At 69.6% G+C, this 56,609-nt stretch carries 46 protein-coding genes and 1 pseudogene (1 of these 47 running past the window's edge); 11 read left to right on the forward strand and 36 right to left on the reverse strand.

All coding sequences use genetic code 11. The features are described from left to right. The coding region (locus tag B0W80_RS05165) for a hypothetical protein (protein ID WP_076998045.1) at positions 1 to 1,550 on the reverse strand (1,550 nt) is incomplete at its 3' end. A 182-nt stretch (positions 1,551 to 1,732) separates the two neighbouring features. On the opposite strand from B0W80_RS05165, the gene B0W80_RS05170 reads away from it, so the two are divergent. Further along, positions 1,733 to 2,677, forward strand: a complete 945-nt coding sequence (locus B0W80_RS05170; RefSeq protein WP_179106836.1) for an alpha/beta hydrolase — start codon at positions 1,733 to 1,735, stop codon at positions 2,675 to 2,677. Between the two features lie 10 nt (positions 2,678 to 2,687). On the opposite strand, the gene B0W80_RS05175 is transcribed toward B0W80_RS05170, so the two are convergent. From B0W80_RS05175 to B0W80_RS05200, 6 genes are read right to left on the reverse strand one after another with little or no spacing between them, the layout of a single operon-like run. Beyond that, positions 2,688 to 3,104: a DUF4189 domain-containing protein gene (locus B0W80_RS05175; RefSeq protein ID WP_179106837.1), complete on the reverse strand. Its 417-nt coding sequence runs from the start codon at positions 3,102 to 3,104 to the stop codon at positions 2,688 to 2,690. Between the two features lie 11 nt (positions 3,105 to 3,115). Continuing rightward, positions 3,116 to 4,162 (reverse strand): lipocalin-like domain-containing protein, encoded by a 1,047-nt coding sequence (locus tag B0W80_RS05180; protein WP_076998047.1) that lies wholly within the window; start codon positions 4,160 to 4,162, stop codon positions 3,116 to 3,118. 2 nt (positions 4,163 to 4,164) lie between these two features. Continuing rightward, positions 4,165 to 5,235, reverse strand: coding sequence for a PLP-dependent cysteine synthase family protein (locus B0W80_RS05185; RefSeq protein ID WP_076998147.1), 1,071 nt, complete (start codon positions 5,233 to 5,235; stop codon positions 4,165 to 4,167). A gap of 23 nt (positions 5,236 to 5,258) precedes the next feature. Continuing rightward, a complete protein-coding gene (locus B0W80_RS05190) occupies positions 5,259 to 7,811 on the reverse strand; it encodes an FtsX-like permease family protein (protein ID WP_076998048.1) in 2,553 nt (850 codons plus the stop codon). 41 nt (positions 7,812 to 7,852) lie between these two features. Beyond that, the gene (locus B0W80_RS05195) at positions 7,853 to 9,115 is read right to left on the reverse strand and encodes an RNA polymerase sigma factor (RefSeq protein ID WP_256856492.1); all 1,263 of its coding nucleotides are present in this window, start codon (positions 9,113 to 9,115) and stop codon (positions 7,853 to 7,855) included. A 2-nt stretch (positions 9,116 to 9,117) separates the two neighbouring features. Further along, complete coding sequence (locus B0W80_RS05200) at positions 9,118 to 9,468, reverse strand: YciI family protein (RefSeq protein ID WP_076998149.1); 351 nt, start codon at positions 9,466 to 9,468, stop codon at positions 9,118 to 9,120. Positions 9,469 to 9,738: 270 nt separating this feature from the next. Here B0W80_RS05200 and B0W80_RS05205 point away from each other — a divergent pair, with 270 nt between their 5' ends. Together B0W80_RS05205 and B0W80_RS05210 are read left to right on the forward strand one after the other, a co-directional pair. Continuing rightward, positions 9,739 to 10,089, forward strand: a complete 351-nt coding sequence (locus B0W80_RS05205) for an alpha/beta hydrolase (protein ID WP_076998049.1) — start codon at positions 9,739 to 9,741, stop codon at positions 10,087 to 10,089. A gap of 185 nt (positions 10,090 to 10,274) precedes the next feature. Further along, complete coding sequence (locus B0W80_RS05210) at positions 10,275 to 10,628, forward strand: hypothetical protein (RefSeq protein ID WP_076998050.1); 354 nt, start codon at positions 10,275 to 10,277, stop codon at positions 10,626 to 10,628. Between the two features lie 61 nt (positions 10,629 to 10,689). On the opposite strand, the gene B0W80_RS05215 is transcribed toward B0W80_RS05210, so the two are convergent. From B0W80_RS05215 to B0W80_RS05245, 7 genes and pseudogenes are all read right to left on the reverse strand, one after another. Then, the gene (locus B0W80_RS05215) at positions 10,690 to 11,661 is read right to left on the reverse strand and encodes a ketopantoate reductase family protein (protein WP_076998051.1); all 972 of its coding nucleotides are present in this window, start codon (positions 11,659 to 11,661) and stop codon (positions 10,690 to 10,692) included. Between the two features lie 15 nt (positions 11,662 to 11,676). Then, positions 11,677 to 12,574: pseudogene (locus B0W80_RS36475) on the reverse strand (2Fe-2S iron-sulfur cluster-binding protein). Next, positions 12,571 to 13,860, reverse strand: coding sequence for an amidase (locus B0W80_RS05225; protein WP_076998052.1), 1,290 nt, complete (start codon positions 13,858 to 13,860; stop codon positions 12,571 to 12,573). The pseudogene B0W80_RS36475 and the gene B0W80_RS05225 overlap by 4 nt, the downstream one beginning before the upstream one ends. Then, positions 13,857 to 15,041: a CaiB/BaiF CoA-transferase family protein gene (locus B0W80_RS05230; RefSeq protein WP_076998053.1), complete on the reverse strand. Its 1,185-nt coding sequence runs from the start codon at positions 15,039 to 15,041 to the stop codon at positions 13,857 to 13,859. The genes B0W80_RS05225 and B0W80_RS05230 overlap by 4 nt, the downstream gene beginning before the upstream one ends. A gap of 16 nt (positions 15,042 to 15,057) precedes the next feature. Beyond that, a complete protein-coding gene (gene hutU / locus B0W80_RS05235; RefSeq protein WP_076998054.1) occupies positions 15,058 to 16,743 on the reverse strand; it encodes a urocanate hydratase in 1,686 nt (561 codons plus the stop codon). After that, complete coding sequence (locus B0W80_RS05240; protein ID WP_083745190.1) at positions 16,740 to 17,729, reverse strand: NADPH:quinone oxidoreductase family protein; 990 nt, start codon at positions 17,727 to 17,729, stop codon at positions 16,740 to 16,742. The genes hutU and B0W80_RS05240 overlap by 4 nt, the downstream gene beginning before the upstream one ends. Further along, on the reverse strand, positions 17,726 to 18,502 hold the full coding sequence (locus tag B0W80_RS05245) for a class II aldolase/adducin family protein (RefSeq protein ID WP_076998055.1): 777 nt from the start codon (positions 18,500 to 18,502) through the stop codon (positions 17,726 to 17,728). The genes B0W80_RS05240 and B0W80_RS05245 overlap by 4 nt, the downstream gene beginning before the upstream one ends. A gap of 49 nt (positions 18,503 to 18,551) precedes the next feature. Between B0W80_RS05245 and B0W80_RS05250 the strand changes: the two genes are divergently transcribed. After that, positions 18,552 to 19,499: a LysR family transcriptional regulator gene (locus tag B0W80_RS05250; protein WP_076998056.1), complete on the forward strand. Its 948-nt coding sequence runs from the start codon at positions 18,552 to 18,554 to the stop codon at positions 19,497 to 19,499. A gap of 82 nt (positions 19,500 to 19,581) precedes the next feature. On the opposite strand, the gene B0W80_RS05255 is transcribed toward B0W80_RS05250, so the two are convergent. The 10 genes from B0W80_RS05255 to B0W80_RS05300 all read right to left on the reverse strand — a co-directional run bounded on the left by B0W80_RS05255 (position 19,582) and on the right by B0W80_RS05300 (position 31,414). Then, the gene (locus tag B0W80_RS05255) at positions 19,582 to 20,724 is read right to left on the reverse strand and encodes an ABC transporter substrate-binding protein (RefSeq protein ID WP_076998057.1); all 1,143 of its coding nucleotides are present in this window, start codon (positions 20,722 to 20,724) and stop codon (positions 19,582 to 19,584) included. A gap of 25 nt (positions 20,725 to 20,749) precedes the next feature. Next, positions 20,750 to 21,925 (reverse strand): DUF1116 domain-containing protein, encoded by a 1,176-nt coding sequence (locus tag B0W80_RS05260; protein WP_076998058.1) that lies wholly within the window; start codon positions 21,923 to 21,925, stop codon positions 20,750 to 20,752. Next, positions 21,922 to 23,541: an ATP-binding cassette domain-containing protein gene (locus B0W80_RS05265; protein ID WP_076998059.1), complete on the reverse strand. Its 1,620-nt coding sequence runs from the start codon at positions 23,539 to 23,541 to the stop codon at positions 21,922 to 21,924. Before B0W80_RS05265 ends, B0W80_RS05260 begins: the two co-directional genes overlap by 4 nt. Then, on the reverse strand, positions 23,538 to 24,488 hold the full coding sequence (locus B0W80_RS05270) for a branched-chain amino acid ABC transporter permease (protein ID WP_083745191.1): 951 nt from the start codon (positions 24,486 to 24,488) through the stop codon (positions 23,538 to 23,540). The genes B0W80_RS05265 and B0W80_RS05270 overlap by 4 nt, the downstream gene beginning before the upstream one ends. Then, complete coding sequence (locus B0W80_RS05275; protein WP_076998060.1) at positions 24,485 to 25,354, reverse strand: branched-chain amino acid ABC transporter permease; 870 nt, start codon at positions 25,352 to 25,354, stop codon at positions 24,485 to 24,487. The genes B0W80_RS05270 and B0W80_RS05275 overlap by 4 nt, the downstream gene beginning before the upstream one ends. Next, positions 25,351 to 25,989, reverse strand: a complete 639-nt coding sequence (locus tag B0W80_RS05280; protein ID WP_076998061.1) for a hypothetical protein — start codon at positions 25,987 to 25,989, stop codon at positions 25,351 to 25,353. Before B0W80_RS05280 ends, B0W80_RS05275 begins: the two co-directional genes overlap by 4 nt. A 40-nt stretch (positions 25,990 to 26,029) precedes the next feature. Next, positions 26,030 to 27,391, reverse strand: a complete 1,362-nt coding sequence (locus tag B0W80_RS05285; RefSeq protein ID WP_076998062.1) for an aromatic ring-hydroxylating dioxygenase subunit alpha — start codon at positions 27,389 to 27,391, stop codon at positions 26,030 to 26,032. A 224-nt stretch (positions 27,392 to 27,615) separates the two neighbouring features. Continuing rightward, positions 27,616 to 28,974, reverse strand: a complete 1,359-nt coding sequence (locus B0W80_RS05290) for an NAD(P)H-dependent oxidoreductase (RefSeq protein ID WP_076998063.1) — start codon at positions 28,972 to 28,974, stop codon at positions 27,616 to 27,618. Positions 28,975 to 28,977: 3 nt separating this feature from the next. After that, the gene (locus B0W80_RS05295; protein ID WP_076998064.1) at positions 28,978 to 29,853 is read right to left on the reverse strand and encodes a phytanoyl-CoA dioxygenase family protein; all 876 of its coding nucleotides are present in this window, start codon (positions 29,851 to 29,853) and stop codon (positions 28,978 to 28,980) included. Positions 29,854 to 30,004: 151 nt separating this feature from the next. After that, on the reverse strand, positions 30,005 to 31,414 hold the full coding sequence (locus B0W80_RS05300) for a short-chain fatty acyl-CoA regulator family protein (protein WP_076998065.1): 1,410 nt from the start codon (positions 31,412 to 31,414) through the stop codon (positions 30,005 to 30,007). A gap of 161 nt (positions 31,415 to 31,575) precedes the next feature. On the opposite strand from B0W80_RS05300, the gene prpC reads away from it, so the two are divergent. From prpC to prpF, 3 genes are all read left to right on the forward strand, one after another. Beyond that, a complete protein-coding gene (gene prpC, locus B0W80_RS05305) occupies positions 31,576 to 32,742 on the forward strand; it encodes a 2-methylcitrate synthase (protein WP_076998066.1) in 1,167 nt (388 codons plus the stop codon). 90 nt (positions 32,743 to 32,832) lie between these two features. Next, positions 32,833 to 35,484 carry a Fe/S-dependent 2-methylisocitrate dehydratase AcnD gene (gene acnD / locus B0W80_RS05310; protein WP_076998067.1) on the forward strand — a complete coding sequence of 884 codons (2,652 nt, stop codon included), beginning with the start codon at positions 32,833 to 32,835 and terminating at the stop codon, positions 35,482 to 35,484. Next, positions 35,481 to 36,674, forward strand: coding sequence for a 2-methylaconitate cis-trans isomerase PrpF (prpF, locus tag B0W80_RS05315; protein WP_076998068.1), 1,194 nt, complete (start codon positions 35,481 to 35,483; stop codon positions 36,672 to 36,674). The genes acnD and prpF overlap by 4 nt, the downstream gene beginning before the upstream one ends. A gap of 19 nt (positions 36,675 to 36,693) precedes the next feature. On the opposite strand, the gene B0W80_RS05320 is transcribed toward prpF, so the two are convergent. Next, positions 36,694 to 37,572 (reverse strand): LysR family transcriptional regulator, encoded by an 879-nt coding sequence (locus B0W80_RS05320; protein WP_076998069.1) that lies wholly within the window; start codon positions 37,570 to 37,572, stop codon positions 36,694 to 36,696. 106 nt (positions 37,573 to 37,678) lie between these two features. Here B0W80_RS05320 and metE point away from each other — a divergent pair, with 106 nt between their 5' ends. Continuing rightward, entirely contained in the window at positions 37,679 to 39,991 is a 2,313-nt protein-coding gene (gene metE, locus B0W80_RS05325; RefSeq protein ID WP_076998070.1) for a 5-methyltetrahydropteroyltriglutamate--homocysteine S-methyltransferase, read from the forward strand. Here metE and B0W80_RS05330 read toward each other — a convergent pair. Both B0W80_RS05330 and B0W80_RS05335 read right to left on the reverse strand, forming a co-directional pair. After that, positions 39,965 to 41,254: an FAD-dependent oxidoreductase gene (locus B0W80_RS05330; RefSeq protein ID WP_076998071.1), complete on the reverse strand. Its 1,290-nt coding sequence runs from the start codon at positions 41,252 to 41,254 to the stop codon at positions 39,965 to 39,967. The genes metE and B0W80_RS05330 overlap by 27 nt on opposite strands. Continuing rightward, complete coding sequence (locus B0W80_RS05335) at positions 41,254 to 42,267, reverse strand: tripartite tricarboxylate transporter substrate binding protein (RefSeq protein ID WP_076998072.1); 1,014 nt, start codon at positions 42,265 to 42,267, stop codon at positions 41,254 to 41,256. The genes B0W80_RS05330 and B0W80_RS05335 overlap by 1 nt, the downstream gene beginning before the upstream one ends. Before the next feature lie 182 nt (positions 42,268 to 42,449). Between B0W80_RS05335 and B0W80_RS05340 the strand changes: the two genes are divergently transcribed. Then, positions 42,450 to 43,346 (forward strand): LysR substrate-binding domain-containing protein, encoded by an 897-nt coding sequence (locus B0W80_RS05340; protein WP_076998073.1) that lies wholly within the window; start codon positions 42,450 to 42,452, stop codon positions 43,344 to 43,346. 4 nt (positions 43,347 to 43,350) lie between these two features. Here B0W80_RS05340 and B0W80_RS05345 read toward each other — a convergent pair whose 3' ends face one another. The 5 genes from B0W80_RS05345 to mutL all read right to left on the reverse strand — a co-directional run bounded on the left by B0W80_RS05345 (position 43,351) and on the right by mutL (position 49,230). Beyond that, positions 43,351 to 44,001 (reverse strand): ABC transporter ATP-binding protein, encoded by a 651-nt coding sequence (locus tag B0W80_RS05345; RefSeq protein WP_076998074.1) that lies wholly within the window; start codon positions 43,999 to 44,001, stop codon positions 43,351 to 43,353. Beyond that, positions 43,998 to 44,939 (reverse strand): tRNA (adenosine(37)-N6)-dimethylallyltransferase MiaA, encoded by a 942-nt coding sequence (gene miaA, locus B0W80_RS05350; RefSeq protein ID WP_076998075.1) that lies wholly within the window; start codon positions 44,937 to 44,939, stop codon positions 43,998 to 44,000. The genes B0W80_RS05345 and miaA overlap by 4 nt, the downstream gene beginning before the upstream one ends. Next, on the reverse strand, positions 44,929 to 46,173 hold the full coding sequence (locus B0W80_RS05355) for a multidrug effflux MFS transporter (protein WP_179106838.1): 1,245 nt from the start codon (positions 46,171 to 46,173) through the stop codon (positions 44,929 to 44,931). The genes miaA and B0W80_RS05355 overlap by 11 nt, the downstream gene beginning before the upstream one ends. 59 nt (positions 46,174 to 46,232) lie before the next feature. Further along, positions 46,233 to 47,198, reverse strand: a complete 966-nt coding sequence (locus tag B0W80_RS05360) for an alpha/beta hydrolase (RefSeq protein WP_076998076.1) — start codon at positions 47,196 to 47,198, stop codon at positions 46,233 to 46,235. A gap of 172 nt (positions 47,199 to 47,370) precedes the next feature. Further along, the gene (mutL, locus tag B0W80_RS05365) at positions 47,371 to 49,230 is read right to left on the reverse strand and encodes a DNA mismatch repair endonuclease MutL (protein ID WP_076998077.1); all 1,860 of its coding nucleotides are present in this window, start codon (positions 49,228 to 49,230) and stop codon (positions 47,371 to 47,373) included. Between the two features lie 61 nt (positions 49,231 to 49,291). Between mutL and B0W80_RS05370 the strand changes: the two genes are divergently transcribed. After that, the gene (locus B0W80_RS05370; protein WP_076998078.1) at positions 49,292 to 49,942 is read left to right on the forward strand and encodes a DedA family protein; all 651 of its coding nucleotides are present in this window, start codon (positions 49,292 to 49,294) and stop codon (positions 49,940 to 49,942) included. Positions 49,943 to 49,997: 55 nt separating this feature from the next. Here B0W80_RS05370 and B0W80_RS05375 read toward each other — a convergent pair whose 3' ends face one another. The 4 genes from B0W80_RS05375 to tsaE form a co-directional block, all read right to left on the reverse strand. Further along, positions 49,998 to 50,270, reverse strand: a complete 273-nt coding sequence (locus tag B0W80_RS05375; RefSeq protein ID WP_076998079.1) for a glycine zipper domain-containing protein — start codon at positions 50,268 to 50,270, stop codon at positions 49,998 to 50,000. Between the two features lie 158 nt (positions 50,271 to 50,428). Further along, entirely contained in the window at positions 50,429 to 54,010 is a 3,582-nt protein-coding gene (locus B0W80_RS05380) for an indolepyruvate ferredoxin oxidoreductase family protein (RefSeq protein WP_076998080.1), read from the reverse strand. A gap of 130 nt (positions 54,011 to 54,140) precedes the next feature. Then, positions 54,141 to 55,634 (reverse strand): N-acetylmuramoyl-L-alanine amidase, encoded by a 1,494-nt coding sequence (locus B0W80_RS05385; protein WP_076998081.1) that lies wholly within the window; start codon positions 55,632 to 55,634, stop codon positions 54,141 to 54,143. Beyond that, complete coding sequence (tsaE, locus tag B0W80_RS05390) at positions 55,631 to 56,137, reverse strand: tRNA (adenosine(37)-N6)-threonylcarbamoyltransferase complex ATPase subunit type 1 TsaE (protein ID WP_076998082.1); 507 nt, start codon at positions 56,135 to 56,137, stop codon at positions 55,631 to 55,633. The genes B0W80_RS05385 and tsaE overlap by 4 nt, the downstream gene beginning before the upstream one ends. Here tsaE and queG point away from each other — a divergent pair. Next, positions 56,123 to 56,609: the 5' end (the start) of a tRNA epoxyqueuosine(34) reductase QueG gene (queG, locus tag B0W80_RS05395; protein ID WP_076998083.1), read on the forward strand. 581 nt of this gene lie beyond the right edge of the window; the window shows 487 of its 1,068 coding nt (coding positions 1-487); the start codon lies at positions 56,123 to 56,125; its stop codon lies beyond the right edge, outside the window. The two genes, tsaE and queG, sit on opposite strands and share 15 nt — an antisense overlap.

The raw sequence follows: 56,609 nt of genomic DNA on the forward strand, positions 1-56,609 counted from the left end.
CGGTCGACCGCTGCCTCGGACAGCCGCAGAGTGCGAGCGCGATCCCCGCCGTGGAAGCTCGCGCGCGCGATGCCGCACGCAGCGTCCGCCGCGACGCCCGGCAGCGCCAGGGCGTCGGCGAGGTCGGCCGCCTCGCGTGCGCGCTGCTCAGCTTCGCCGCCGTTGCCCAGGAGCGACGCCGCATAGCTGCACGCCACGAGTGCGCGCGCTCGGATCTCGCTTGGGGTGCGATCGCGTTCGAGCGCGGAGGCGAGCCAGCGGTACTCCTCGACGACGTAGCTGGCGCCGACGCGGTACAGCTGGAGAGGCGTGACGATCGCCATCACGGCGGCGTGATCGTGCAGTTCGGCGCTGCAGTACTCGGTCGCCGTTCGCAGATTGGCATGCTCTTCTCGCACACGACGTGCCCACTCCGTCTCGCGGGGGCTGAAGTACGCCGTCCGGCCACGCTCGGCCAGAGCGCGGAAGTAGTCGAGGTGACGCCGCCTGAATTGCGTTTCCTCCCCAACGTCCCGCAGCCGCTCGATCCCGAACTCGCGAAGCAGGCCGAGCATCGTCAGCCGTGATGTTCCTCCGCTTGAGCCGCCCTGCCGAGTGAGGATCGACTTGTCGACCAGCCCGGTGAGGAGCTCGAAGATCTGCTCGCGCACGATCGCCCCGCCACTGCAAACATCTTCCACCGCATCGACGGTCATGCCGTCGGCGAAGACCGAAAGACGGGTCCACAGCACCTGCTCGGGCGCAGAACACAGCCCGTAGCTCCAGGCCACGGTCGACTCCAAGGTGCGGTGGCGTTCGGGCGTCGTTCGCAACGTGCTCGCGAGCGCGCCGACGGAGTCCTCGAGTCGCTCGAGGATCGTTTCGAGCGAGAAGGCACGCAGCCGCGCTGCGGCGAGTTCGATCGCCAGGGGGATCCCCTCGAGCCGGTGGCAAATTCGGTACAGCAGATCCCGATTGGCGTGGTCGACGGTAAATCCTGGCAGCGCGGCTGCCGCGCGCTCCGCGAAGAGCAGGACCGCGTCCGCGGTGTCGTCGCGGCTCGCAGCCGTTTCATCGGTCTGGGGCGCTTCGAGCGGCAGTATCGGAAACACCCGTTCACCTGGCACGCCCAGCACCTGCCGACTCGTCGCGACCACGCGAAGCTCGGGTGCAGATGCAAGCAGCGCGTGCAGCATCACGGCGACCGGCTCGACAAGGTGCTCGCAGTTGTCGACGACCAGCATCAGGTGCTGTCCGCGCAGCTGCGCGGCGAGGGCGCCGGCGGTCGCGGTCGGAACGTGGAAAAGGCCGAGCCTCGAGCCGATCACCGAAGGGAGCACGTCGCCATCGGTAACGTCCGTAAGGTCGACGAACCATACGCCATCGCGAAAGGCGTGTCGTTGCTCGGCGGCGATCTGCTTGGCCAGGCGGGTCTTGCCGACCCCGCCAGACCCGATCATGGTCAGCAATCGAGTCGTGGGCAGCAGGGCTCGCGCCTCAGCGAGTTCGGCTTTGCGGCCGACGAAGCTCGTCACTTCGGCAGGAAGGTTGCCTTGGTCAGGCGAGGGCATGCTGGCTCGTGTGCCGATAGCACCGCGGGAGTGAGTACGGATGCGGCATCTGCTGCTTACGGCGTGCAGTGGGTCAACATGCGAGTCGGCATTTTATTCGGCACCTTATATTTCGAGTTGATCGTCGCCGCCATCCGGCAAGGCACGAAATCGCTCTTACGGGAATGATGAAGGAGAATCTGATGACAGTTGCCGCACTCGAAGCTTGGCACCCGGAGTTGCGCGAGGTGATCCCGACCACACGATCGTTCACGCTGCATTCGGAGCTCGTCGGCGGTGCCTTCGCAGTCTGGGTGACGGTACCGCCGGGCTACGGCGCTGGAGATGCCGCCTTGCCCGTCCTCTACGTCCTGGACGGCAACACGCAGCTGGCGATCACCGCTCCCACTGGCTCGCTGATGATGCTGCACGAGACCACCCCGATCCGGCCATTCATCCAAGTGACAGTCGGATATTTCGGCGACGATGCGCGAAACTTTTTGAAGGTGCGCAACCGCGACCTCGTGCCGCCGGGCGAGCCGTTCCCTCACCAGATGGCGGCTCATCTGCGGCCGCGCGTCGAGCGGGGAACGCTCAGCGAGGAGCAATACGCTGCGATCATCGCGGACCTCAGCCAGTCCGCTGGCGATCGGTTTCTCGCTTTCATCGAACGCGAGCTCCACCCTCGAATCTGCGAGCGCTGGCGAGTGGATGCCAATGACGTCGGGCTGTTCGGCTACTCTTACGGCGGCCTTTTCGCCATGTATGCATTTGCGACGGCCAGCCGGCTGTTCGCCTTGATCGGGGCGAGTAGCCCCGGCATACTTTCAGAGAAGAGTGAAATTTTCCGGCACTACGATCGCCGCATCGCCGAGCGCGACGACACGCTGCCGCCCCGGCTGCACCTGACGATCAACGACAGCGAGACGAGTAGCGAGTTCGCGCTCTATCGAGAGCTTTCGCGCAACTATCTGGCGCTCGTCGACCGTATCCGCCGCACCCCGCTGCCAGGTCTGCATGCGACAGCCGAGGTGATCCGCGGCGAGACGCATGGCACGGGCATCGTCGACGCGTACCGCAGCTTCGTGCGTTCCTGCTACACGGTGAAGGGGCATGATCCGCGCACCGAGCTCTACTGGCCCGCTTGACGCGAGCGCCTCAGCGCGAACACACGCTCACCAGCACCTTGCAAGGCTCGGTCGGCAAATGGTCGTTGCACTGCTTGGCCGCCGCCTTGCCGGCATCGGGCGATGCGGACGCTATCGCCGCGCCCCACTCACCGAAGTTGCCGGTGGCCAGCGCAGCGCAGGCGCGGTCGAACGAGGTGCGCACCACGCAGGCGCCCGGCCGCCCTGCGGCGCGATCGCATCGGGCGCGCGCGGCGTTTTCCGCGGCGTCGCGGGTGGGTTGGTCGTACGCGTAGCCATACGAGTTTTGAATCGAGGCGATGGCGCCCCAACTGGGGCGCGGGCCGGTCTGCGCGTGTGCGGCACCGGCGAGGACACAGCACGCCAACAGCGTGCGCCAAAGAAAGCGGAATCTATACATCGATCGAAAGGTGAGTGGCGCCGCCATCCATCGGCGCGTCATAACTTGAGCGGCTGCGCATAGCCGGTCATCTCGAGGTACCCGCGCCCGACACGCCGGCCGGCCGCATCGAGCAGGTCGCTCACGCCTTCCCAGTACACACCACCGGTCGAGCCGCGACTGTCGAGTTCCTGGTCGTCGAGCAGGGCCTGCACGGTGAAGGCGCCGGCGGGTGTCTCGATGCGCCAGCGCTGCGGATAGGTGGCGCGGGTGCGCGGGCTGGTCCAGGGCTGCGTGCCCTCGAAGCGCAATTCGTCGGGGCCGAACACGCGCAGCCTGCCGTCGGCGCTGCGCATCGAGCCGCCGAACCAGAGCGCCGAGCCGTCGCGTCGTCGCAGCCGGAAGGCGGTGAGCGCGCCGCCGTCGTCGAGGTTCATGCCGACCCAGTCCCATCCGACCGCGTCGGGATGCATGAGCGCCTCGCTCCACTCGTGGTCGAGCCAGGCGCGGCCACGCACCTCGAAGGCCCGGCCCTGCAGCGTGAGGCGGCCGGTGGCTTCGAGCTGCGGCTCGCTGTAGTAGTAGCTGGCCTGCTCCGCATCGGGGCCCTTGCGCGAGAGGCCCGCCTGCCCCTGCAGCAGCACGGGCTGGGTGGGCGCGAAGCGCAATGCCATGCCGAAGCCGGAGGCGGGCAGGCTGGCCGCGTAGGCGCCGTCCTTGTCGCGCTTGAGCGACCAGTCGCGCAGGCGCAGGTCGGTGTCTTCCTCGCTGGCCGAGGCGATGCCGAAGCCGGCGCGCGCGATGCGCTGGTCGTGCCAGAGCTTGCGGCCCTGCAGGTCGGTGACGGCCGCATGCGCGAAGACGAGCTGCCGCGCCGCGAAGGCCGAGCGCAGCGACTGGGTCTCGTCGACGCGCGACCGGAAAAAGGTCAGCTGGAATCCGAAGGCGCGTTCACCGGCCTGCGCATGGCCGGTGATGTACCACCACTCGGTGCGCAGATCGGGGTGGCTGCCGTAGTCGCGCGGAAACTGCAGCGTGCGCGGCGGCAGGGCCCAGGCGAACCCCGGCAGGCCGCCCAGCAGTGCCAGGAGTGCGCGACGCTGCATCGTCAGGCTGCGAGCGCGTCCTTCACGCGCTGTTCGGCGGCGCTGCAGTCGCCGAAGTTCTGCGCCACCCAGTCGGCGTCGTGATAGCTCGGCAGGTAGCGTTCGCCGGCGTCGCAGAGCAGAGAGAGGATGGAGCCGGCGCGGCCTTCTTCGCGCATCTCGGTCGCGAGCGTCAGCATGCCGACGAAATTGGTGCCGGTCGAAGGCCCCACCTTGCGGCCCAGCAGGCGCGACAAGGCACGCATCGCGGCCACCGAATCTGTGTTGGGCACCTCGATCATGCGGTCCACCAGCGAGGGAATGAAGCTGGGCTCCACGCGCGGGCGGCCAATGCCTTCGATACGTGAGCCGGGCGCGGTCAGCGTGGCATCGCGGGTCGCGTGGTAGGCCGAGAACACCGAGCCTTCTGGGTCGGCGACGCACACGCGCGTGTCGTGGCAGCGGTAGCGCACATAGCGGCCGATGGTCGCGCTGGTGCCGCCGGTGCCTGCGCCCACCACCACCCACGCCGGCACCGGATGCCGCTCGCGCGCCATCTGCTGGAACATGCTCTCGGCGATGTTGTTGTTGCCGCGCCAGTCGGTCGCACGCTCCGCGTAGGTGAACTGGTCCATGTAGTGGCCGCGCTCGCGTCGGGCCAGTGCACGGGCCTCGTCGTAGACCTGGGCCGCGTGGTCGACGAAGTGGCAGCGGCCACCATAAAAGTCGATCTGCGCGATCTTCTCGGGAGACGTGCTCTTGGGCATCACGGCGATGAAAGGCAGGCCCAGCAGGCGCGCGAAATAGGCCTCGCTCACAGCGGTGGAACCGCTCGACGCTTCGACGATGGTCGTGCCTTCGCCGATCCAGCCGTTGCACAGCGCATAGAGAAAAAGCGAACGAGCCAGCCGATGCTTGAGGCTGCCGGTCGGGTGGGTGGATTCGTCCTTGAGGTACAGGTCGATGCCGTGCGCGGCGAACTGCGGCAGCGGCAGCGCGATCAGGTGCGTGTCGGCGCTGCGCTGGTAGTCGGCTTCGATGCGGCGGATCGCGCCGTCGAGCCAGCGTGCGCAGACGGTGGGAGACGTGGTCATGCCTGCATTGTCGCCAGTCGTGCTCACCAGTCTTCCTTCACCGCCAGCACCGCGTCGCGCGAAGCCGCCGCGCGCCCGGCCAGCCATGCGGTGAGCGTGCCGGCCGCCACCACCGCGGCGCACAGCGCGGCCAGGCGCAGCCATGGCACCAGCATGTCCATGCTCCAGTGAAAGCTCTGCGGGTTGACCACGTGCACCAGCACCACCGCGACCGCAAGGCCGAGGCCCAGTCCGGCGGCCGCGCCGATCGCGGTCCAGGCCGCGCCTTCGCCGGCCACCACGGCCAGCACCTGGGCTCGGGTGAAGCCCAGGTGCGCGAGCAGACCGAACTCCTTGCGCCGCGCCAGCACCTGCGCGCTGAAGCTCGCAGCGATGCCGAACAGGCCGATGCCGATCGCCACCGCCTGCAGCCAGTAGGTGACGGCGAAGCTGCGGTCGAAGATGCGCAGCGAGGTGGCGCGCAGCTGGCCGACCGAGGCCATCTCGATCGGCTCGGCCGGGCCCAGCTCGCGCGCGGCCAGCGCGCGGATGGACTGCTGCACTTGGGTGTCCGCCGCGCCGGGGGCGAGCCACACGGCCACGTCGCTCACGCTGCGGTCGCCGGTGAGGCGCTCGAAGTCGCGCGCGTCGATCGTGATGGCGCCGAACTGCCGCACGTAGTCGCGCCACACGCCGGCCACGAAGAAGCGGGCGCGGCCGTCGAAGGCGCGGGCCAGCGGCTCGAAGTCGGCGCCGGGCCTGGCGCCGTAGAGCTCGACCATGGCTTCGCTCACGTAGACGGGGACTGCGCCAGCCGGCGGCGCCAACGCGGCGCCGAGTAGCGGCAGTGCGCGCGAGGCCTCGTCGTCGAGGCTGCGCGAGATCAGCGTGACCGAGGGCCGCGACGGGTCGAGCAGCAAGGCGCGCGTGCGCAGCGTGCCAGTGCGCGCGACGCCGGGCAGGCGGCCCAGCGCCTGCACGAAGGCCGGCGTGAAGGCCGCCTGGTCGCCGCCCAGCGAACCGCCGCCACCGCCGGCGGTGCTGCGCACGTACACGTCGGCGGGCAGCACCACGTCGAGCCAGCGCGTCACCGATTCGCGGAAGCTCGCCACCATCACGGTGAGCGCCACGGCCAAGCTGAGGCTCGCGACCACGCCGCTGACCGCGACCGCGGCGGTGGCGCGCATGCGGCGCGCGCGCTCGATGGCGAGCATGGGCAGCACGCGTCGCGCGAAGAGGGGTGCGAGCCGGTCGTAGAGCAGGGCGATCAGGCCCGGCAGCGCCGCGATGCCGCCCACCAGCAGGAAGCCCACCGACAGGTAGGCCGCCACGGGGATGCCGAACACCGAAGGCGCAGTCGCCAGCGCCGCGCCGGCCACGATCAGCAGCAGCGCGACCCGGGGTGTGCCGGCCTGCGCGTGGGCGCTGCCCAGGCCCTTGAGTGTCTGCGCCTCCGGCAACGACTGCGCCGCGCGCGCGGGCCACCAGCCGCCCACCGCCGCAGCCAGCAGGCCCAGGCCGCCATAGAGCACGGCCGGGCCCCAGCGCCAGTGCAATGTCGGTGCCACGCCATCGAAGTAACCGCCGCCCAGGTCGCCGCCCAGCACGCGCAAACCGAAGGCAGCGAGAGCGGTGCCGAGTGCCAGGCCCAGCACGCTGCCGACCAGCCCGAGCACCAGCGACTCGGCCAGCACGATGCGCAGCCGTTCGCGCGGCGTGAGGCCGAGCACGCCGAGCAGCGCGAACTGTTGCGCGCGCTTGGCGACGCTGAGCGCCAGCACCGAGAACACGAGGAAGGCGCCGGTGAACAGCGCCACGAGTGCCAGCACCGTCAGGTTGACCCGGTAGGCGCGCGAAAGATTGCTCACGCGCTCGGCCGCATCGCCGGGCTCGGCGATCTGGATGTCGGCAGGCCAGCCGGGCGCGGCGCGCAGCTCGCGCATGAACGCAGCGCGGTCCGTGCCGGGCGCGAGCCGCAGGTCGATGCGGCTGAGCTGTCCGGTGCGGCCCAGCAGGTCTTGCGCGGCGCCGATGTCCATCACCGCCAACGCCGCGCCGCCGGCGGCCACCTGGCCGGCGATGCGCAACTCGCGCGTCGCGCTGCCGATGCGCAGGCGCAAGCGCGTCGCGTCCTCGCCGAGCGCGGTGCGGGCTGCGGCGTTGAGGAACACCGTGTCGGCTGCGAACAAGGCGAACCGCTCGGCATCGGCTGCCGGCTTCGGCATCAGGGCGGGGGCGATCGTCGGGAGCACCAGTGCATCGACACCGACGAGTCGCATCGCCACGCGGCGTCCATCGGCAGCGAGTGCCTGGGCCTCCGTTTCGAGCACCGGGCTGGCAAGCTGCACCTGCGGCAACTGCGCGACCCGGCCGAATACCGTCTCGTCGAAGCTGCCCTGCGCCGCTCGCAGCTCCAGGTCGGGCTGCCCGTTGACCGAGCGCACCGCACTCGAGAACTCGTCGAGCGCCGACGCGTTGATCAGGTGCACCGAGAACGCCAGCGCCACGCCGAGCATCACGGCCATCACGGCGGCGGCGCTGCGCCAGGGGTGGTGGCGGAGTTCTTGCCAGGAGAAGGTAAGGAGAAGGGCGCGCATCGGGTTCGATTCTGCGCGCCGCCGCAGCAACGCCCTTTATGTCACGCTGCCGAGGATGGAAGCCGTGCGGCTTCGGCAGCCAGGTGCGCGCGCACCGCGGTGCTGGTGCTGAGTCCCATGGCGCGAGCGTAGGCCGCACGCGCGGCGTCCCGACGTCCGCTCGCGCCCAGCAGATGGGCCCGCGCGGCCCAGTAGGGTTGGTAGCTGGCGACTTCGTCGGCAGGCAGTGCGTCGAGTGCCTGCAAACCCGCAGCCGGCCCTTGTGCGCGCGCCAGGGCGCAAGCCCGGCCCACGTGCGCACCGGTCGAGGGGCGAAGGCTCAGCAACCCGTCGTAGAGCGACACCATGGCCGCGGGTGGGACGGCTGCGCCGAGGCAGCGCGCACAGTGAGCCGACTGGATCGCCGCCTCCAGTTGATAGGCGCCGGGTCTCGCCATGCCGGCCGCGTGCTGGAGCGCCTGCTCGGCGCGAGCCTGCATGTCGCGGTCCCAGCGCCGGCAGTCCTGCCGGTCCAGCGGCACGTAGGCTTCGTCGTCGCTGCGGCGTGCCGCGGCCCGGCTCTCGCAGAACAGCATCAGCGCGAGCAGGCCCTGCGGCTCGGGCTCTTGCGGCATCAGGCCGCACAGGATGCGGCAGAGGTCGATGGCTTCGGCGGTCAGGCCGCGCTGCGTTTCATCGGCGCCGTCGATCTCGTCCCAGCCCGTGCCGTAAGCAGCATAGATGCCGTCGAGCACGTCCTGCAGCCGCTGCGGCAGGTCGCTCGCGCGCGGATATTCGAAGGGGATCCGCGCGGCGCGAATGCGTGCCTTCGCCCGAACCAGCCGCTGGCCCAGCGTGGCCGGTGCCACCAGGAAGGCGCCGGCCATTCGGGTCGCGTCGAGCCCGAGCACGGTCTGCAGCATCATCGGCGCACGTGCCGCCGCATCGATGGCGGGATGCGCGCAGACGAAGAGCAGCCGCAGGCGCTCGTCCGGCACCGCATCGGCACCGGGGTCGGCGTCGGCCGCGAAGGTCTCGGCCAGCGCGAGCAGGGTCTGCGCCGCCTCGTCCTGCACGCGGCTGTGGCGCCAGGCGTCGAGCACGCGGTTTCGGGCCACGCTCAGAAGCCATGCCTCGGGTTGGCGCGGGACACCGTCGATGGGCCAGCGCTCGAGCGCGCGTGCGAACGCATCGGCCAATGCGTCCTCCGATGCGGCGATGTCGCGGGTGCGCGCCGCAATGATCGCGATCAGCCGGCCATAGGACCGGCGCGCGGCTTGTTCGGCCGCTTCGAGCGCTTGCGCTGGCAGCGGGGCGCCGGACACGCTCAGGGCGCGATGAACACCGGCCGCACCTCGACGCCGCCGGTGGTGGCGCAAGGTGCGCGAGCGGCCCATTCGAGCGCGGTGTCGAGGTCTGGCACGTCGATGATGAAGTAGCCGCCGAGTTGTTCCTTGGCGTCGGCGAACGGCCCGTCCTGCACTTGGCGCTTGTCGCCTCGGATGCGCAGGGTGGTGCCGGTCATCGGCGGCTGCAGGCCGTGGCCGCCCTGCGAGATGCCCGATTCGCGCACCGCGCCCACGTAGGCCATCCAGCCGGCCATGTAGGCCTGCGCGTCGGCAGTGCCGCGCTGGTCGAATTCGGATTGGGGTTGGTAGAACATCAGCATGTACTGCATGAGAAAGCTCCCGAGATGGAGATGCCGAGCAGGATCGCTCATGCCCATGACGGTTGGCAACCGGGCATTTCGACAGGGCCTCGCGTCGAAACCTCCACGATGCATCGACCCGCGATTGTTTCCAAATCGATGACACCGCGATTCCAAAAACGAGGGTTTCTACTTAGTCTTCAGTCGCATACTCCATCTCACGGGTCAGCCCTTCCAAAGCAGGCCCGACCGAACAGGACGACCGGTTCGACATCGTTCCAAAGCATCTAGGAGATCATCATGAAGAACACCAAGCTCATCGCCGCCGCCGCTCTCTCGCTGCTGGCCGTCGTCGGCGCCCACGCCGAGACCTACGAAGGCGTTCACCCCCTGACCAACGGCTACAACCGCGCCGACGTGCAATCGCAAGCCGTGGTGGCTGCGCGCAGCGGCAATGCCTACAGCGACGTCGCCAATGCCGGCGTGCAGACCATCGTCTCGACCGCCGACCGCGCCAAGGTTTATGCCGAAGCCGTCGCCAAGGCCCACGACCCGCTGCAAAGCCTGGATCGCCGCGCCTTCTTCCGCGACGAAGTGCCGGCTGCCTACAAGAAGCCGAGCGTGTCCTTCACGCGCCAGGCTGGCCTGTAAACCGCAAGTTGCCCACGCGCTTCGGCGCGCATCGAAGCCGGACCCGCATCGCGGGCCCGGCTTTTTTTCGCCCGCGAGTCACCATGGCGGCATGGGTGGCTCGAACCGCGGCTCGAGGTCCAAGGTCTGCGCTTCGTGGCAACATGGCGCCTCGAATCCCACCGCAGACTTCGCGGTTCACATCCATGACATTTCAAACCAAGCTTTTCATGGCGATCGCCGCGGCGGACGAGACCCTGTGCAACGGCAGCCTCGTCACCAGCAAGCTTCTGGATGCCGGCGGTGCCCTGCCGCCGTTCGTCGACCTCGCCGACGGCTCCACGGTCAACATCCAGGATGGCGTGATCAGCATCGACGACGAGGGCCGTGCCTACGCCGAGCAGGGCGGCGAGCCCATCGTGTGGCGCTTCCGCGCCATGCAGCCACTGACGGCTCAGAACGTGCCGACGATCGACCCGCCACGGCTGAAGGTCTCCGAAGTGGTGGATCGACTGCGCGTGCGCGGCAACAACAACCCGCGCGGCCCGCGCTTCGGCTAGGCGCCGCGCCGCGGCATGGAGCGCGGGGCGGCTCCGATGCCCCGCGTGCGGTGCGGCAAGTTCAGTGGCCGGCCGATGCGGCGCGCTGGCGCACCATGCCCAGCACAGCGTCGATGAAGGGCGTGTCGATGTCCAGCAGGTCACCGATCTCGGCCACTGCGCCGATGATGGCGCCGATCTCGGGTGCGCGGCCGGCTTCCATGTCCTGCAGCATCGAGGTCTTGACCGGCCCGAGCGCGCGCATGCCGGCGATGCGCTCTTCGGTGCGCATGCCCAGGTCGATGCCGAGCGCGTCCGTGAGGCTGCGGGCCTCGTCCATCATGCGGCCGATCAGCTGCGAGACCAGCGGGTCGGCCACCATGCGGTCGATGGTGGCGCCGGTCAGGGCGCTCAGCGGGTTGACGGTGAGATTGCCCCAGAGCTTGAGCCACACCTCGCGGCGGATCTGATCGCTCTGGCGGATCTCCAGGCCCGAGCGTTCCAGCACCGCGACCGCCCGCGCCAGCGCCTGGCCGCCGGCGTCGACCGCCTCGCCCAGTACCAGCCGGCTGTGGCCGCCGGCATGGATCACGCCCTCGTCGTCGGTGTAGGCGGCGATGTAGATCATGCAGCCCACGCACTGGCTGGCCGGCAGGTTGCGCGCGATCTCGCCATGCGGGTCCACGCTCTGCAGGCGCCGGCCGGCGAGGGCGCCGCCGAAGCCCTCGAAGAACCACCAGGGAATGCCGTTCTGCGCCGCGACGACGAGGGTCTGCGGCCCCACCAGCGGCGCTAGGCTGCGCGCACCCTCGGCCAGTGCGTGGCCTTTGAGACAGAGGATCACCAGGTCTTGCGGGCCGAGCTCGGATGCGTCTTCCGCCACGGGCGGATGGTCGTGATAGAGCACGCCGCCCTCGCGCACGCGCAAGCCTTCGCGCCGTAACACGGCCGCGCCGCGCGGGCTGGCCAGCAGCGAGAGTTCGACGCCGCCGCGCAGCAGCCGCGAGGCGATGGCGCCGCCGATGGCGCCGGGTCCGACGAGGGTGATGCGCATCAGCAGGTGAGCGTGTCAGAGGTCGAGGACGAGTTCCGGGGTCAACGCGCGCGAAACACAGGTGCAGATCACCTTGCCGTCCGCCCGCTCGGCCGCGCTCAGCGCGTGGTCGCGGTGATCGGGCAGGCCTTCCAGCACGGGGGTCATGCACATGCCGCATTCGCCGCGGCGGCAATCGTAAAGCGGATCGAGCCCGGCGGCGATCAGTGCGTCGAGGATGCTCTGGTCGGCCTTCACGTCCAGCGTGCGGCCGCTGCCGCGCAGCACCAGGCGGATCGGGCGGTCGTTGGCGAGCGCCACCGCGCCCTTGAAGCTCTCGTAGTGCAGGCGTTCGGCCGGCCAGCCCAGGGCTTCGGCGCGTTCCAGCACGCCGGCGATCAGCCCGCGTGGTCCGCAGACGTAGAGGTGCCGCGCCTCGCCCGGATCGGCAAGCACGGCGTCCAACGGCATGCCGCGCGCCGGATCGCCCTGGTCGAAGTACAGCGTGGCGCCGGGCAGCGCGGCCGCCTCGTCGCGGTACGCCATGCATTCCGGCGCGCGCCATGCAGAGGATGGGCGTGATGCCGATGCCGCCCGCGATCAGCAGGTGCTCGCGCGCCTGTTCGGCCAGCGCGAACTCGTTGAACGGCCCGTCAGCCTCGAGCACGTCGCCGACCGCCAGCGCGTGCATGGCTGCCGAGCCGCCGGTGCCCGCGGGCTCGCGCAGCACGGCGATCTCGTAGCGATCGCGTTCGTCGGGGGTGCTGACCAGCGAATACTCGCGCACGCTGGCCTGCCCGTTCGGCAGCACGAGCTTGAACTTGAGGTGCGCCCCGGGTGTGAATGCAGGCAGGGCAGCGCCATCGCCGCTGCGCAGCTCGATGCGGCGGATGCCCTCGGCAGCGGGCTCGGCCCGCGTCACGATCAATTTCATGGTGCGTTCGTCAGAAGAGGATGAAGGGCCGCGGCGACGGCCAGGAGCGCGCGCTCCTGCCGCGGGTGGCCCACCAGCTGCACGCCGATCGGCAAACCCTTCGGCCCGCGCAGGCCCGGCACGTTGACGCAGGGCAGGCCGAGCAGCGTCCATACGCGGCTGAACACCGGGTCGCCGGTGGCGGACAGCCCTGCAGGCGCCTCGCCCGGCGCGGCCGGCACCAGGAGCGCGTCGAGCCCTTGCATCAGCGCGCCTATGTCGCGCCGGCCTTCTTCCGCAAGAGCAAGCGCGCGGCGGTAGTCGGTCTCGTCGGTGCGACGCCCCGTTTCGAGCAAGCCGTGTAGCGCGGCGCTGAGCTGCTGCGGGTGCTCGCGCCATTCGGCGTCGAGCTGGCGCGCGGCCTCCCAGGCCATCACTGTCTTTTGCGCGTCGAGCAGCCCGGCGGTCGGTGCCGGCAGTGCCACGTCGCGCAGGCTCGCGCCGGCCACGCCGGCGAGCTTCACTGCCTGCTCGAAGGCGGCGGCGCCGCCGGCATCCGCGGCCGGCCATTCATGGGTGCAGCAAACGCCTAGCCGCAGCGCGCGCGGCGCAAGCGGCTGCAAGGCCTCGAAGTCGATCGCCGCCATCGCGCAGCGCATCAACTCCAGGTCGTCCGCGCTGCGGGCCAGCCAGCCCAAGGTGTCGAGCGATGGCGAGAAGGGCTTGATGCCTTCCAGGCTCACCTGGCCGAAGCTCGGCTTGAGCGCGAACACGCCACAGTACGAAGCCGGTCGAATCAGCGAGCCCGCGGTCTGCGTGCCGAAGGCGACGGGCGCCATGCCGTTGGCCACCGCGGCGGCCGAGCCGCTGGACGATCCGCCCGGCGTGTGGTCCAGGTGATGCGGGTTGGCGGTGGGGCCGGGCTGGAAGTACGCGAACTCGGTGGTCACGGTCTTGCCCATGACCACCGCGCCGGCCTGGCGCGCGGCAGTGACGCAATGCGCATCGGCCGTGGGCCGAAAGCCTTCGTAGATGGGCGAGCCGTAGCGCGTCGGCAGGTCGGCGGTGGCGATGATGTCCTTCACGCCCAGCGGCACGCCGCCCAGCAGGCCGTGCACGCCGCGCGCATCGAGCGCGCGTGCGGCCGCCAGCGCGCCGTCGGCGTCGAGATGTTGCCAGGCATGAATCTGCGGCTCGCGTTCGGCGATGCGTTCGAGCGCGGCGCGCACGGCCGCCTCGGCGCTGAGTTCGCCTTGCGCCAGCGCGCGGCGCAGCGCGACGGCCGTCATCGATTCATAGCCTTTCATGCCAGCACCCCCGCTTCACGCAGCGCGGCGATGTCCGCATCGCTGCGCCCCAGCAACTCGCGCAGCAGTGCATCGCCGTGCTCGCCCACGCCGGGTTCGCGCGCGACCGTCGCAGCGCCACCGCTCGCGAATCGCGCCGGCTGCGGCACCATGCCGATCTCGCCGAACACCGGATGCGCCACGCGCTGCTCGATGCCGCGTTCGCGGGCCTGGTCGGAGGCCATCGCCTGCGCCAGGTCGTGCACGGGGCCGGCCGGGATGTCGAGCGCACGGCAGCGCGCCACGGCCTCGTCGACGCTGAGCGTTGCGAACCAGTCCGCGATCGACGCACGCAGCTCGGGCTGATGCGCGCGCCGCGCGGCGCCGGTGGCGAAGCGTGCGTCGGCTGCCAGCTCGGGCCGCGCCATCGCCTCGCACAAGCGCGCGAACAGCGCATCGGTCGGCACCACGATCGTCAGGTGCCCGTCGCGGGCCGCGAAGCAATCGACCGGCACGGTCACCGGGTGGCGACTGCCCACGCGCCCCGGCGCGCGGCCGGCTGCGCGCAACTGGGCCAGGCCCGTCATCTGCAGCGACATCATGGCGTCGAACATGGCGAGGTCGATGGTCTCGCCGGTGCCCGTGTGGTGGCGCGCCTGTAGCGCCGCGAGCACGGCCCACGACCCGAATAGCCCGGTCCACAGGTCGCTGATCGATTCGCCGGTCGCGGTGGGCGGGCCGTCGGGGTCGCCGGTCAGCGACATCAGGCCCGACATGCCCTGGATGATCAGGTCGTAGGCCGGCATGCCCGTGGCCGGGCCCCGCTGGCCGAAGCCGGAGATGCTCAGGTACACCAGCTTCGGGTTGATGGCGCGCAGCGTCTCGGCGTCGACGTGCAGCCGCTTCGCGACGCCGGGACGGAAGTTCTCCACCACCACGTCGGCCGTAGCCGCCAGCTCCGCCACGATGGCCTGCGCGCGCGCATCGCGCAGGTTCAGCGCCAGGCTCTTCTTGTTGCGGTTGATCAGCGAGAAGTACACGCTCTCGCCTTCGAGGAAGGGGCCGAAGCGGCGCGCGTCGTCGCCTTCCGGCGATTCGATCTTGATCACCTCCGCGCCCAGGTCGGCCAGCAGCGCCGTGCAGTACGGCCCCGAGAGCACGCGCGACAGGTCGATCACGCGCAGGCCCGTCAACAGTCCCATGTGTCGTCTCCTTTGATCAGAGTGAAGGCAGGTCGAGCGAATGCCGCCGCGCAGTGTCGATCGCCTCCGGATACCCGGCATCGGCATGCCGCATCACGCCGCTGGCCGGATCGTTCCACAGCAGCATCTCCAGCCGCCGCGCGGCATCGTCGGTGCCATCGGCCACCACTGCCATGCCGGCGTGCGTCGAATAGCCGATGCCCACGCCGCCGCCGTTGTGCACGCTGACCCACGATGCACCGCACGATGCATTGAGCAGCGCATTCAGGATGGGCCAATCGGCCACCGCGTCGGAGCCGTCGCGCATGCCCTCGGTCTCGCGGTTGGGGCTGGCCACCGAGCCCGAGTCCATGTGGTCGCGGCTGATCGCCACAGGCGCCGACAGCTCGCCGCGCGCCAGCATCTCGTTGATGGCCAAGCCGGCGCGGTGCCGCTCGCCGAGGCCCAGCCAGCAGATGCGTGCCGGCAAGCCCTGGAACTTGACGTGCTCGCGCGCCAGCGACAACCAGCGCTGCAGGCCCCGGTCGTCGGGGAACAGTTCGGCCAGCCGCGCATCGGTCTTGTAGATGTCCTCGGGGTCGCCCGACAGCGCGACCCAGCGGAAGGGCCCCTTGCCGGTGCAGAACAGCGGCCGCACGTAGGCGACCACGAAAGACGGGAACTCGAAGGCGCGCGCCACGCCGGCATCGAAGGCCACCTGCCGGATATTGTTGCCGTAATCGAAGACCGGAATGCCCATGTCCTTGAAGGCGAGCATGGCCTCGACATGGCGTGCGATTGACTCGCGCGCCGCCGCTTCGACCGCGGCCGGGTCGGCGGCACGCGTCGCGTTCCACTGCGCCTCGCTCCATCCGGCCGGCACGTAGCCGTTCTGCAGGTCGTGCGCGGCGGTTTGGTCGGTCACCACGTCGGGCCGCATGCCGCCGGCCTGCGCGCGCCGCACGAGTTCGGGCAGCACCTCGGCCGCGTTGCCCAGCAGGCCGACCGACAGGCCCGCGCGGCGTTCCTTCGCGTCGGCCACGAGCGCGAGCGCCTCGTCGAGGTCGCGTGCCTGCCGGTCGAGGTAGCCGGTGCGCAGGCGCATGTCGATGCGGCTCTGCCGCGCCTCCACCACCAGCACCGCGGCGCCGGCCAGTCGCCCGGCCAGCGGCTGCGAGCCGCCCATGCCGCCGAGTCCGGCGGTCAGCAGCCAGCGCCCCGTGAGCTCGCCGCCGAAGTGCTGGCGCGCGACCTCGCAATAGGTCTCGTAGGTGCCCTGCACCGTGCCCTGGCTGCCGATGTAGAACCACGAGCCGGCCGTCATCTGGCCGTACATCATCAGGCCCTGCTTGTCGAGCGCGTTGAAGTGTTCGGCGGTGGACCAGCGCGGCACCAGGTTGGCGTTGGCGATCAGCACACGCGGCGCACCCGCGTGCGTGCGGAACACGCCGACCGGCTTGCCCGATTGCACGAGCAGCGTCTCGTCGGGCGCGAGTCGTTCCAGGCTCGCGACGATGTTGTCGAAGGCCTCCCAGTTGCGCGCGGCCTTGCCGATGCCGCCGTAGACCACCAGGTCCTCGGGCCGCTCGGCGACTTCGGCGTCGAGGTTGTTCATGAGCATGCGCAGGGCGCCTTCGATGCCCCAGTTGGCGGTGTGGAGCTGGGTGCCGCGCGGTGCGCGCACGGTGCGCGGAACGGCGGCGGAGGGAAGGCGGTCGTTCATGAGGCGTCTCCCGATGCGAGCAGCACGCTCTTGCCGGTGGTGCCGCGGCCTGCCAGGTCGCGCAACGCCAGCGGCAGTTCGCCGAAGGGGTAGGTGCGACCCGGCGCCACGCGGATCGAAGCGCGGGCATGCAGGTCCAGCAGCGCGGCGACCGAGCGCTCCACCTGCGGCAGGCTCCAGTCGTGCGACCAGTAGACGCCCAGGGCCGACAGGTTCTTCAGCAGCAGCTTGTTGGCCGGTATCTGGGGAATCTGCCCGCCCGAGAAGCCCACCAGCAGCAACCGCCCGTTGCGCGCGATGCAGCGCAGGCTCTGCAGCGTGGCGTCGCCGCCGACGCTGTCGACCACCACGTCGGCGCCGCCGTGCTCGCGCACGATGTCGCTCCACGCGTCTTCCATGCTGACCACCTCGTCGGCGCCGGCCGCGCGTGCGGCGTCGAACTTCTTGCGCGAGCCGACCAGCGCGATGGACCGTGCGCCGGCCGCGCGAACGAGTTGCAGGCAGGCGAGGCCCAGCCCGCCCGCGGCGGCATGCACCAGCACCGTCTCGCCGGGCTGCAGGTGGGCGCGATCGTGCAGCGCGATCCACGCGGTGGGCCAGACCACCGGCAGCGTCGCGGCGGCCGCGTCGTCGAGCGTGTCGGGCACGCGGATGGCCATGGTCTCGCGCACCAGCGCGTAGTCCGCGAAGCCGCCCCATTCGACCTTGCTGCAGATGCGGTCGCCGGGCTGCAAGGTGCTGCCTGCGGGCGCCTGCACCACGCGGCCGGCGATCTCCTGTCCGGCCGCGAAGGGCGGCGGCGGGCGCACCTGGTAGCGGCCCTCGACCATCAGCAGGTCGGAGAAGTTGAGCGCTGCGGCCGACACCTTCACGAGCAGCTCGCCCGGGCCCGGCACGGGCCGTGGCACGTCCAGGCATTGCAGTGCGTCGATGCGGCCGGGCTGGTCGATGACCCAGGCTTTCATGGTGCTTGTCTTCATGTTCATGGTGTGGTCTTGAATGAGTCGGGGTCGAGGATTTCGGCCATCAGCGGCTGGCACTGAAACCAGCCGAAGTCGGGCGTGCCGATCTGCGCCGCGAGCGAACGGGCCTGCGCGTCGGGAATGCGGTGCGGCTCGCCCGCGGCTTCGGCCAGCAGCTGGATGCGGCAGCTGCGCTCCATGAGCACGAACCACCACAGCGCCTCGTCGACGGTGCGGCCGACGGTCAGCAGGCCGTGGTTGCGCAGGATGGCGGCCTTGTGCGCGGCCAGCGCGACGGCGATGCGCCGGCCTTCGTCCATGTCGACCACCAGGCCCATCGGCTCGTCGAACACCACGTGGTCCTCGAAGAAGGCGCACACGTCCTGGTTGATGGTCGCGAGCGGACGGCCGAGCGACGCGAAGGCGCTGCCGTGCACCGGATGCCCGTGGGCCGCGCAGGCCACGTCGGGCCGTGCGCGGTGGACTTCTGCATGGATGGCGAAGGCGGCCGCATTGATGGGCGCGCCTTCGACCACGGCGCCGTCGTGCCGCACCAGCGAGAGGTCTTCCGCACGCATCGCGCCCCAGGGGCGGCCGAACGGGTTGACCCAGAAGTGATCGTGCAGCAGCGGGTCGCGCGCGCTGACGTGGCCGGCCACGCCGACGTCGAGGCCATGGCGCGCGAGCAGGCGAAAGCCGGCCGCGAGCCGCGTCTTCGTTTCGTCGCGGCGTGCCTCTGCCGGGCCTTCGCGCGGACGCGCGGCGGGCTCGAATGCGATGGGGTTGATCGCGTTCATGCGAGCACTCCAGGGCTAGAATAAATTTTCAACATGTCGCTACCTCTCCGTGCCACCTGACCAAGGCGATCGAACCTCCGGCGAAGGCAGTGCCGAGCTCCGTGCACCCGACTTCTCGCTGCGCCAGCTCTCGTACTTCGTCGCCGTGGCACGGCACCAGTCGCTGCACAAGGCCGCCGATGCACTGCACGTTTCGGCCCCGGCCGTGTCGGCCGCCATCGCGCACCTGGAGACCACGCTCAACGTCCAGCTCTTCCAGCGTCGCCATGCGCGCGGCCTGGTGCTGACCGAGACCGGCAGCGCCTTCGCGGTGGAATGCCGCAACCTGCTGCTGCAGTCGTGGGACATCGGCTCCGGCCGCCTCACCGACAGCCGCGAGATCCAGGGCCACGTGCACCTGGGTTGCCTGTTCTCCTTCGCGCCCTACGTCATTCCGCCGCTGATGCGCCAGATGGCCGACCGCTTTCCGAAGGCGCGGCTCTTCTGGCACGAGGGCCATCACGAGTACCTGCTCGAAGGCCTGCAGACCGGCGCCTTCGACCTGGCGCTGATGTACGACTTCGAGGTGCCCTCGGGCATCGAATGCATTCCGCTGCGCGCCGCGCCGCTGCAGGCCGTGCTGCCGGCCGGCCACCCGCTGCTGCGCCGCAGCCGGCTCACGATGCGCGAGCTCGCCACCGAGCCGCTGATCCTGCTGGACCTGCCGCGCACGCGCAACTACATGCTCTCGGCTTTCAGCGCCGATGGCGTGGCGCCGCGCATCGCGCATCGGGTGTACAGCATGACGATGCTGCTGGGGCTGGTGGCCAATGGCCATGGCTTCTCGCTCCTGAATTTCTGTCCGCCCAACACGCATTCGCGCGAGCTCGAATCCACGCTGCGCACGCCGAACCTGGTGCTCGCGCATTCGCATCGCTATCGCTTCACGCGCATCGCCGCAGCGGTGGGCGAGATCGTGACGGTGCTGGCCGAAGAGCTGGCTTTCAGGGCCGACTGAACGGCGGCCGCAGCGGCGGCAGTTGCCGACGGACGCTTGCAAGTCAGGCATCGCGTCGGCTCTCATGACGACCAGTGCAGTCCTACTGCTTGGGCGCAGCAGCCAGTTCGAACTTGCCCGCCTTCACGGTCAGCATCACCACGCTCTCGGGCCGTGTGCCGAAGTGGTCGTCCGGCGCGTAGGCGTAGAGGGCCGTCACGCCGACATGGTTGCGCGTGGCCTCGAGGGCGTCGCGCACCTGCTCGGGGCCGGTGCCGGCCTTGCGGATTGATTCCATCAACAGCATCGCCGCGTCGTAGCCATTGCCGGCGAAGGTGGCGGGCAGCTTGCCGTACTTCTTCTGGTAGTCGGCGACGAAGCGCTCCACCACGGGCTTCTGCGTGTCGGACGCGGGCAGCGACTCGGTCACGTAGAGCTTGGACGAGGGCAGCATGACGCCGTTGGCGGAGTCGCCGGCCAGGCGCAGGTAGTTGAAGTCGTTGGCCGAGTGCGCCAGGTACAGCGGTGTCTTGATGCCGAGCGCGCGGTGGTTCTTGGTCGAGATCGCCAGGCCCGGCCCGGTGGCCCAGACCACGGTGGCCTGCGCGTCGGAGGCGCGGATCTTGGTGAGCTGCGGCGAGATGTCGGTGTCGGCATTGCCGAAGGTCTCGCGCGCCACGATCTGCACGCCGAAGTCGCCGACCAGCTTGTCGAGCGCATCGCGGCCGCTGGTGCCGAAGGCCACGTCGGAGTGCAGCACCGCGATTTTCTTGATGCCGCGCGCCTGCATGTCCTTGAGCATGGCGGTCTGCACCACCACGTCGGTCAGCGGTGCGAGGAAGACGAAGCGCTTCTGCTCGGGCGGCAGCACGATGCCGCGCGAGGCGCCGTTTGCGATCATCGGCACCTTGGCCTTCTCGACCGTGTCGGCCACCGCGAAGGCCGAGCCGCTGCTCATGGGGCCGACGATGGCGACCACCTTCTCCTGCTCGATGAGCCGCTTGGCGCCCGAGACGGTCTTGGTGTTGTCGCTTTCGGAATTGACGTTGACGAACTGCACCTTGCGGCCGGCGATGCCGCCCGCCGCGTTGACCTGCTCGACTGCGAGCATGGCCCCTTCGAGGCCGGGCTGGCCCAGCGATGCGATGAAGCCGGAAGTCTCGAGCAGGCCTCCGATCTTGATGTCCTGCGCCTGCGCGCCGGCGGCCAGGACGGTGGCGATGACGAGGGCTGCGAAGCGTTTCATGGGGAAGGTCCTTCGTGGTTGATGATCAATGGGTGCCGACGCCGTGCAGTGCGCGTTCGAAGTGCGCGACCGCGGCCTGGAAGATGCCGCCGCCGATACGGCCGCGCCGGCCGTGGCGGTCGAGGATGCCGAGCGCGACCACCGGCGCCTTGCCGGTCTTCAGCACGGCCTGCGCCGAGAGCCCGAAGCGGGCGTTCGATTGCGTGAAGGCCGGGTGCGGCTTCCACAGCAATGCGCGCGCGAGTTGGTCGGCGGGCTCCGGCAGGAAGGCGCCCAGCGCCTCGCGCTGCGCGGGCGAATGGCCGAAGGCCATGGCGCCCAGGCCGAAGGCCTCGACGAGCGCGCTGTCGCCGATGGCGGGCAGCCGGTCCGCGGCATCGATGCCGGCGTCCAGCCGGCCGTCGGGCGGGGAGGAGGGCGCCAGCACCCAGTGGCCCGGCCGCGCCGCGAGCTGCAGGCCCATGTGCACGCCGTTGCCGCCCATCGCGGTGACGACCGTGCTGCCTTCGACGCCTTCGGCCGCGCCCAGCATGCACTTGACCGCGGCCATCCAGAGGTTGAGGAAGAAGCCGGGCGACTCGGCCAGATAGCCGCTCGCCTGCGCGGGCAGCGGCGCCAGGGCCTGCGCCAGCAGCGCGGTGGCGGCCACGGTGCGGCCGTGTCCGTCGTCGCCTTCGGCAAGCGCCCGGTCGGCGATGGGCAGCAGGTCGATACCGCTGCGGCAGCGCTCGCGCAGCGCATCGGCGAAGGCGCCGTTGAGCCAGCGCAGATGCGCGACCACCTCGGGGCCCGGCAGGCCGAGCCGAAGGGCAGGCCCGCTGCCACCGTTGAGCGGCGCGAATGCGGGGCGTGTGTGGCCGGCCGCATCGTGCACGACCTGCACCTGCTGCGAAGGCGAGAGCACCGAAGCCAGCGGCACGGCGCAGCGGTGGTCTTGCGCCGGTGCGAGTCGCACGTCGCCGAGGGCCAGCAGCGCCAGCGCCTCGTCGCGGTGGTGCGCCCAGCCTTCGAACACCACCGCCGCCGCCGCCGAATTGGCCACGGGCGCCGGCACGGCCGAGGGCTGCTCGAAGGGCGGCCCGGCATGCAGCACCGTGCGCGGCGGGAAGGCGACGACCTCCGCCGCCGGCCGCAGGTCGACCAGCCGCGGCTGCACGCGCGCGATCGCGCCGAAGGCTTGCTCGTCCTGCTCGCTCGTCATGCGACCGCCGCCACGGGTTCGTTGGCCGCGGCCGCCGCTTCGTCGCCGTCCCAGCCCAGGTAGGCCTGGGTGATGTCGGGCCGGTCGAGCAGTTCGCGGCTGCGGCCCTGCGCCACCACCTTGCCGTTGACCAGGATGTAGGCGCGGTCGGTCACCTGCAGCGCGGAGCGCGCGTTCTGCTCCACCATCAGCACGGTCACGCCCCGCTCGGTGAGGCGCGGCAGCGACTCGAGAATTTCGCGCGACACCTGCGGCGCCAGGCCGAACGAAGGCTCGTCCAGCATCAGCAGGCTCGGCTTGTTCATCAGCGCGCGGCCGATGGCGAGCATCTGGCCTTCGCCGCCCGAGAGCGTGCCGGCCTGCTGATCGAGCCGTTCGCGCAGGCGCGGGAAGAAGTCGAGCACTTCCTCCAGCGCGGCCTGCATCTCGGCGGCGGCGCGGCCGAAGGGAAAGAGCAGTTGCGCGAGGCCGGCCTTGCGCACCTGGGCGTAGCGGCCCACCAGCAGGTTGTCGCGCACGCTGAGCGCGGGAAAGAGCGCGCGGCCTTCGGGCGCCAGGCTGATGTTGAGGCCGGCACGCGCCTCCATCGGCACGCCGGCCAGGTCCTGGTCCTGGAACAGCAAGCCGCCGCCGCTGGGCGCCACGGCGCCGGCCACCGCCTTGAGCAGCGTCGACTTGCCTGCACCGTTGGCGCCGATGAGCGCGACGATCTCGCCGCGCCGCACGTCGAGGCTGACCGCATCGAGCGCGATGAGCCCGCCGTAGCGCACGCTGAGCCGGTCGATGGACAGCAGCGGCGGCGCGTCGGGTGCCTCGGCCGCGGCCGGGCGTGCGGTCACGGCCACGTCGGTGTGACCCAGGTAGGCCTCGATCACCGCCGGGTTGGCGCGCACCTCGCCGGGCAGGCCGCGCGCGATCATGCGGCCATGGTCCAGCACCACCATGCGCTCGGCCAGGCGGCCGACGAAGCCCAGGTCGTGCTCGACGAAGACCACGGTGGTGCCGTTGCGGCGGATGCGCAGGATCACCTCGACCAGCAGGTTCTTCTCCAGCGTGTTGAGGCCCGCGCCGGGCTCGTCGAGGATCAGCAGCTCGGCGCCGGTGGCCAGCGCGCGGGCCACCGCCAGCAGGCGCTGCTGGCCCGCGGTCAGCAGCACGGCCGGTGTGTCGGCCAGGTGGCCCAGGCCGACCACCTGGAGATGCTTGAGCGCGTCTTCGCGCAACTGGCGCTGCACGCGTTGCGCGCGGCCGATGCCCAGCAGGCCGTCGAGCACGCCGCTGCCGCTTCTGGCCACGCCGGCCGCCATCACGTTCTCGCGCACGCTCAGGCTTCGCAGCACCTCGGCGCCCTGGAAGGTGCGCACCAGGCCGCGGCGGTTGACTGTCTCGGGCGGCAGGCGATCGATGCGCTCGCCTTTGAAGCGCACCTCGCCGGTGTTGGCCGGCACTGCGCCGGAGATGACGTTGAGCATCGTCGACTTGCCGGCGCCGTTGGGGCCGATGAGCGCGAGGATCTCGCCGCGGCGCACGTCGAAGGACACGTTGTCGAGGGCCTGCAGGCCGCCGAAGCGGCGGCTGACGCCACGCACGTCCAGGAGGATCTCGGGGCCGCTCATGCTGCATGCTCCTTCGAAGCCGGTGCCGGGAACACGCGCCGGTACGCATCGGCCAGGCCCGCCAGCAGCCCGCGCGGGCAGTAGATCATCACCACCACCAGCAGCACGCCGTAGATCACCACGTCGTAGCGCCCGAAGGGCTTGAGCACTTCGCTGATCAGCACCACGAAGAACACGCCGAAGAGCACGCTCCAGGTGCCGGCGAAGCCGCCCAGCGCCACGATCAGCAGCAGGCGGATCGAGAAGCCCACGTCGAAGGGCCCGGGACTGATGTAGCCCAGCCAGTGCGCATAGAGCGCTCCGCCGAGGCCGGCATAGGCGCCGCTGAGCGCCATGATCTGCCGCTTGAGCCGCGCGCTGGCGATGCCGATGGAGCCGGCCACCGATTCGTTTTCGGCCACCGTGCGCATGCTGAGGCCGGCCGGCGAGCGCACCAGGTTGTGGGCCAGCACCATGCCGACCAGGCAGACCAGCCACACCAGCGGGTACATGGCGAAGTCGGTGTTGAGCGCGAGGCCGCCCAGGCGCAGCGGATGGATGTCGGACACGCCGTCCTGCCCGCCGGTCAGCGAGCGCCATTCGACCAGGCCGACGTGGACGATGATGCCGAAGGCCAGCGTCGCCATCGCCAGGTGATGGCCGCGCAGGCGGAACACCAGCCAGCCGATGGCCCAGGCCGCCAGCGTGGAGAGCGCAGTGGCCAGCAGCATCGACAGCCACGGGTCCAGCCCCAGCGAACGCGCGGCCAGCGCCGAGCCGTAGGCGCCGAGCCCGACGAAGGCCGCGTGGCCCAGCGAGATCTGGCCCGTGTAGCCCATCAGCAGCGACAGGCCCAGCGCCGGCAGCGCGAACATCGCCGCCACCACGAACAGGTTGACGAGGTAGGGGTTGCCCAGTGCATACACCGCGGCCAGGAACAGCGCCATGAGCGCCAGCTTCTTGCTCATCGCTTCACCGTGCCCATCTCGCCGAGCAGGCCGCCCGGACGCAGGAAGAGGAAGGCCAGCAGCATCACGAACGCGATCGCGTTCTTGAAGCCGGAGCTCAGGTAGCCGGTGGCGAAGGCTTCGAGCAGCCCGAGCACCAGGCCGCCGAGCGCGGCGCCGATCGGGTTGCCGAAGCCGCCGATGATGCAGGCCACGAAGCCCTTGATGCCGAGGAACACGCCGCTGTCGTACTGCATCAGCGCGATGGGCGCGACGATCACGCCGGCGATGGCGCCGGTGAGCCCCGACAGCAGGAAGCCGATGCCGCGCATCACGCGGGTCGGAATGCCCATCAGGCCCGCGGCCTGCGGGTCCATGGCGCAGGCGCGGTAGGCGCGGCCGAGGTAGGTGCGCGTGTAGAACACGTAGAGCGCCACCATCAGCAGCGCGGCACTGCCGAGGATCCAGAAGGCCTGCGGCGGTACCGTCACGCCGCCCAGCTCGATCGGCGTTTCGCCCGAGAAGGCCGGCAGCGGTTGCGCGTCGGTGCCCCACACCAGCACCGCCACGCCCTGGAAGGCCACGCCCACGCCGATGGTGATGATGATGCCGCGCATCACGTCGTTGCCCGCGGGCCGGATGGCGATGCGCTCGGTGAGCACGCCCAGCAGGCCCACGCCCAGCACGGCGCCGATGATGGCGACCGGCAGCGAGGCGCCGAAGCCCAGCAGGCCGACCGCGCCCAGCGCGCCCAGCATCGACGCGTCGCCCTGCGCGAAGTTGACGATGCCGGTGACGTTGTAGACCGCCGTGTAGCCGATGGCGATGAGGCCGTAGATGCAGCCCACCACCAGGCCGGAGGCCAGGTATTGGAAGAACTCGGTCATGACGCGTTTCCTTGCGCTGCCGCGGGCGCCACCTGCATCCACGATTCCGAAAAGGCCAGGAAGGCCGTGCTCTTCTTCGTGTCGGCGAAGTCGCGGATGGCGATGCGGCCGGCCAGCGGCTTGCCGTTGATCGTGACCTCGGCTTCCTCCGCGTCGATGAAGAGGCTGTACATCTGGTGCGCCTTGGTCGGCCCCTTTTCGGCCGGCATGTCGACCGCGTAGGGCTGGCCCAGGCCGCCCCAGGTCATCACCACCTCGAAGCCCTCGGCGCGCACGATCTCCTGGTAGCGCGAGCGCGTGTCGCCGGCGCGCTGCACCTCGGTGGCGGCAACGTAGGTGATGGCGCCCACGCCCGGCGAGACGCGGAACGAGGCGAAGCGCGAGAAGAAGTTGTCGACCAGGAAGCGGGCCAGCGCCTCGTTGTCGCTGACGCAGAAGTTGTGCACCTCGGGCAGGCCGCTCGCCACGTTCGGCTGGTCGAGCACCAGCACGCCGCTGCCCATGCCGTAGGGCGAATAGACCACGCGGAAGAAGGTGGCCAGGCCGGTCCAGGGGCCGTCCTGCTCGTGCTTCAGGTAGATGCCGGGGTTCTCGCCGGTCCAGTCGACGCGGCCCGGATGGATGGGGGATGGCATGGAAAGCTCCTCGTGGTGTTCTGGAAGATTCGGATCGGGCTCAGGCGACGGTCTCGCGCCGGCTCTCGGCGTAGGCATGGATCAGCGCCCGCACGCGCTCGTGCCGGTCGGCCTGCTCGTGCTGCGGGCCCTTCACCACGATGTCGGTGATGCCCTTGCCGATTTCGCGCAGCAGCGCCGCGTCGTCCTGCTTGTCTTCGCGCGGTGGCACCTGGATCACGGTGTCGTGCGTGTAGGTGGGAATCAGGCCGCCGCTGCGCACGGCAGACACGCCCGGTGCCTCGCCCTCTGCCATGCGTCGCATCTGCCGACGAATCAGCTGGCGCAGCATGGCGACGCCGCGGTCGCAGCGCGTGAGGTTCTCCAGCGCATGAACGGCGATGGGACGCTGCGACACCTGCGCGTCGTAGTCGCCGGGGATGCGCTGTCGTTCCTCGTAAGGACGGTCGCCGTTCTGGCCGAAGAAGTCGACCGACTCGGGGCCGCACTGGCTTTCGTCGGCCAGGCCGCGCGGGTCGGCGTCGGGATGGAAGTGGCGCCAGCCGATGATGCGGCAGGTGGTGTCGTCCACCGGCGTGGTCCAGCGCGTGATGGCGACGCGGCCGAAGGCCTTGGGCGTGGCGCCGTCTTCCCACACGTGGCCCACCTGCGCGAGGTTGGGCAGCAGGATGTCGTTGGAGCGCACCCACACGTTGTCGCCCCAGCGCCGGGTGGTGACGTAGATCATGCCGGTGGGCGTGGGCACGAAGTCCATCTCGGGCAGCTCGCCCCAGGCATCGGCGAAGTGCGAGAAGCTGATGCGCGTGTGCAGGAACACGGCATGCGCCGGGTCCATCACGTTCTCGTGCACCTGCAGCCAGTTGCACGGGTAGGTGATGTAGTAGGGCACCAGGCGGTCGCCCGGGTGCTCGAAGGAGTCGTAGATGGGGAACTCGGGCTTCGCGGCCGGCGGCCCGAAGTAGCCGAAGACCAGGCCCTTGTATTCGTGCACCGGGTAGGCGCCGTGGCAGAGGCTGTGGCGCAGCGTCGATTCGGGCGGGTCGCCGGGGGTTTCGAGGATGGTGCCGTCCACGCCGAACAGCCAGCCGTGATAGCAGCAGCGCAGGCCGTTCTCTTCGCAGATGCCGAATTCGAGCGAGGTGCCGCGATGGCTGCAGTGCGGCTCCAGCAGGCCCAGTTGGCCGTTCTTCGCGCGGAACAGCACGAGCGTCTCGCCGAACATGCGCACCTTGATCGGCAGCTCGCCCACTTCGCTGGACAGCGCCACCGGCTGCCAGTAACGCCGCATCAGCTCACCGGCCGGCGAGCCGCGTTCGACGTGGGTGAGGTCCGCGTCCTCGGCCGGCGCCGGCTGGCGCTCGTAGGCGGAATAGGGTTTGATCAATATGACCTTGCTGGACATCCGTGGCTCCGTGCATGCCCCGTGGGGAGGGCGATGCACGAGATCGTAGGAAGCCGCAGGCCGTTCGCCAATTCACATGATCTACGCGCTTGGTTCAGCTTTTCCGAACGTCAGGGTTCTCCCGCACCAACGATGGATGCCTTGCCCCAAAGATGGGAAGCACCGCTTCGGCGCGGTGCCTCGATGCATCGGATCATCGGATGGGTCGGATGGTCGCGCGGCGTTCAGGCGGCCTTTGCCTGGGCCGGCGCGAACATCGATTCCATCTCGTTGCGCAGGCGGTAGGCGTCCGTCGTCGTGTCCATCGCCACGTCCGCCCAGCAGAGGCTCTGGCCCTTCTTCACCGGCCGCACCACCTTCACGTTGTGCGCCAGACCGAGCGGCAGGCCGCCCAGCCGAAGCGAGCGTTCGGCCGGCAGCAGCTTGCCCCACACGGTATAGCCGCCTTCGCCGTCGAGCATCTCGCCCGGTGCGAGGTCGCGCTTGGCGGTCGCGACCACGTCGGCGTTCCAGCAGGTGGCCACGCCGGTGGGCTCGCGGCGCAGTGCGACGCTCGCGACCGACATGCCGACTTCGAGCCCGATCAGGTGCCAGCGCTTGTAGAGCGTGAAGTAGCGGCCGCTCGGATCGGTGTGCGCGTTGTACTCCTCGAAGCAGTTCTTGATGTATTCGGTCTCGGCCTCGACCGTGACCCAGACGCCCATGCGGATGTCGTAGGGGATCTTGCGGCCGTCGGCTTCGAGCGAGGACACCACTTCCACCATGCCTTTGCGTTCGAGCACACCGCCTTCGCTCTTCGGGCGCGTGACGAAGGGGATGTCTTCCACGCTCGCGGGCGGGTAGAGCAAGCCGTCCGAAGGCACGGTCAGTCCGGTCGCGTTGGCCACGGCAGAGCTTTCGATCGAGGGCTTGGAGCCGTCGAGGAAGCTGTTGAACATCTTCGGGTTGAGCCCGCCGCGCTTCGCCTGCTCGGGCGTCAGGCCGTAGTGGCCCCATACCGTCTCGGGCGTGGATTCGCTGAAGTGCGGCAGCCACTTGTGGCCGCGCCCGGCCGCCACCACCGGAAAGCCGCAGGTGCGGGCCCAGTCGACCAGGTCGCAGATCAGCGCCGGCTGGTCGCCGAAGGCCAGCGAATAGATCACGCCGGCCTGTTGGGCGCGGCGCGCGAGCAAGGGGCCGCAGAAGGCGTCGGCCTCGACCGTGACGTTGACCACGTGCTTGCCGTGCGCGAAGGCATCGAGGCAGTGCTCCACGGCGGCGACCGGGTTGCCGGTGCATTCGACCACGATGTCGATCGATGCCTCGCGGGTGACGGCCTGCCAGTCGTCGGTGATCCAGGTGGTGCCCAGCTGCACGGCCTCCTGCACCGAGCGGGCCGCGGCGCGTTCGCGCGGCCAGCCTACCCGTTCGAGGTTGGTGCGGGCCGCGTCGGGCGACAGGTCGGCGATGGCGACCAGATGCACGCCTGGCGTGCGCGGAATCTGCGCCAGGTACATGGCGCCGAACTTGCCGGCGCCGATCAGGCCGATGCGCACGGGCTTGTCGTCGGCGGCGCGCTGTTGGAGTTGGCGATGCAGGCTCATCGTTCAGGCCGCCACGGTGTCGATGGTTTCGAGGGAGGTGCGCAGGGCGCTGTCGGGCAGGCCGTTCTTCCACGGCACGTGCACCGGGTACGGCTTCAGCAGGCAGTCGTCCGGCAGCAGTTCGATCGGCGTGAAGTCGCGGTGCGCGATGTACTCGGGCCGCTTGAAGCGGCGGATGTGGTTGCCGACCGCACACAGGCTCAGGTACACCGCCACGCGGTTGAAGGGCGACAGGTTGCTGCCCGAGGCATGCACGAGGCAGCTGTGGAACAGGATCATCGAGCCCGCCGGGCCCTTGGGCGAAACGATGCCGCCGTTCTTCCCGCCCGCGCGATCCACCAGTTGCGAGATGAGGTCGTTGTCGACCGTCCAGAGCGGGTAGCTGGTGGTGGTGAGGTCGTGCTTGGCCTCGACCACGCCCTTGACGTGGCTGCCGGGGATGAACATCAGCGGGCCGTTGAACTCGCTGACGTCGTCGAGGAAGATGGCGACGTTCATCGCGCGCTCGGTGGGCATCAGGTCGTCGTTGAGCCACGTGCCGTAGTCCTGGTGCCACTGCCACACGTCGCCTTCGAAGGCCATCTTCCCGTTGATCTTGAACTGGTGCATGTAGACCTCTTCGTCGAAGAGGTCCATCACCGGCGCCACCATGCGCGGGTGCCTGGCCAGCCGCGCGAAGGGCTCGCTGATCAGGTGGGCCGCGAAATTGGTGCGCACTGCGTCCGAGCCCTTTTCGCGCACGTTGAAGGCCTCGCGCCGGGCGTAGAGCGCGGGCACGGCGTCGGTCAGCGTCTTCGTCTCCTCGGGGGAGAAGTGGCCGGGGAAGAAGATGTAGCCGTCGCGCTCGAATTGCGCGCGCTGCTCGGGCGTGAGTTTCATGGGTGTCTCCTGGTGGGGAACGGGCTCGACCAGCGCATGCGCGGCGGGCGCCATGGCCGGTACGTGACTGGACTCTGTATACAGAGTACGACGAAGCGACGTCCGTGCCACTAGGGTTTGTGCCGGGGCCGCAGGTCGGCCCCCGGCGGCTTCAGCTCGACATGCCGTAGGGCGTGGCGCGGCTGCGGTTCTCGTCCACGTCGAGCGCCCGGCCCACGAAGGGAAAAGCGCGCTGCGGGCAATCGACGCGCTCGCAGACCTTGCAACCCATGCCGATGGGCGTGGCCACGTCGGGGTCGCGCAGGTCCAGGCCCTTGGAATAGACGAGGCGCGGCGCATGCCGGATGTCGCAGCCGAGGCCGATCGAGAACACCCGCTTCGGCGTGCCGTAACCGCCTTCGCGGCTCGACACCGTCCGCGCCACCCAGAGGTAGGCGCGGCCGTCCGGCATGCGCGCGAGTTGGGGCAGGATCTGCCCGGGCTGGGCGAAGGCCTCGTAGACATTCCACAAAGGGCAGGTGCCGCCCGTGCGGCTGAAGTGGAAATGCGTGGCCGACTGCCGCTTGGAGATGTTGCCCGCGCGATCGACGCGCACGAAGAAGAAGGGCACGCCGGGCGCATCCGGCCGCTGCAGCGTGCTGAGCCGGTGGCAGACCGTTTCGAAGCCGACGCCGAACTGCTGGCTGAGCAGGTCGATGTCGTAGCGCAGCCGCTCGGCGGCCGCGAGGAAGGGCGTGTAGGGCAGCAGCAGCGCGCCGGCGAAGTAGTTCGCCAAGCCAACGCGTGCGAGCTTGCGGGAAGGCGCGTCGTCCTGGAAGGGCGGCCCGGCCACGAGGCCATCGATGCAGTCGGCATACTCGATCAACGCGAGTTGCGTGGCCAGCTGGAAGACCTGTTGCGCCGGGTCGAGCGCGGACGAGAGCTGCAGCGTGCGCTTGCCCGGATCGAACTGCCGCTTGCCGTGTTCGCCCGCAGACGCGACGACCCGCACCTTGTGCTGCTGCAGCAGCCGCTGCGCGAGCCAGTCCGCCAGAAGCGTGCCGCTGACGCGCGCCTCATCCGCGAGCGCCTCTGCACGGCGGTCGATGTCGTCGAAGTGGTTCTGGTGCGCGAAGAAGAAGTCGCGCACCACCTCGAAGGGCATGGCGCGCGGCGCCACCAGTTCGGAGCGGTCGTCGCCCAGGCGCAGGGCCATCGTCTCCAGGCGCTCGTGCGCTTCCAGATGCCGCCGGTGCAACGCGATCAGCGCGCGGCCCACGGCGGGCATCTGCGCGGCGATCTCCTTCAGCTCGGGCAGCGACACGGGCTCCGTGGCATCCGCCAGCGCATCGCGCATGCCGGCGATGAGGCGGGCCTCTTCGTCTTCGGAGAACTGCTGGATGTCGACGCCCAGCGCGCGATGGATCTTGAGCAGCACCGCCACCGTGAGCGGCCGCTGGTTCTGTTCGAGCTGGTTGAGGTAGCTGGGCGACAGGCCCAGCGTATTGGCCAGCGCGATCTGCGACAGGCCGCGTTCGTCGCGCAGCTTGCGCAGGCGAACGCCCATGAAGGTCTTCTTCATCGCGATGTTCCCGGCACGGTATTCGCAAGATTCGCAGAGTCGATCATTTTCGTTCGCAAGAATTCGCCAATTCAGTCATGGGCAGAAGGGTGCATTTTGCGTAAATTGCGAAGCATGACAACACCCCGCGACCGCCGCACGTCGGCCGCCCAGGAATCCACATGACCACGACGACCGAAGCTGCAGCGCCGGCCAGCCTCAAGCCCAAGAAATCCGTCGCGCTCTCGGGCGTGACGGCCGGCAACACGGCGCTGTGCACCGTGGGGCGTACGGGCAACGACCTGCACTACCGCGGCTACGACATCCTCGACATCGCCGAGGTCTGCGAGTTCGAGGAGATCGCACACCTGCTGGTGCACGGCAAGCTGCCCACGCGTGCCGAGCTGCGTGCCTACAAGAACCGCCTGAAGGCCATGCGCGGGCTGCCGGCGAGCGTGAAGGAAGCACTCGAAAGCCTGCCGGCCAGCGCGCATCCGATGGACGTGATGCGCACGGGCGTGTCCGCACTGGGCTGCAACCTGCCCGAGAAGGAAGACCACAACCTGGCCGGAGCGCGCGACATCGCCGATCGGCTGATGGCCTCGCTGGGCTCGATGCTGCTGTACTGGTACCACTGGAGCACGCAGGGCAAGCGCATCGACGTCGAGACCGACGACGACTCGATCGGCGGGCATTTCCTGCACCTGCTGCACGGCCGCAAGCCATCGCAGGCCTGGGTGAGCGCGATGCACACCTCGCTCAACCTCTATGCCGAGCACGAGTTCAACGCCTCCACCTTCACGGCGCGCGTCATCGCCGGCACCGGCAGCGACATGTACTCGTCGATCGCCGGCGCCATCGGTGCGCTGCGCGGGCCCAAGCATGGCGGCGCCAACGAGGTGGCCTTCGAGATCCAGAAGCGCTACGACAACCCCGACGACGCCGAGGCCGACATTCGCCGCCGCATGGAAGCGAAGGAAGTGGTCATCGGTTTCGGCCACCCGGTCTACACCGTCAGCGACCCGCGCAACGTGGTCATCAAGGGCGTGGCCAAGCGGCTTTCGGACGATGCAGGCTCGACCAAGATGTTCGACATCGCCGAGCGGCTCGAGTCGGTGATGTGGGACGTGAAGAAGATGTTCCCCAACCTCGACTGGTTCAGCGCCGTGAGCTACCACATGATGGGCGTGCCGACGGCGATGTTTACGCCGCTCTTCGTGATCGCCCGCACCAGCGGCTGGGCCGCGCACGTGGTCGAGCAGCGCATCGACAACAAGATCATTCGCCCGAGCGCAAACTACACCGGCCCCGAAGACTTGAAATTCGTGCCGATCGACGACCGCAGCTGAGCGCGCACCCCCTCGTACCCCATCGATCCACATCGCCGCATTGCATTTGCACGGCCGGCATTAAGGCCGGCCTTCTCACTTTCGCCCCACATGAACAGTCGATACAGAAAGAAGCTGGCCGGCACCGCGCTGGACTGGTTCGATGCCCGCGAGGCCGTGGACGCGCTGCGTCCCGGCGCCTGGGCGACGCTGCCCTACACCGCGCGCGTGCATGCCGAGAACCTGGTGCGCCGCGCCGAGCCGGCGCAGTTGAACGACTACCTCACGCAGTTGATCGAGCGGCGCCGTGACCTCGACTTTCCGTGGTTCCCGGTGCGGGTGGTGTGCCACGACATCCTCGGGCAGACCGCGCTGGTGGACCTGGCGGGGCTGCGCGATGCCATCGCCGCAGAGGGCGGCGACCCCGCCGCGGTGAACCCTGTGGTGCCCGTGCAGTTGATCGTCGACCATTCGCTGGCCGTGGAGTGCGGCGGCTTCGATCCCGATGCCTTCCGCAAGAACCGCGCGATCGAGGATCGCCGCAACGAAGACCGCTTCCACTTCATCGAATGGACCAAGAAGGCCTTCGACAACGTCGACGTGATCCCGGCGGGGAACGGGATCATGCATCAGATCAACCTCGAGAAGATGTCGCCGGTGGTGTTCGTGAGCGACGGCGTGGCCTTCCCCGACACCTGCGTGGGCACTGACAGCCACACGCCGCACGTCGATGCGCTGGGCGTCATCGCCGTGGGCGTGGGCGGGCTGGAGGCCGAGAACGTGATGCTGGGCCGCGCGTCGTGGATGAGGCTGCCCGACATCGTCGGAGTGAAGCTCACGGGTCGCCGGCCCAGCGGTATCACCGCCACCGACATCGTGCTGGCGCTGACCGAATTCCTGCGCAAGGAGAAAGTGGTCGGCGCCTACGTCGAGTTCTTCGGCGAGGGCGCCGAGAGCCTCACGATCGGCGACCGCGCCACCATCTCGAACATGTGCCCCGAGTACGGCGCGACCGCGGCGCTGTTCTACATCGACGCGCAGACCATCGACTACCTCAGGCTTACCGGCCGCAGCGACGAACAGGTGGCGCTGGTCGAGACCTACGCGAAGACGGCGGGCTTCTGGGGCGGCACATTGAAGAGCGCACAGTACGAGCGCGTGCTGGGCTTCGACCTCTCCACCGTCGTGCGCAACATGGCGGGCCCGTCGAATCCGCACCGCCGGTTGCCGACATCGGCGCTGCACGAACGCGGCATCGCGGTCGGGTTGAACGAAGCGCGTGCCGAAGAGGCGCAGGGCCTGATGCCCGACGGCGCCGTCATCATCGCGGCGATCACGAGCTGCACGAACACGTCGAACCCGCGCAACGTGATCGCGGCCGCCCTGCTGGCACGCAACGCCCTTGCGCGTGGCCTCGCGCGCAAGCCCTGGGTCAAGAGCTCGCTCGCGCCGGGGTCGAAAGCCGTCGAGCTGTACCTCAAGGAAGCCGATCTGCTCGACGACCTGGAAGCGCTCGGCTTCGGCATCGTCGGCTTCGCCTGCACCACCTGCAACGGCATGAGCGGCGCGCTCGATCCGGCCATTCAGCAGGAGATCGTCGACCGTGACCTGTATGCCACGGCGGTGCTGTCGGGCAACCGGAATTTCGACGGGCGCATCCATCCTTATGCGAAGCAGGCCTTCCTGGCGTCGCCGCCGCTGGTGGTGGCTTACGCGATCGCAGGCACGATCCGATTCGACATCGAGCAGGACGTGCTGGGCATCGATCCGCAGGGCAGGGAGCTTCGGCTCAAGGACATCTGGCCGACCGACGAAGAGATCGACGACATCGTGGCCCGCAGCGTGAAGCCCGCGCAGTTCCGCAGCGTCTACGAGCCCATGTTCGGCATTCGCGTGGACGACGGCGTGCAGGTGAGCCCGCAATATGACTGGCGCCCGCAGTCGACCTACATCCGCCGCCCACCTTACTGGGACACCGAAGGCATCGGCGCGCTAGCGGCGCATCCGCGCACGCTGACGGGCATGCGACCGCTGGCGCTGCTGCCGGACAACATCACGACCGACCATCTGTCGCCGTCGAACGCGATCCTGATGAACTCGGCTGCGGGCGAGTACCTGCACCGCATGGGGCTGCCCGAGGACGATTTCAATTCCTATGCCACGCACCGCGGCGACCACCTGACCGCGATGCGCGCGACCTTCGCGAATCCGACGCTGAAGAACGAGATGGTCCGCGCGGCCGATGGCAGCGTGCGGCCCGGATCGTTGGCGCGCATCGAGCCTGAAGGGGAGGTCGTGCGCATGTGGGAGGCGATCGAGACCTACCTGCAGCGCCGCCAGCCGCTGATCGTGATCGCCGGCGCCGACTACGGCCAGGGGTCGAGCCGTGATTGGGCCGCGAAGGGCGTGCGCCTCGCGGGCGTCGAAACCGTCGTGGCCGAAGGCTTCGAGCGCATCCATCGCACCAACCTGATCGGCATGGGCGTGCTGCCGCTGGAGTTCGAGCCGGGCACCGACCGCCTGACGCTGCAGCTCGACGGCACCGAGACCTACGACGTGGTGGGCGCACGCACGCCGCGTGCCGTGTTGACCCTGGTGATTCACCGCCGCAACGGTGATACCGTGCACGTGCCGGTGCGCTGCCGCCTCGACACGGCCGAGGAGGTGTCGGTGTACGAAGCGGGCGGCGTGCTGCAGCGCTTCGCCCAGGACTTTCTGGCATCGGCCGCGCAGCCGCCTGAGCGAGCAAGCGATTCACCATGACTCATCGACCCCAGATCAGGATTCCCGCGACCTACATGCGCGGCGGCACGAGCAAGGGCGTGTTCTTTCGCCTGCAGGACCTTCCAGCCGCGGCACAGCAGCCCGGCGCCGCGCGCGATGCCTTGCTGCTGCGCGTGATCGGCAGCCCCGACCCCTACGGCAAGCAGATCGACGGCATGGGCGGCGCCACGTCGAGCACGAGCAAGACCGTGATCCTGTCGGCGAGCGCACGGCCCGGCCACGACGTGGACTACCTCTTCGGCCAGGTCGCGATCGACAAGGCCTTCGTCGACTGGTCGGGCAACTGCGGCAACCTGTCCGCGGCGGTCGGGCCGTTCGCCATCGCCAACGGGCTGGTGTCGCCCGAGCGAATTCCGCGTGATGGCCTGTGCACGGTGCGCATCTGGCAGGCCAACATCGGCAAGACCATCGTCGCTCAGGTGCCGATGGCCAACGGCCAGGTACAGGAGACCGGCGACTTCGAGCTCGACGGCGTGACCTTTCCCGCGGCGGAAGTGCAACTGGAGTTCATGGACCCGGCGGACGACGGCGAGGACGGCGGCGCCATGTTCCCCACGGGCCGGCTCGTCGACGACCTGGAAGTGCCGGGCGTCGGCACCTTCGAGGCCACGCTGATCAACGCCGGCATCCCCACCATCTTCCTGAACGCGGGCGACATCGGCTACACGGGCACCGAGTTGCAGGGCGCGATCAACGGCGACAAGGCGGCCCTGGCTCGCTTCGAGACGATCCGCGCCTGGGGCGCCGTCAGGATGGGTCTGATCCGCCAGGTCGACGAAGCCGCGACGCGCCAGCACACGCCCAAGATCGCCTTCGTCGCACCGCCGGCGGACTACATCGCCTCCAGCGGCAAGCCCGTGCGCGCTGCCGACGTCGACCTGCTGGTGCGCGCGCTCTCGATGGGCCAGTTGCACCACGCGATGATGGGCACGGCCGCGGTGGCCATCGGCACGGCCGCGGCGGTGCCGGGCACGCTGGTCAACCTGGCGGCCGGGGGCGGCGAGCGCCAGGCCGTGCGCTTCGGGCACCCATCGGGCACCTTGAGGGTCGGCGCCGAGGCCCGGCAGCAAGACGGGCAATGGGTCGTCACCAAGGCGCTGATGAGCCGCAGCGCGCGCGTGCTGATGGAAGGCTTCGTGCGCGTGCCGGGCAGCGCGTTGTTCGATTGACGCGCGCGGGCGCCATCGACTACTGGCGTGCGATCTCGACGAAGGCCTCGAGGTAGTCGATGCCGGTGTCGGACTCGCGCGCGCCCAGGAAGATCTGCTTGGCGATGCCGCGCGGTCCCAGGCGCACGGGGACGATGTCGAGCTTGTCGGCGTACTCCTCCACCAGCCAGCGCGGCAGTGCGGCCACGCCGCGGCCGCTGGCCACCATCTGCAACATGATGTCGGTGGTCTCGATGGTCTTGTGCCGCTTCGGGCTGATGCCGGCTGGCATCAGGAACTGGTTGTAGATGTCGAGGCGATCGGTCTCGACGGGGTAGGTGACGAGCACTTCCTGCGTCAGCTGCTTCGGCTTGACGTAGGCCGCTTCGGCGAGCGGATGGTCGTGCGCGACGACCAGCACCTGTTCGTAGTCGAACACGGGCTCGAAGCGCAAGCCGGGCTTGTACAGCGGGTCGGGCGTGACGAGCAGATCGATCTCGTAGCCGAACAGCGCACCGATGCCGCCGAACTGAAACTTCTGCTTCACGTCGACGTCGACGTCGGGCCATGCCGCCAGGTAGGGCGAAACGATCTTGAGCAACCACTGGTAGCAGGGGTGGCATTCCATGCCGATGCGCAGCGTGCCGCGCTCGCCTTGCGCGAACTGGCGCAGCCGCTCTTCCGCCAGGTCGAGCTGCGGCAGCACGCGGTTGGCGACCGCCAGCAGGTACTGGCCGGCCTGCGTCAAGCGCAGGCTGCGGCCTTCGCGCAGCCAGATGTCGGTGCCGAGCTGCAGCTCCAGCTTCTTCATGCTGTGGCTCAAGGCCGATTGGGTGAGGTGCAGCACGCCGGCTGCGGCTGTCAGCGAGCCTTGTTTTTCGACTTCCTGAACGATGGCGAGGTGCGAACGCTCGAGCATGGTTGTGAATGCCTATGAGCAGAGTTCATGGATACGTGAAGAAAGACCATTTTACTTCATGACTCATCGTTCATAGCATTGGCCGGCCATCGCTCAACAACGACACATGACCACCATTCACAACCTCGGCTTCCCCCGCATCGGCGCCCGCCGCGAACTGAAGTTCGCGCTGGAGTCGTACTGGAAGGGCGCCACCACACGCGACGAATTGCTGGCCATCGGCGCGCAGCTTCGCGAACGTCATTGGAACGACCAGCAAGGGCTCGACCTCGTCCCCGTCGGCGACTTCGCCTTCTACGACCAGATGCTCGACATGAGCTTCACCTTGGGCAACCTGCCCGAGCGCGTGCGCGGCTTCCATGGCGATGCGTTCGACAACTACTTCCGCGTGGCACGCGGCCGCTCGGCGCAATCCGCGGAGGAGCACGGCGCTTGCTGCGGCGGTGTGGCGGCCGGCGAGATGACGAAGTGGTTCGACACCAACTACCACTACATCGTCCCCGAGTTCACGGCCACGACGGCGTTCGAGCTCGACACCTCGCGTCTGCTCGGGCAACTGGCCGAAGCCAAGACCCAGGGCGTGAAGGCCAAGCCCGTCATCGTCGGGCCCGTGACCTACCTGGCGCTGGGCAAGGCCAAGGACGATTCCGACCGCCTCGCGCTGCTGCCGCGCCTGCTGACCGTGTACGCGCAACTGCTCGAAGCGCTTGCCGCACAGGGCGTCGAGTGGGTGCAGATCGACGAGCCGCTGCTGGCCACCGAACTCGATGCCGACTGGCAGCACGCTTTCAACACGGCCTACCACCAGCTCAAGAGCTGCGGCGTGAAGTTGCTGCTGGCCACCTACTTCGGTCCGCTGCTCGACAACAAGTACCTGGTCGCCAACCTGCCCGTGGCCGGTGTGCACGTGGATGCCGCCAACGGCCGCGACGACGTGCTGCCCTTCCTGAGCATGCTGCCCGCGCACAAGGTGTTGTCGCTCGGCGTGATCAATGGCCGAAACATCTGGAAGACCGACCTGACGGCCGTGCTGGACTGGCTGGAGCCGCTGGCCGAGCGCCTGGGCGATCGGCTGTGGATCGCGCCGTCGTGCTCGCTGCTGCATGTGCCGGTCGACCTGGCGAGCGAAGAGAAGCTCGACGCCGAGCTGAAGTCTTGGCTGGCCTTCGCTTTGCAGAAGCTCGACGAGTTGAGGCTCCTGGGCCGAGCACTGCGCGAAGGCCGCGCCGCCGTCGCCGAGGCCTTGGCGGCCAACCATGCAGCGTTGGCGGCGCGTCGCGTATCGCCTCGGGTCAACAACCCGGCGGTCCAGGCCGCCGTGAAGAAGATCGACAGCGAACTGGGCCGAAGATCGAGCGTCTATGCCGAGCGCGCGCCGAAGCAGGCGGCCTTGCTGAAGCTGCCGCCGTTCCCGACCACCACGATCGGCTCGTTTCCGCAGACCACCGACATCCGCCACGCCCGCAGCGAGTTCAAGGCCGGGCGCCTGGATCTTGCGGACTACAAGGCTGCGATGCACGCCGAGATCCGCCGCAGCGTGCGCGAGCAGGAAACACTGGGGCTCGACGTGCTGGTGCATGGCGAGGCCGAGCGCAACGACATGGTCGAATACTTCGGCGAGCAGCTCGAAGGCTATGCCTTCAGCCAGTTCGGCTGGGTGCAGTCGTACGGATCACGCTGCGTGAAGCCGCCGATCCTGTTCGGCGACATCAGCCGCCCGCGGCCGATGACGGTCGAATGGATCGCCTATGCGCAGTCGCTCACCCCGCGGCCGATGAAAGGCATGCTGACCGGGCCGGTGACCATCCTCAACTGGTCCTTCGTGCGCGACGACCAGCCGCGCTCGGCATCGTGCAAGCAGTTGGCCTTGGCCATCCGCGAAGAGGTGCTCGACCTGGAGCGGGCCGGTGTGCGCGTGATCCAGATCGACGAGGCCGCGCTGCGCGAAGGCCTGCCGCTGCGCCGGTCGCAATGGAAGGACTACCTGGACTGGGCGGTCGAATCGTTCCGCATCACGGCCAACGGCGTGCGCGACGAGACGCAGATCCACACCCACATGTGCTATTCGGAGTTCAACGACATCATCGCGTCGATCGCCGAGATGGATGCCGACGTGATCACCATCGAGACCTCGCGCTCCGACATGGAGCTGCTCGATGCCTTCGACCACTTCAGGTACCCGAACGAGATCGGCCCGGGTGTCTACGACATCCACTCGCCGAACATCCCCACGCAGGCGCACATCGAGCAGCTGATGCGCAAGGCCGCGCAGCGCATTCCGGCGGAGCGCCTGTGGGTCAACCCCGACTGCGGGCTCAAGACGCGGCAGTGGCCGGAGGTGATCCCGGCGCTGGCCAACATGGTGTCGGCGGCCAAGGCCTTGCGCGCGGAATCAGGCGAGCAGAGCGCCCCGGCTTGAAAGCGCGTCGCGCAGCGCGTTGACGTCGACGGAGCGCACCGCGCCTTCGTGCTTCGCTGCCATGGCAGCCGCCGTGCCGGCTGCCTGGCCCACCGCCATCGAGATCGTCATGACGCGGATGGCCGCCAGCGCCTGGTGCGTCGCCGAGATGCCCCGGCCGACCGCCAGCGCGTTGTCGAAGGCGGTCGGGATCAGGCTGCGGTAGGGGATGCGGTAGGCGTGGTCGTCGCCCAGCGGCACGTAGTGCAGTCCGCCGCCCGCGGCCGGATGGATGTCGATCGGGTAGGCGCCGGCCGCGATGGCATCGGTGAAGGGCTCGGGCCGCAGCAGCTCCTCGGCCGTCAGCACGTGGTCGCCCTCGACGCGCCGCGTCTCGCGCACGCCGACCTGCGTGGCGAAGGCGCGCAGCCGCCCATCGCTGCAGCCGGGCACTGCCTGCTGCAGGAAGCGCGCGGCGCGCCAAGCCTGGCGCCGGCCTTCGATCTCGGCGGCGCCTAGCGCCAATGGATCGGTCGCGTCGATGCCGAGCCGGCTGATGTTGAACCAGCCGTCGTTCGAATACGGGTCGCGGCTCAGGTGCAGGGCCGCGCGCGCCAGCTCGCCTTGCTCGTGGCCGCGGCGCGAGAGTGCGGCCAGCTCGTCGGCCGAGAGTGCATCGAAGCGCGCGAAGTCGATCGGGCCGAAGCGGAAGACCATGGTCGCCGGCTGCAAGGCCTCGCCATCGTCGAGTTCGAGAAATCGCGCGCCGGCGCGGTGCAGGGCGTCGATGTCACCCGAGGCGTCGACCAGCACCTGCGGCCGCAGCGTGAGCACGCCGCCCTTGGTCAGCACGCGCAGCGCGGCGATGCGACGGCCTTCCGCGTCGACGTCGAGCAGGTTCGCATGCAGCAGCGGCTGAACGCCGGCTTCGGCCACCATGTCGTCGAGCACCAGCTTGAGCAGCTCGGGCGAGTACTCGATGCGGTCCATCTGGTGGCCGGTCGACATCATGAAGGTCTCGTGCGGACGCGCGCCGCCGTAGGCCTGCAGGCGCTCCACCACTTCATCGGCCAAGCCGGCCACGACGCGGCGGCCGGCGGTGGTTTGCCAGCTGTTGAACTGGGCCACCGCGCCGGCTGTGGCGTTGCCGCCCAGGAAGCCGTAGCGCTCGACGAGCAACACCGATGCGCCCTGGCGCGCGGCTGCCACCGCGGCCATCGTGCCGGCGACGCCGCCGCCGCAGACCACCACGTCGGCGGTCAGTGCCTTCGCTGCGGCAGTCATCAGTTGTCCACCTGGATGTTGCGCGCCTTGATCACCTCGCGCCAGCGGTCGCCCTCGGCCTTCAGCGTCTTCGCCGTCGCGTCGCGGCCGCGCACCACCGGCGCGACGCCGAGCGTGGCGAAGCGCTTCTTGACCGTGTCGGAGGCGAGCGCGGCAGCCAGCAGGGTCTCGAGCTTCGCCAGCCCTTCGGGCGGAATCGTGCCCTTGGGCGCGAGCAGCGCGGCCCAGCCTTCGACTTCGAGCGCCGGCAGGTTCAGGCTGCGGAAGGTGGGCACGCCCGGCAGATCGGCTACCGGCTGCGGGCTCGACACCGCCAGCGCACGCAGGCGGCCCGACCGGATGTGCGCGATCACGCTGGGCAGGTTCAGGAAGCCCAGCGACACCAGGCCCGAGATCAGGTCGGGCATCAGCGCACTTTCGCCTTTGTACGGAACGCTGACCAGCGCCGCACCGGTCTGGATCGAGAACAGCTCCGCGCTCAGGTGCGCCAGCGTGCCGGTGCCGCTGTTGCCGGCACTGAACTTGCCGGGCTGGGCCTTGGCTTGCGCAATCAGGTCGGTGGCCGACTTGATGGGCGAGCTGGCCGGCACCACCAGCACCAGCGGCTGGGCCGACACCATGCCGATCGCATCGAAGTCGCGCTGCACGTCGTAGCCCAGCTTCGGATTCAGCGAGGGGTTGATGACCATGCTATTGCTGCCCATCAGCAGCGTGTGGCCGTCCTTGCTCTGCGCCGCGGCGGCGACGCCGATCGCGCTGCCGGCACCCGGTCGGTTTTCGACGATCACGCCCTGGCCGAGCGAAGGCGCGAGCACCTCGGCCAGCACGCGTGCCGACCCGTCGGCCCCACCGCCGGGTGCGAAGGGCACGATGATGCGAACGGCTTTCGATGGCCAGGCCTCGGCTGCGAAGGCGTGGCGCGAAAGCCCCGCCATGAAGACCGCGAGCGACGCTGCAGCCGTGCGGCGCGTGATGCCCGGGCGCGGGTGAACAGTGGGGAAGTGTCGGACCATGTCGATTGCCTCGTTGTGTTGTCTGAGGCCGATGGTAGGGAGTCGGGGCAAGAGCATCCAATACCAAGAAGTCCGATTCCCATAACATCGAGTTAACCGACACCGAAGCGCCCGATGCATGTTCCACATCGGCCGCTGTGCAACGTACATCGTCGACCTCGTACGCCATCGAGAAAGAGCCCATGAACCTGCGCCAGATCGAAGTGTTCCGCGCCGTCATGCAGGCCGGCTCCATCACCGGCGCGGCCGAGTTGCTGCACGTGTCGCAGCCGGGCATCAGCCGGATGCTGTCGCACGTGGAACTGCAGATGGGGCTTCGGCTGTTCGAGCGCCGCAAGGGCCGGCTGCTCGCGACGCCCGAGGCGCAGGCGCTGTATGCCGAGGTCGAACAGGTCTACCGCGGCGTGTCGCGCATCGACGAGTGTGCGCAGGCGTTGAAGGCCGGCAGCCTGTTGACGCTGCGCGTGCTCGCGAGTCCGAGCACCGGGCTGGAGATGGTGCCGCGCGCGATCGCGGCGCTGACGCAGGAGCATCCGTCGGCCCGGCTGTCGTTGGAAGTGGTGTCGGCGCGCGAGATGGCGCAGCGGCTGCTGGCGCGCGAAGCCGATGTCGCGATCAGCACGCTGCGCATCGACGAGGCGCCGCTCGGGTCGCGCGCCATCGGCCAATGGACGCTGGCCTGCGTGTTCCCGCAGGCGCATGCGTTCTCGAAGCGGCGCACGCTCGCCCCGCGCGACGTGCTGAAGGAGCGGCTGATCGCCTTCAGTGCCGACACGCCGCAGGGCCGGATCATGGCCGACTGGCGCAGGCAGCTGAAGCTGGCGCCCGAGGCACCCATCGAAGTGCGTGCCGGCCAGACGGCCTGCGCGCTGGCGGCCTGCGGCGCCGGCATCGCGGTGGTCGACGACCTGACCGCGCGCGGCTGCATGACGGACCGGCTGGCTTTCAGGCCGATCCAGGGTGCGCCGTCCTTCGACATCTTCGCGGTGACGCACCGCGGCGTTGCAACCTCGATGCTGGGGAAGAAGTTCGAAGCGCACGCGGAGGCGGCACTGAAGCGCCTGCGCCAGGCAAGCTAGCGCCTCAGCCCTGCACGATGCCGCCTGCGCTCAAGTGCAGCACGCGGTCGGCCCGCGCGGCTGCCGCCTCCGAATGCGTGACCAGCACGAGCGCCGACCCGTGCTCCCGGTTCTGCGCGAGCAGCAGGTCCAGCACCTTCGCGGCGGTGCCGGGGTCGAGGTTGCCGGTCGGCTCGTCGGCCAGCAGCAGCGAAGGCTTGTGCACCAGCGCGCGGGCGATGGCCACGCGCTGCAGCTGGCCACCGCTGAGCTGTTGCGGCAGGCGCGCGCCCAGTCCCGCGAGGCCGACCGCGTCGAGCATGTGCGTCACGCGGGCCGCGTCGGGCTGCTGCAAGAGCATCAGTGGCAGCGCGATGTTCTGCGCGACGTCGAGGTGCGGCAGCACGTGGAAGGCCTGGAACACGAAGCCGACGTGCTTGCGGCGCCAGAGCGCGCGCGCTTCGTCGCCGAGCGTGCCGATGTCGGTGCCGTCATGCGTGATGCGGCCGGCGTCCCAGGTGTCGAGGCCGGCCATGCAGTTGAGCAACGTGGACTTGCCCACGCCCGATTCGCCGACGATGGCGACGAACTCGCCCGGCGCGACCGTCAGCGAGACGTTCTCGAACACGGCCGACTCGCCGTAGTGCTTGGCCAAGCCTTCGACCGTCAGCGTCATGCGATGCCACCCACGTGCTCGACGATGCGCGCGACCGCGTCCGGCGCCTCGGCCGGCACTAAGCGACGCGTCGGCATGCTGCGCAGCCAGGTGATCTGCCGCTTGGCCAACTGGCGGGTGGCGGCGATGCCGCGTTCGCGCAGCTCCGGCAGCGGCCAGGCGCCGTCGAGCGCTTCCCAGGCCTGGCGGTAGCCGACGCTGCGCATCGAGGGCAGGTCGGGGTCGAGGTCGCCGCGCGCACGCAACGCCATCACCTCATCGAGGAAGCCAGCGGCCAGCATGGCGTCGAAGCGCGCGGCGATGCGCTCGTGCAGCCAGGCGCGCTCGGTGGGTTCGAGCGAGAAGAGGGCGATCGGCGGCAGGCCGGCGCCGCCCGGCTCGCGCGCCGCTGCGGCATGAAAGCTCGACAGCGGCCGGCCGCTCGTCAGCCATACCTCCAGCGCGCGCTGGATGCGCTGGCTGTCGTTGGGCGCCAAGCGCGCGGCGGTGACGGCATCGACCGCGGCCAGGCGTGCATGCATGGCCGGCCAGCCCTCGGCCGCGGATTCGGCTTCGATGCGCCGGCGCACCTCGGGGTCGGCGGCCGGCATGGCGTCGATGCCATCGGCCAGGGCCTTGAAATAAAGCATGGTGCCGCCCACCAGCAGCGGCAGCCGGCCGCGTGCGCGAATCTCTGCGAGGAGGCGCCTCGCATCGGCGACGAAGGCGGCCGCGCTGTAGGGCTCGCGCGGGTCGCGGATGTCGATCAGGTGATGCGGCACCTCGGCCTGCTCGGCGGCGCTGGGCTTGGCGGTGCCGATGTCCATGCCGCGGTAGACCAGGGCCGAATCGACGCTGACGATTTCCACCGGGCGGCTGCGCGCGATGGCGAGCGCCGCGGCGGTCTTGCCCGAGGCCGTGGGCCCGGCGAGCGCGACGTAGCCGCCCTCAGTGCCCATGCGGATCGCCGAGGCGGCGCACCAGGGTCCAGGCGACGAGCGCGATGCACACGCTCCAGAACCACATGCCCAGGGCCAGCGGCAGCGTGGTGCCGTCCATGCGTGTGCCCAGCCAGGCACCGATGCCGAAGGCGGCCAGCATCATCAGGAAGCCGTTGAGGGCCGATGCGGCACCGGCCGCCTGCGGAAACGGGCCGACCGCGCCGGTCTGGCCGCAGGGCTGGTGCACGCCGTGCGCCAGCATGATCAGCGTGAGCGGCGCGACGATGGCCCAGGTGGCCTGGATGCCGGCCAGCGCCAGCAGGCCCATGACGGTCCCGCCGGCCAGCGTCAGCCCCGCGGCGCGTGCGATGCTGCCGCGCACCCCGAAGCGAGGCAGCCATCGCCGGCACATGAAGGTGCCGGCGATGTAGGACAGCGAACTCCACAGCATGACCAGGCCGTACTGGGTCCTGCTCAGCCCCAGCACCTGAATGAACACGAAGGACGAACTCGCGAGAAAGGTGAAGAGCACGCCGTAGGCGCAGGTGGTGAGCGCGGAGAAGGCGAGGAAGGTGGGGTGGCGCAGCACGCGCGACCAGGTCGCCAGCAGCGTGCCGGGGCGCAGCGCGTCGGGATTGCGGCGGGCCAGCGATTCGTCGAAGCGCATCGCGACCAGGCCCAGCGTGGCGGCGCCGAACAGCGCCGGCATCGCCAGGGCGACGCGCCAGCCGAACAGGTCTGCCAGCACCCCACCCACCGGCGCGCACAGGCAGGCGATGACGCCGAGCCCGGTGAGGGCACGCGACATCACGCGTGCGCCGTCCGCCGGCTGGTACAGGTCGCGCACGATGGCGCGCGCGGCCATCACCGCCGCGCCCATGGCGGCGCCCTGCAGGGTACGCCAGACGATCAATAGCTCGATCGAACCGGCGACCACACCGCCGATGCTGGCGAGCACGTAGGCGGCCAGCCCCCACAGCAGCACGGGCCGGCGGCCGAAGCGGTCCGAGAGGGGCCCCAGCACCAACTGAGCGCAGCCGAACGCCAGCAGCAGCGCGGTCAGGGTGAGCTGGGCATGGCCCATGTGCGCGCCCAACTCGGCGGTCAGCGCGGGCAGGGCGGGCAGGTAGAGATCGGTGGTGACGGGCTGGATGCCCAGCAGCAGGGCCAGCACCAGCACCACCAGGGCGGGCGACGTCTGCGGATGGGACGCCGGGTTGGCGGGGGCAGCGGGCGCTGCGATGGGCGGCATGCGCCCGAGGGTAACAAATGCGAAAGCCCCGGCCGCGGGGGCCGGCGCGAAGCCCCTGGTCAGATCTTGTGGGGCAGCGCCGCCGCGGCGGCGTCTTGCAGCTTGTCGGCTGCCGCCGGCTGCGCCGCAGGCACGGCGAGCGGCGCCGGCGTGCCTTCATGGGCCGCCAGCATGTTCGGCTGCTTCATGCGGAACAGCTGCGCCAGTGCCGAACGGTACTGCGCCTCGCCGATCGAGCCGGTGCTGTGGTGCGAGCCGCCCTCGACCAACACGAACTGCTTGGGCACGGTGGCCGCCTCGTACAGCTTGCGCCCGAGCGTCGGGTTGATCAGGCTGTCGGCCGAGCCGTGCACGACCAGCAGCGGCGCGCCGATGTTCTTGACCTTGGTGATGGCCTCGAAGCGCTGGGTGATCAGAGGGCCGAAGGGCAGCCAGCCCCACTTGAAGCTGCTGACCACGTCGGCGATGGAGGTGAAGGTGCTCTCGACGATGGTGCCGCTCTCGTCGTTGACCTGGGACGCCAGGTCGATGCCGATGGCGCCGCCCAGCGAGTGGCCGAAGATGTACCGGTGCTGCTTGGGATGGCGCGCGGCCAGCCAGATCCAGGCGGCGCGTGCGTCCTCGCGGGCCGAGTCTTCGGAGGGCAGCGCCTTGCTGCTCTTGCCGAAGCCCCGGTAGTCGATCGCCAGCACCGAGAAGCCCAGCTCGTGCATGCGCCGCATGCGCGGGGCCGAGCCGGCCACGTTGTAGCGGGCACCGTGCAGGTACAGCAGAACGGGAGTGTCGACGGATTCGGGCGGGCCGCCCAGCCACAGGCCGTGCAGGCGGGCCGGCTGCCCGGTGACGTTGGAATTGAAGTCGATCCAGACATGCTCCATGCCCTCGGTCTGGGCTTCGGAGTTGCCCCAGCTTCGGTCGCTGGGCTGGAATATCCATTCGCGCTGCCGTTCGTCGAGGGTGGAACAGCCCCCGGCCAGCAATGCGACCAGGGCGGTGGTGGAGGCGAACAGGGTCCAGGACTTCATCACAGGGCGGAATGACAGGCGTTTGGGTGGAAAGTTCAACCGAAAGACTGCATGCAACGCCCGTGCCGGGCCGCCCGCCGACGAGTGGAAACCCTTATGTAGCGTCCAAGTTGCGACAAATGTGCCGAAATGCCACCAGAGTCGGACGCGGCGGCTGCCAGCCACCGAGCGGTCAGCGCCCGCGCATGAACAGGCTGTCGAGCTCGCGCACCGAGAGCTGGCGCCAGGTCGGACGGCCGTGGTTGCACTGATCCGAGCGCTCGGTGGCCTCCATCTGGCGCAGCAGGGCGTTCATCTCGTCGACTGTCAACCGGCGATTGGCACGCACCGCGCCGTGGCAGGCCATGGTGGACAGCAGCTCGTTCTGGGCACGCTGCACCACGGTGCTGGCATCGTGCTGGGCCAGCTCGGCCAGCACGCTGCGGGCGAGTTCGACCGGGTCGCCGTCGGCCAGCGTGCTGGGCACCGCGCGCACCGCCAGCGTGCGCGGCGAAAAGGGCGTGATCTCCAGGCCCAGCGACGGCAGCACCGACGCGCAGGCCTCGGCGGTCGCGACCTCCTGCGGCGTGGCCGCGAAGGTGGCTGGGATCAGCAGCGGCTGGCTCGCGATGGCCGCGCCGTCGAGCTGGACCTTGAGGCGCTCGTAGACGATGCGTTCGTGGGCCGCGTGCATGTCGACGATCACCAGGCCCTGGTTGTTCTCGGCCAGGATGTAGATGCCCTGCAACTGGGCCAGGGCGCGGCCGAGGGGCCAGGCCTCGTCCGCATCGGCAGGGCGGGAGGCCGCGCCCGGCTGGGCGAAAGCGACGGCCGGCATGGCGTTCTGCCCCCCGGACGGGATGGCCGGCGCGGCGTCGTCGCGCCGGGCGGTCGGCCACATCGCCGCGGCATCGCCCAGACCGCGTTCGGCGGCGAAATGCATGGCCGGTTGCGTCCAGGTCGGCATGACCGGGCGCGGCTTGAAGAAGGGTTCGGCCGGCGGCGCGGCCGCATCGCCCGCACGCGGCGCGGCCAGCGCGTTCTCGATGGCGTGGCGCACCGCCTGGTGCACCTCGCGGCCGTCGCGAAAACGCACCTCGATCTTGGTCGGATGCACGTTGACGTCGACGCGTGCCGGGTCGATGTCGAGGTACAGCGCATAGACCGGCTGGCGCTGGCCGTGCAGCACGTCTTCGTAGGCGCTGCGCACGGCGTGGGCCAGCACCTTGTCGCGCACGAAGCGGCCGTTGACGTAGAAGAACTGCTGGTCGGCCCGTGAACGCGCGGCGTCGGGAATGCCCGCTCGCCCCGACACGTGCACCGGGCCCGCCGCGTGCTCGACCGCCACGCTGTGGGTGACGAAGTCGTCGCCCAGCGTGTCGGCGAGGCGCGGGGCGCGCCCTTCGGCGCCGCGCCACTGCTCGACCAGCCGGCCGTCGTGCCAGACCGCGAAGCCGACCTCGGGCCGCGCGAGCGCGTGGCGGCGCACGGCCTCGATGCAGTGCGCGAGCTCGGTCGCGTCGGTCTTCAAGAACTTGCGGCGGGCCGGCGTGGCGAAGAACAGCTCGCGCACTTCGACGGTGGTGCCGGTGGCGCGCGCCACCGGTCGCAGTTCGCCGGTGCGGCCGTCGAGCGCGAAGGCGTGCTCGGCACCGGCCGCGCGCGACTGCAGGCTCAGTTCGGCGATCGCATTGATCGCGGCCAGCGCCTCGCCGCGAAAGCCCATGGTGCCGACGGTCTCGAGTTCGCCGAGGCTGGCGATCTTGCTGGTCGCATGGCGGCGCAGCGCCAGCGGCAGCTCGTCGCGCGGCAGGCCCTGCCCGTCGTCCTCGACCGAGATCAGGCGCACGCCGCCGGCCGCGAGCCGCACGGTGACCTGCCGGGCACCGGCGTCGAGTGCGTTGTCGAGCAGCTCGCGCACCACCGAGGCCGGGCGCTCCACCACCTCGCCGGCAGCGATCTGGCTGATGAGTTCGTCTGGGAGTTCGCGGATGGGGCGGCGCGTGGCCACAGGGGAGACGGATGGGTCAGAAGCAGTGGGGAGGGCGCTCACCCGGCGATTCTAGAAGGGCATCGCGGAAGCTGCGGCGCGCCGCCACGGATAATGCGCGCCCATGGAAATCATCAGCTTCTTGCTCGACTTCATCCTGCACGTCGACAAACACCTGGAGACCTTCGTCATCACCTATGGGCCCTGGGTGTATGCGCTGTTGTTTCTCATCGTCTTCGTCGAAACCGGGCTGGTCGTCATGCCCTTCCTGCCCGGCGATTCGCTGATGTTCATCGTGGGCGCGCTGTGCGGCGCGGGCCTCATGAGCTACGGCATCGCGGTGCCGGTGCTCATCGCCGCGGCCATCCTGGGTGACCAGTGCAACTACAGCATCGGGCGTTACTTCGGCCCCAAGGTGTTCCAGTGGGAAAGCTCGCGCTTCTTCAACAAGAAGGCTTTCAACCAGGCGCACGAGTTCTACGAGCGCTACGGTGGCATCACCATCGTGCTGGCGCGCTTCATGCCTTTCATCCGCACCTTCGCGCCCTTCGTGGCAGGCGTGGCCGAGATGACGCGGGGCAAGTTCACCATGTACAACGTCGGCGGCGGCCTGTTGTGGGTGCTGAGCCTGTGCACGGCCGGCTACCTGTTCGGCAACATGCCCTTCGTGAAGGAGCACCTGGACAAGATCATCTGGGCGTTGATCATCGTGCCGGGGCTGATCGCCATCTTCGGCGCCTGGCGCGCAGGCCGCACGCCGTCGTCGGCGCGCTGAACGCGAAAGGGCGTGCCCTGGAGGACACGCCCTTCGTCGTCTAGCGGAAGCCGACTCAATAGTTCGGGCCGTTGTACGGGTAGTAGCTGTTTCGCTGGCGGTCGTAGTTGCGCTCGTCGGCGCGACGACCCACCTGGTTACCGATCAAGCCGCCGATGGCGGCGCCGCCCACCGTGCTGGCCGTGTTGCCGCCGATGGCGTTACCGATCACGGCGCCGCCAACCGCGCCGCCTGCCGTACCCCATTGCTCGCCAGGCCCCGATGCGCAACCGGCCAGGGTCATCACGGCGGTCGCTGCGCCGGCTGCAATCCAAAGACGTGTCTTCATGTTGTCCACCTTTCGGATGAGTAATGACTTCATTGTGGAAAGCCGGCGCGAAAAGCATGTAGGAGCCCACCGCAGCCCGATGCCCGAAGTCGCGCGCTTCCCATGTGCAACAAGAAGCAACGCACAGGCGGTCGATGGCCGACCCGCTGTCAGCGTTGTCAGCGCTGTGTCGCGGTGACCGGAATGCCGCGCAGCTGGCCCGCCGAGCGCGAGGACGCAGGGCGCGGAAAGGCCTGCGGGTCGAAACGGTGCAGCAGCTCTGCCTCTCGCACGCGCGCAAGTGCCACGTTCGCCAGCTTCACGTGACCGAAGCCGCGCATCTGCTGCGGCAGCAGCGCGATCTCGGTCGCGACCTTGAGTCGCTCGCGGCTCAGCGTGGGCAGAAGCGATTCGATGCGCCGCTGGTAGTCCTCGATCAGCTTGCGTTCCATGCGACGTTCTTCGGTGCGACCGAATACGTCGAACACGGTGCCACGCACGCGTCGGCCGTGGGCCAGCAGTTTCAGCAGACCCATCATCCAGCCGCCGAAGCGCAGCTTGCGTGGCGCCTCGCCCGGGCGCGCGCGGGCGAGGCCGGGCGGCGCCATGTAGAACTCGAGCTGCGGCTCGCCTTCGAACTGCTGCCGAAGCGAGTGAAGGAATTCGCCATCGGTGTATAGCCGCGCGACCTCGTACTCGTCTTTGTAGGCCATCAGCTTGAGCAGGCCCTGCGCGACGGCGCGCGTGAAGGGAAGCTCGGGGTCGGCTCGCAAGGCGGCCTCTCGCTCCCGCACCGCGCCGACGGTGTCGGCATAGCGTCGTGCGTAGGCCTCGTTCTGGTAGCCCCGCAAGTGCGCCTGCGCACGCTCGATCGTTTCGTCGACGGATTCGGCAGGGGCCGGCTCCGCCGCATCGGCTTCGCGCAGCAGCACGGCCGCGGCGTCCTGGTCGCCTGCGGCCAGGCGGCCCAGTGAAAAAGCGAGCTTGTTGTTGTCCACCGCCACGCCGTTGAGCTCGATGGCGCGCAGCATCGCTTCCAGCCCCACCGGCACCAGTCCGCGCTGCCAGGCGTAGCCCAGCGCAAGGATGTTGGAGGCGATCGAATCGCCCAGGAAGGCCTCGGCCAGCGATTGCGCGTCGAGCGTTTCGATCCGTTCGTCGCCCGCGGCGAAGCGCAGCTTCTGCAGCAGCATCGGCACCTTCAGGCTCGCGTCGGGGTTGTGCAGGCTCTCGGCCACCGGTGTCTCGTGCGTGTTGGCCAGGATGCGGGTGCGGCCGCGGCGCACCGTGGCCAGCGCATCGGCCGAGGCGCCCACCACCAGGTCGCAGGCCAGCAGTGCATCGGCCTGCTGCGTGTCGATGCGCACCTGATTCAGCCGCTCGGGCACGTCGGCCAGGCGCACGAAGCTCAGCACCGAGCCACCCTTCTGCGCGAAGCCCATGAAGTCGAGCACGCTTGCGCTGCGGCCTTCCAGGTGCGCCGCCATCGCGACCAGCGCGCCGACGGTCACGACACCGGTGCCGCCCACGCCGGTGACGAGCAGGTCGTACGGGCCGGTCCAGGTGTGCGCCGCAGGCCGTGGCAGGCCCTCGACGCGTCGAAGAAAGCTGTCGGCGCTGCCGGCCAGGGCACCTGCCTTCTTGCGCAGCTTGCCGTCCAGTACGCCCACGAAGCTGGGGCAGAAGCCCTTGGCGCAGGAATAGTCCTTGTTGCAGTTGCTCTGGTCGATCTTGCGCTTGCGGCCCAGCGGCGTTTCGTGCGGCAGCACGGCGACGCAGTTGCTCTGCACCGAGCAGTCGCCGCAGCCTTCGCAGACGCGCTCGTTGATGAACACGCGCCGGGCCGGGTCGACCAGTTCGCCCTTCTTGCGGCGGCGGCGCTTCTCGGCGGCGCAGGTCTGCTCGTAGATCAGCACGGTGACGCCGGGCATCTCGCGCAGCCGGCGCTGCACCGCGTCGAGTTCGGCCCGGTCGTGGAACTCGGTGCCTTCGGGAAAGAGCTGCCGCATGCCGTGGTATTTGCCGATGTCGTCGGACAGCACCACCACCTGCTTCACGCCCTCGGCCTCGACCTGGCGTGCGATGCGGTCGACGCTGATGATGCCGTCGACCGGCTGGCCGCCGGTCATCGCCACCGCGTCGTTGAAGAGGATCTTGTAGGTGAGCGTGGCCCGCGCCGCGACGGCCTGTCGGATGGCCAGGTAGCCCGAGTGGTAGTACGTGCCGTCGCCGAGGTTCTGGAAAACGTGCGGCACGCGCGTGAACATCGCGTGCGACACCCAGTCCACGCCTTCGCCGCCCATCTGGATCAGGCCCTCGGTGTCGCGGTCCATCCAGCTGGCCATGAAGTGGCAGCCGATGCCGGCCTGGGCACGCGAGCCTTCGGGCACGCGCGTGCTCGTGTTGTGCGGGCAGCCGGCGCAAAAGTAGGGCAGGCGCTTCACGCTGTCGCCGGCGTTCGACAGCAGTTCGGGCGGCGTGAAGTCGCGCACCAGGTGCCGGCGGTCGAGGTCCGGAAAATGCACGGCCAGCCAGCAGGCCACGACCTCGATCAGGCGCGAGGGGCGCAGCTCGCCGAGGGCGCTGACCAGCGGCCTGCCGTGCTCGTCCTGCTTGCCCACGATGGTGGGGCGCGCGGCATCGTTGTAGAACATCGTGCGCAACTGGTCTTCGACCACCGGGCCCTTTTCTTCGATGACCAGCAGTTCCTTCAGGCCCTGCACGAAGGCGCGCATGCGCGTCGGCTCGATGGGGTAGGTCAGGCCCAGCTTGTAGATGCGCACGCCGTGGCGGGCCAGTGCCTGCGTCGAGATGTCCAGCCGCCGCAGCACCTCCATGAAGTCGTAGTGCGCCTTGCCGGCAGTCACGATGCCAACCACCGCGTCGTCGCTCTCGACGATGTGGCGGTCGATGCTGTTGACGCGCGCGAAGGCGCGCACCGCGTCGAGCTTGGCGTGCAGGCGCTGCTCGATCTTGAGCGAGGGCAGGTCGGGCCAGCGGTAGTGCAGGCCGTCCTCGGGCGGTGAATGGCCGGTGATGCGCCGCACGGTGTCGGCGTCCTGCCATGCCGCCGCGCGCGCGTTGACGCGGTCGAGGTCGACCGTCGATGCGCTCTCGACCACTTCCGACAGCGCGGTGAAGCCCACCCAGTTGCCCGAGAAGCGCGACAGCGCCCAGCCGTAGAGCCCGAACTCGAGGTATTCGCCCACGCTGCCCGGCGAGACCACCGGCGCATGCCACGACTGGAAGGCCTGGTCGCTCTGGTGCGGCATCGAAGAAGACACGCAGCCGTGGTCGTCGCCGGCCACCATCAGCACGCCGCCGTGCGGCGAAGCACCGTAGGCATTGCCGTGCTTGAGCGCGTCGCCGGCGCGGTCGACGCCCGGCCCCTTGCCGTACCACATCGAGAACACGCCGGCGCAGGTGCGCTCAGGGTCGGCTTCGACGCGCTGGGTGCCCAGCACCGCGGTGGCGCCCAGTTCCTCGTTGATCGCGGGCAGGAAGCGGATGCCGCTTTCGTCGAGCTTCTTGCCGGCTTTCCACACGGCCAGGTCGACCATGCCGAGCGGCGAGCCGCGGTAGCCGCTCATGAAGCCGCGCGTGTCGAGCCCGGCGGCCGCATCGCGCTGGCGCTGCATCAGCATGAGCCGCACGAGCGCCTGCGTGCCGGTCAGGAAGATGCAGCCGCCGGTGGCCCACAGGCTGTCGCTCAGGCGGTAGTCGGAACGCGCCAGAGGCGCGGGCGCAGTGGTTTCTGCCATCAGTTTGGATTCCTCGGGGGACGTGCCCACACTAACGCCAGATGATGACGAAGAACGCGGCGCGGTGCCGGCCGGCGCGCAATTGCCGCTGCGGCCGGCGATGTCATCCTTGCATGGCGTCGACAGGCCCTCAGAGCTGGCGGCTGCGCGCCAGCGGCGGGTTCTGCGCGAAGTAGCGCTGGATGCCGCGCATCAGCGCGTCGGCCAGGTCTTCCTGGTAGGACGTGCTGCGCAGCTTGGCTTCTTCCTCGGGGTTGCTGATGAAGGCGGTTTCGACCAGCACGCTCGGGATGTCGGGCGCCTTGAGCACCGCGAAGCCGGCCTGCTCGACGCTCGGCTTGTGCAGCCTGGCGCCGATGCCGCGGATCTCGCCCAGCATCGCGCCGCCGAGCTTGAGGCTGTCGTTGATCTGCGCGGTGGTGCTCATGTCGAGCAGCGCGCGCTGCACCTGGGCCTCGTGCGAACCGACGTTCACGCCACCGACCTTGTCGGCCTGGTTCTCCTTGTTCGCGAGCCAGCGCGCGGCGCTGCTGGAGGCGCCGCTCTGGCTCAGCGCGAACACGCTGGCGCCTCGCGCGTCGGGGTTGGTGAAGGCATCGGCATGGATGCTGACGAACAGGTCGGCCTGCACGCGCCGTGCCTTCTGCACGCGGGTGCCCAGCGGCACGAAGAAGTCGGCGTCGCGCGTGAGGAAGGCACGCATCGGGTTGCCGTTGACGCTGCTCGCGTTGATGCGGTCGCGCAGGCGGTGCGCGACCTGCAGCACGATGTCTTTCTCGCGCGTGCCGTTGGGGCCGATGGCGCCGGGGTCTTCGCCGCCATGGCCCGGATCGAGCGCGACGATGATGATGCGGTCGGTGCGGCTGGCCGTGGCGACGCTGCCGTTGCTGGTGCCGCTGCCGTTGCGCGGTGGCGGCGTGGGAGCGACGGGCGCGGTGCCCACCACCGGCGGCAGCGGTGCGGGCGCCACCAGCGGCGGTGCCGCCGAGGGGCCACCCGGCGTGGGGCGCATCGACTGCTGCGCCATCAGGTCGCCCAGCGGGTCGGCGCCAGGCGGCGCGGGGCGCAGCGGTGCCGGTGTGTCCCCGGGCGCGCCGGCGTTGCGCGGCGCGACGCCGGCCACCGTGCTGTCGCGGCCCTGGGCTCGCGGCGCATCGCGCAGGCGTTCGGCGATCAGGGCCTCCATCGGGTCGACGGCCTGCTGCGGATACAGGTCGAGCACCAGCCGGTGCTGGTACGCCGCCACGGGCGCCAGCGAGAAGACCTGCGGTGCCACGGTCTGCTTGAGGTCGAACACGATGCGCACCACGCTCGGCGCGAATTGGCCGACGCGCAGGCCGTTGATGTACGGGTCGTCGGGCCGGATCTTGCCGACCAGCTCGCGAAGTGCGGGATTGAGGTCGATGCCCTCGATGTCCACGGCCAGCCGCGGCGGGTTGCCGACCACGAGCTGTTGTGACGCGAGGCGGCCGTCGGATTCGATGGTGACGCGGGTGTAGTCGTTCGCGGGCCAGACCCGCACGGCCACGATGGTGGCGCCGCGCGCGATTTCGGCGGTGCCCAGCAGCAGGGCGAGGCTGCCGCCTTGCAGCAGCGCGCGTCTTTGCAGTCCTCGGGCCTTCATGCAGCGGCGTCGAGCAGCCGGTTGCCGCGCGGGGTGTGGGCCTGCAGGGTCACGGTGCGTGTGTCGTCGTTCATTGCTTCGATTTTAATAGCAAGATCAGCAATCGGAATGCGCCCCGCGGCGTTGCCCGGCCATTCCGCAAGCTTGAGGCCCGGCCCCGCGAAGATGTCGCGGAAGCCGGCGTCGTCCCATTCGTGCGGATCGCTGAATCGGTAGAAGTCGAAATGGAAGATGGCCAGGCCGCCGGGTGCTTCATGCGGCTCGACCACCGCGTAGGTGGGGCTCTTGATGCGCGAGCCGATGCCGAGCGCGCGCAACAGGTGGCGTACGAAAGTGGTTTTGCCGGCGCCGAGGTCTCCATGCAATGCGATGAACGCATCGCGCAGCGCTTCCGATGACGCGAGGCTGCGTGCCAGCGCATCGCAGTCGTCTTCGGTGTGCCACCGTTGCTCGAGGCTTCGTGTCGCGAGCGTTTTTACAATCGGCAGGTGATCGGCAGCCATCCACTCGTGAGTCGTATTCGGGCCTGGGCCCAGGAACTCGGATTCTCCCAAATCGGTGTGACGGGTGTCGACCTGTCGAGCGCCGAGTCCGGCCTGGCGCAATGGCTCGCGCAGGGCTTTCATGGCGACATGCACTACATGGCCGCGCATGGCACGCGGCGCGCGCGGCCGGCCGAGCTGGTGCCGGGCACCGTGTCGGTGATCACCGCGCGCATGGACTACCTGCCGCGCGCCACGTCCGACGACTGGCAGGCCATCGAGTTCGAGCGGCTGCAGCGGCCCGGCGAAGCCATCGTGTCGCTCTATGCCCGCGGCCGCGACTACCACAAGGTCTTGCGTTCGCGGCTGCAGAAGCTGGCCGACCGCATCGGCGAGGACGTGGGTACATTCGGCCACCGCGTCTTCACCGATTCGGCGCCGGTGCTCGAGGCCGAGCTGGCCTCGCGCAGCGGCCAGGGCTGGCGCGGCAAGC

It is taken from the genome of Variovorax sp. KK3 (assembly GCF_001984055.1).
Taxonomy (GTDB): Bacteria; Pseudomonadota; Gammaproteobacteria; order Burkholderiales; family Burkholderiaceae_C; genus Variovorax.

Coding starts and splice junctions, on each gene's coding strand:
- B0W80_RS05230 (WP_076998053.1), bottom strand. CDS start 15,041: ATGGGACTGTTGACGGGCCTGCGCGTGATCGACCTGTCGCGCGTGCTC.
- B0W80_RS05345 (WP_076998074.1), bottom strand. CDS start 44,001: ATGACGCTGACGGTCGAAGGCTTGGCCAAGCACTACGGCGAGTCGGCC.
- B0W80_RS05275 (WP_076998060.1), bottom strand. CDS start 25,354: ATGACCGAGTTCTTCCAATACCTGGCCTCCGGCCTGGTGGTGGGCTGC.
- miaA (WP_076998075.1), bottom strand. CDS start 44,939: ATGGGCACTGAGGGCGGCTACGTCGCGCTCGCCGGGCCCACGGCCTCG.
- B0W80_RS05380 (WP_076998080.1), bottom strand. CDS start 54,010: ATGGCAGAAACCACTGCGCCCGCGCCTCTGGCGCGTTCCGACTACCGC.
- metE (WP_076998070.1), top strand. CDS start 37,679: ATGACCACCATTCACAACCTCGGCTTCCCCCGCATCGGCGCCCGCCGC.
- B0W80_RS05300 (WP_076998065.1), bottom strand. CDS start 31,414: ATGAAGAAGACCTTCATGGGCGTTCGCCTGCGCAAGCTGCGCGACGAA.
- prpF (WP_076998068.1), top strand. CDS start 35,481: ATGACTCATCGACCCCAGATCAGGATTCCCGCGACCTACATGCGCGGC.
- B0W80_RS05185 (WP_076998147.1), bottom strand. CDS start 5,235: ATGACCACGTCTCCCACCGTCTGCGCACGCTGGCTCGACGGCGCGATC.
- B0W80_RS05385 (WP_076998081.1), bottom strand. CDS start 55,634: ATGAAGGCCCGAGGACTGCAAAGACGCGCGCTGCTGCAAGGCGGCAGC.
- B0W80_RS05205 (WP_076998049.1), top strand. CDS start 9,739: ATGAAGAACACCAAGCTCATCGCCGCCGCCGCTCTCTCGCTGCTGGCC.
- B0W80_RS05340 (WP_076998073.1), top strand. CDS start 42,450: ATGAACCTGCGCCAGATCGAAGTGTTCCGCGCCGTCATGCAGGCCGGC.
- B0W80_RS05295 (WP_076998064.1), bottom strand. CDS start 29,853: ATGAAACTCACGCCCGAGCAGCGCGCGCAATTCGAGCGCGACGGCTAC.
- tsaE (WP_076998082.1), bottom strand. CDS start 56,137: ATGGCTGCCGATCACCTGCCGATTGTAAAAACGCTCGCGACACGAAGC.
- B0W80_RS05335 (WP_076998072.1), bottom strand. CDS start 42,267: ATGGTCCGACACTTCCCCACTGTTCACCCGCGCCCGGGCATCACGCGC.
- B0W80_RS05225 (WP_076998052.1), bottom strand. CDS start 13,860: ATGAAAGGCTATGAATCGATGACGGCCGTCGCGCTGCGCCGCGCGCTG.
- B0W80_RS05360 (WP_076998076.1), bottom strand. CDS start 47,198: ATGAAGTCCTGGACCCTGTTCGCCTCCACCACCGCCCTGGTCGCATTG.
- B0W80_RS05260 (WP_076998058.1), bottom strand. CDS start 21,925: ATGACGAGCGAGCAGGACGAGCAAGCCTTCGGCGCGATCGCGCGCGTG.
- B0W80_RS05240 (WP_083745190.1), bottom strand. CDS start 17,729: ATGAACATGAAGACAAGCACCATGAAAGCCTGGGTCATCGACCAGCCC.
- B0W80_RS05320 (WP_076998069.1), bottom strand. CDS start 37,572: ATGCTCGAGCGTTCGCACCTCGCCATCGTTCAGGAAGTCGAAAAACAA.
- B0W80_RS05265 (WP_076998059.1), bottom strand. CDS start 23,541: ATGAGCGGCCCCGAGATCCTCCTGGACGTGCGTGGCGTCAGCCGCCGC.
- B0W80_RS05170 (WP_179106836.1), top strand. CDS start 1,733: ATGACAGTTGCCGCACTCGAAGCTTGGCACCCGGAGTTGCGCGAGGTG.
- hutU (WP_076998054.1), bottom strand. CDS start 16,743: ATGAACGACCGCCTTCCCTCCGCCGCCGTTCCGCGCACCGTGCGCGCA.
- B0W80_RS05245 (WP_076998055.1), bottom strand. CDS start 18,502: ATGAACGCGATCAACCCCATCGCATTCGAGCCCGCCGCGCGTCCGCGC.
- prpC (WP_076998066.1), top strand. CDS start 31,576: ATGACCACGACGACCGAAGCTGCAGCGCCGGCCAGCCTCAAGCCCAAG.
- acnD (WP_076998067.1), top strand. CDS start 32,833: ATGAACAGTCGATACAGAAAGAAGCTGGCCGGCACCGCGCTGGACTGG.
- B0W80_RS05290 (WP_076998063.1), bottom strand. CDS start 28,974: ATGAGCCTGCATCGCCAACTCCAACAGCGCGCCGCCGACGACAAGCCC.
- B0W80_RS05270 (WP_083745191.1), bottom strand. CDS start 24,488: ATGAGCAAGAAGCTGGCGCTCATGGCGCTGTTCCTGGCCGCGGTGTAT.
- B0W80_RS05355 (WP_179106838.1), bottom strand. CDS start 46,173: ATGCCGCCCATCGCAGCGCCCGCTGCCCCCGCCAACCCGGCGTCCCAT.
- B0W80_RS05370 (WP_076998078.1), top strand. CDS start 49,292: ATGGAAATCATCAGCTTCTTGCTCGACTTCATCCTGCACGTCGACAAA.
- B0W80_RS05175 (WP_179106837.1), bottom strand. CDS start 3,104: ATGGCGGCGCCACTCACCTTTCGATCGATGTATAGATTCCGCTTTCTT.
- B0W80_RS05200 (WP_076998149.1), bottom strand. CDS start 9,468: ATGCAGTACATGCTGATGTTCTACCAACCCCAATCCGAATTCGACCAG.
- B0W80_RS05210 (WP_076998050.1), top strand. CDS start 10,275: ATGACATTTCAAACCAAGCTTTTCATGGCGATCGCCGCGGCGGACGAG.
- B0W80_RS05285 (WP_076998062.1), bottom strand. CDS start 27,391: ATGTCCAGCAAGGTCATATTGATCAAACCCTATTCCGCCTACGAGCGC.
- B0W80_RS05280 (WP_076998061.1), bottom strand. CDS start 25,989: ATGCCATCCCCCATCCATCCGGGCCGCGTCGACTGGACCGGCGAGAAC.
- B0W80_RS05330 (WP_076998071.1), bottom strand. CDS start 41,254: ATGACTGCCGCAGCGAAGGCACTGACCGCCGACGTGGTGGTCTGCGGC.
- B0W80_RS05375 (WP_076998079.1), bottom strand. CDS start 50,270: ATGAAGACACGTCTTTGGATTGCAGCCGGCGCAGCGACCGCCGTGATG.
- B0W80_RS05255 (WP_076998057.1), bottom strand. CDS start 20,724: ATGAAACGCTTCGCAGCCCTCGTCATCGCCACCGTCCTGGCCGCCGGC.
- B0W80_RS05180 (WP_076998047.1), bottom strand. CDS start 4,162: ATGCAGCGTCGCGCACTCCTGGCACTGCTGGGCGGCCTGCCGGGGTTC.
- B0W80_RS05215 (WP_076998051.1), bottom strand. CDS start 11,661: ATGCGCATCACCCTCGTCGGACCCGGCGCCATCGGCGGCGCCATCGCC.
- B0W80_RS05190 (WP_076998048.1), bottom strand. CDS start 7,811: ATGCGCGCCCTTCTCCTTACCTTCTCCTGGCAAGAACTCCGCCACCAC.